The sequence below is a fragment of the Bacteroides fragilis genome (assembly GCF_019583405.1).
Lineage (GTDB): Bacteria > Bacteroidota > Bacteroidia > Bacteroidales > Bacteroidaceae > Bacteroides > Bacteroides fragilis_B.
The window spans coordinates 1-53,201 of record NZ_SZUU01000014.1 but is presented as its reverse complement, the minus strand read 5'-3'; the positions used below and the strand labels follow the sequence as shown (position 1 = coordinate 53,201).

58 protein-coding genes and 1 pseudogene are annotated in these 53,201 nt (G+C 36.7%); 51 read left to right on the top strand and 8 right to left on the bottom strand.

The genetic code is table 11. The features are described 5' to 3' along the window. Positions 1-165 precede the first annotated feature (165 nt). The 28 genes from FDF36_RS20330 (at position 166) to FDF36_RS20195 (ending at position 23,734) form a co-directional block, all read left to right on the top strand. A complete protein-coding gene (locus FDF36_RS20330; RefSeq protein ID WP_220392590.1) occupies positions 166-447 on the top strand; it encodes a hypothetical protein in 282 nt (93 codons plus the stop codon). A gap of 305 nt (positions 448-752) precedes the next feature. Next, positions 753-3,191, top strand: a complete 2,439-nt coding sequence (locus FDF36_RS20325) for a TraG family conjugative transposon ATPase (RefSeq protein ID WP_220392589.1) — start codon at positions 753-755, stop codon at positions 3,189-3,191. Then, entirely contained in the window at positions 3,188-3,760 is a 573-nt protein-coding gene (locus FDF36_RS20320) for a hypothetical protein (RefSeq protein ID WP_220392588.1), read from the top strand. Before FDF36_RS20325 ends, FDF36_RS20320 begins: the two co-directional genes overlap by 4 nt. A 2-nt stretch (positions 3,761-3,762) precedes the next feature. After that, positions 3,763-4,545 (top strand): hypothetical protein, encoded by a 783-nt coding sequence (locus FDF36_RS20315; RefSeq protein WP_220392587.1) that lies wholly within the window; start codon positions 3,763-3,765, stop codon positions 4,543-4,545. Continuing rightward, positions 4,545-5,177 (top strand): hypothetical protein, encoded by a 633-nt coding sequence (locus FDF36_RS20310; RefSeq protein WP_220392586.1) that lies wholly within the window; start codon positions 4,545-4,547, stop codon positions 5,175-5,177. Before FDF36_RS20315 ends, FDF36_RS20310 begins: the two co-directional genes overlap by 1 nt. Positions 5,178-5,179: 2 nt before the next feature. Then, positions 5,180-6,163: a conjugative transposon protein TraM gene (traM, locus tag FDF36_RS20305; RefSeq protein WP_220392585.1), complete on the top strand. Its 984-nt coding sequence runs from the start codon at positions 5,180-5,182 to the stop codon at positions 6,161-6,163. Beyond that, entirely contained in the window at positions 6,144-7,250 is a 1,107-nt protein-coding gene (gene traN / locus FDF36_RS20300; protein ID WP_220392584.1) for a conjugative transposon protein TraN, read from the top strand. Before traM ends, traN begins: the two co-directional genes overlap by 20 nt. A 184-nt stretch (positions 7,251-7,434) precedes the next feature. Beyond that, the gene (locus tag FDF36_RS20295; protein ID WP_259281487.1) at positions 7,435-7,794 is read left to right on the top strand and encodes a M23 family metallopeptidase; all 360 of its coding nucleotides are present in this window, start codon (positions 7,435-7,437) and stop codon (positions 7,792-7,794) included. Next, entirely contained in the window at positions 7,785-8,288 is a 504-nt protein-coding gene (locus FDF36_RS20290; RefSeq protein WP_220392582.1) for a hypothetical protein, read from the top strand. The genes FDF36_RS20295 and FDF36_RS20290 overlap by 10 nt, the downstream gene beginning before the upstream one ends. Before the next feature lie 34 nt (positions 8,289-8,322). After that, a complete protein-coding gene (locus FDF36_RS20285) occupies positions 8,323-10,842 on the top strand; it encodes a DUF4116 domain-containing protein (RefSeq protein ID WP_220392581.1) in 2,520 nt (839 codons plus the stop codon). A gap of 11 nt (positions 10,843-10,853) precedes the next feature. Further along, on the top strand, positions 10,854-11,177 hold the full coding sequence (locus FDF36_RS20280) for a hypothetical protein (RefSeq protein WP_220392580.1): 324 nt from the start codon (positions 10,854-10,856) through the stop codon (positions 11,175-11,177). A gap of 100 nt (positions 11,178-11,277) precedes the next feature. Then, positions 11,278-11,550, top strand: a complete 273-nt coding sequence (locus tag FDF36_RS20275; RefSeq protein WP_220392579.1) for a hypothetical protein — start codon at positions 11,278-11,280, stop codon at positions 11,548-11,550. Continuing rightward, complete coding sequence (locus FDF36_RS20270; RefSeq protein WP_220392578.1) at positions 11,551-12,027, top strand: hypothetical protein; 477 nt, start codon at positions 11,551-11,553, stop codon at positions 12,025-12,027. Next, positions 12,024-13,823 (top strand): fimbrillin family protein, encoded by a 1,800-nt coding sequence (locus FDF36_RS20265; protein ID WP_220392577.1) that lies wholly within the window; start codon positions 12,024-12,026, stop codon positions 13,821-13,823. Before FDF36_RS20270 ends, FDF36_RS20265 begins: the two co-directional genes overlap by 4 nt. Before the next feature lie 71 nt (positions 13,824-13,894). Next, positions 13,895-15,517, top strand: a complete 1,623-nt coding sequence (locus FDF36_RS20260) for a type IV secretory system conjugative DNA transfer family protein (protein WP_259281486.1) — start codon at positions 13,895-13,897, stop codon at positions 15,515-15,517. 632 nt (positions 15,518-16,149) lie between these two features. After that, positions 16,150-16,428, top strand: a complete 279-nt coding sequence (locus tag FDF36_RS20255; RefSeq protein ID WP_220392576.1) for a hypothetical protein — start codon at positions 16,150-16,152, stop codon at positions 16,426-16,428. Between the two features lie 22 nt (positions 16,429-16,450). Beyond that, positions 16,451-16,606: a hypothetical protein gene (locus FDF36_RS20250; protein WP_220392575.1), complete on the top strand. Its 156-nt coding sequence runs from the start codon at positions 16,451-16,453 to the stop codon at positions 16,604-16,606. A gap of 73 nt (positions 16,607-16,679) precedes the next feature. Next, entirely contained in the window at positions 16,680-16,844 is a 165-nt protein-coding gene (locus tag FDF36_RS20245) for a hypothetical protein (protein WP_220392594.1), read from the top strand. A gap of 3 nt (positions 16,845-16,847) precedes the next feature. Continuing rightward, a complete protein-coding gene (locus tag FDF36_RS20240; protein ID WP_220392593.1) occupies positions 16,848-16,994 on the top strand; it encodes a hypothetical protein in 147 nt (48 codons plus the stop codon). Between the two features lie 298 nt (positions 16,995-17,292). Further along, positions 17,293-18,393 (top strand): DNA cytosine methyltransferase, encoded by a 1,101-nt coding sequence (locus FDF36_RS20235; protein WP_220392574.1) that lies wholly within the window; start codon positions 17,293-17,295, stop codon positions 18,391-18,393. Between the two features lie 17 nt (positions 18,394-18,410). Further along, complete coding sequence (locus FDF36_RS20230) at positions 18,411-18,620, top strand: hypothetical protein (RefSeq protein ID WP_005812713.1); 210 nt, start codon at positions 18,411-18,413, stop codon at positions 18,618-18,620. Positions 18,621-18,787: 167 nt separating this feature from the next. Next, the gene (locus FDF36_RS20225; RefSeq protein ID WP_195335333.1) at positions 18,788-19,129 is read left to right on the top strand and encodes a hypothetical protein; all 342 of its coding nucleotides are present in this window, start codon (positions 18,788-18,790) and stop codon (positions 19,127-19,129) included. Between the two features lie 227 nt (positions 19,130-19,356). Beyond that, the gene (locus tag FDF36_RS20220) at positions 19,357-19,533 is read left to right on the top strand and encodes a hypothetical protein (protein WP_005811065.1); all 177 of its coding nucleotides are present in this window, start codon (positions 19,357-19,359) and stop codon (positions 19,531-19,533) included. Between the two features lie 204 nt (positions 19,534-19,737). Continuing rightward, the gene (locus FDF36_RS20215; RefSeq protein WP_220390748.1) at positions 19,738-20,004 is read left to right on the top strand and encodes a hypothetical protein; all 267 of its coding nucleotides are present in this window, start codon (positions 19,738-19,740) and stop codon (positions 20,002-20,004) included. Positions 20,005-20,030: 26 nt separating this feature from the next. Continuing rightward, the gene (locus FDF36_RS20210) at positions 20,031-20,369 is read left to right on the top strand and encodes a hypothetical protein (protein WP_005812717.1); all 339 of its coding nucleotides are present in this window, start codon (positions 20,031-20,033) and stop codon (positions 20,367-20,369) included. A gap of 106 nt (positions 20,370-20,475) precedes the next feature. Beyond that, positions 20,476-21,555 carry a toprim domain-containing protein gene (locus tag FDF36_RS20205; RefSeq protein WP_220392573.1) on the top strand — a complete coding sequence of 360 codons (1,080 nt, stop codon included), beginning with the start codon at positions 20,476-20,478 and terminating at the stop codon, positions 21,553-21,555. Between the two features lie 969 nt (positions 21,556-22,524). Beyond that, the gene (locus FDF36_RS20200) at positions 22,525-22,860 is read left to right on the top strand and encodes a hypothetical protein (protein ID WP_220392572.1); all 336 of its coding nucleotides are present in this window, start codon (positions 22,525-22,527) and stop codon (positions 22,858-22,860) included. Between the two features lie 25 nt (positions 22,861-22,885). Then, positions 22,886-23,734: a hypothetical protein gene (locus FDF36_RS20195; protein ID WP_220392571.1), complete on the top strand. Its 849-nt coding sequence runs from the start codon at positions 22,886-22,888 to the stop codon at positions 23,732-23,734. 903 nt (positions 23,735-24,637) lie between these two features. Here the strand turns inward: FDF36_RS20195 and FDF36_RS20190 are convergent. Beyond that, complete coding sequence (locus FDF36_RS20190) at positions 24,638-24,901, bottom strand: hypothetical protein (RefSeq protein ID WP_220392570.1); 264 nt, start codon at positions 24,899-24,901, stop codon at positions 24,638-24,640. Between the two features lie 253 nt (positions 24,902-25,154). On the opposite strand from FDF36_RS20190, the gene FDF36_RS20185 reads away from it, so the two are divergent. The 3 genes from FDF36_RS20185 (at position 25,155) to FDF36_RS20175 (ending at position 27,267) form a co-directional block, all read left to right on the top strand. Next, positions 25,155-26,033 (top strand): virulence RhuM family protein, encoded by an 879-nt coding sequence (locus FDF36_RS20185; protein ID WP_220392569.1) that lies wholly within the window; start codon positions 25,155-25,157, stop codon positions 26,031-26,033. A gap of 3 nt (positions 26,034-26,036) precedes the next feature. Further along, complete coding sequence (locus FDF36_RS20180) at positions 26,037-26,573, top strand: hypothetical protein (RefSeq protein ID WP_220392568.1); 537 nt, start codon at positions 26,037-26,039, stop codon at positions 26,571-26,573. Between the two features lie 94 nt (positions 26,574-26,667). Next, the gene (locus FDF36_RS20175) at positions 26,668-27,267 is read left to right on the top strand and encodes a recombinase family protein (protein WP_220392567.1); all 600 of its coding nucleotides are present in this window, start codon (positions 26,668-26,670) and stop codon (positions 27,265-27,267) included. A gap of 185 nt (positions 27,268-27,452) precedes the next feature. Here FDF36_RS20175 and FDF36_RS20170 read toward each other — a convergent pair whose 3' ends face one another. After that, a complete protein-coding gene (locus tag FDF36_RS20170; protein ID WP_220392566.1) occupies positions 27,453-27,746 on the bottom strand; it encodes a nucleotidyltransferase family protein in 294 nt (97 codons plus the stop codon). A 463-nt stretch (positions 27,747-28,209) separates the two neighbouring features. Next, the gene (locus FDF36_RS20165; RefSeq protein ID WP_220392565.1) at positions 28,210-29,286 is read right to left on the bottom strand and encodes an IS110 family RNA-guided transposase; all 1,077 of its coding nucleotides are present in this window, start codon (positions 29,284-29,286) and stop codon (positions 28,210-28,212) included. Between the two features lie 834 nt (positions 29,287-30,120). Here FDF36_RS20165 and FDF36_RS20160 point away from each other — a divergent pair. From FDF36_RS20160 to FDF36_RS21380, 6 genes and pseudogenes are all read left to right on the top strand, one after another. After that, on the top strand, positions 30,121-30,540 hold the full coding sequence (locus tag FDF36_RS20160; RefSeq protein ID WP_259281485.1) for a hypothetical protein: 420 nt from the start codon (positions 30,121-30,123) through the stop codon (positions 30,538-30,540). A gap of 122 nt (positions 30,541-30,662) precedes the next feature. After that, positions 30,663-31,679, top strand: coding sequence for an ArdC family protein (locus FDF36_RS20155; RefSeq protein ID WP_220392564.1), 1,017 nt, complete (start codon positions 30,663-30,665; stop codon positions 31,677-31,679). 185 nt (positions 31,680-31,864) lie between these two features. Continuing rightward, complete coding sequence (locus FDF36_RS20150) at positions 31,865-32,392, top strand: hypothetical protein (RefSeq protein WP_220392563.1); 528 nt, start codon at positions 31,865-31,867, stop codon at positions 32,390-32,392. Next, positions 32,389-32,868 carry a hypothetical protein gene (locus FDF36_RS20145; RefSeq protein ID WP_220392562.1) on the top strand — a complete coding sequence of 160 codons (480 nt, stop codon included), beginning with the start codon at positions 32,389-32,391 and terminating at the stop codon, positions 32,866-32,868. Before FDF36_RS20150 ends, FDF36_RS20145 begins: the two co-directional genes overlap by 4 nt. Positions 32,869-33,646: 778 nt before the next feature. Beyond that, positions 33,647-33,949, top strand: a complete 303-nt coding sequence (locus tag FDF36_RS20140) for a hypothetical protein (protein ID WP_220392561.1) — start codon at positions 33,647-33,649, stop codon at positions 33,947-33,949. Positions 33,950-33,996: 47 nt separating this feature from the next. Next, positions 33,997-34,116 (top strand): annotated as a pseudogene (locus FDF36_RS21380) (DUF3560 domain-containing protein); the annotation flags it as partial. 111 nt (positions 34,117-34,227) lie between these two features. Here FDF36_RS21380 and FDF36_RS20135 read toward each other — a convergent pair. Together FDF36_RS20135 and FDF36_RS20130 are read right to left on the bottom strand one after the other, a co-directional pair. After that, positions 34,228-34,584 (bottom strand): hypothetical protein, encoded by a 357-nt coding sequence (locus tag FDF36_RS20135; protein ID WP_220392560.1) that lies wholly within the window; start codon positions 34,582-34,584, stop codon positions 34,228-34,230. Then, on the bottom strand, positions 34,574-35,929 hold the full coding sequence (locus FDF36_RS20130) for a replication initiation protein (protein ID WP_220392559.1): 1,356 nt from the start codon (positions 35,927-35,929) through the stop codon (positions 34,574-34,576). The genes FDF36_RS20135 and FDF36_RS20130 overlap by 11 nt, the downstream gene beginning before the upstream one ends. A 2,120-nt stretch (positions 35,930-38,049) precedes the next feature. Between FDF36_RS20130 and FDF36_RS20125 the strand changes: the two genes are divergently transcribed. The 4 genes from FDF36_RS20125 (at position 38,050) to FDF36_RS20110 (ending at position 40,280) form a co-directional block, all read left to right on the top strand. Further along, positions 38,050-38,616 carry a BfmA/BtgA family mobilization protein gene (locus tag FDF36_RS20125; protein ID WP_220392558.1) on the top strand — a complete coding sequence of 189 codons (567 nt, stop codon included), beginning with the start codon at positions 38,050-38,052 and terminating at the stop codon, positions 38,614-38,616. Position 38,617: 1 nt separating this feature from the next. Continuing rightward, positions 38,618-39,562, top strand: coding sequence for a DUF5712 family protein (locus FDF36_RS20120; RefSeq protein WP_220392557.1), 945 nt, complete (start codon positions 38,618-38,620; stop codon positions 39,560-39,562). A gap of 140 nt (positions 39,563-39,702) precedes the next feature. After that, positions 39,703-40,005: a hypothetical protein gene (locus FDF36_RS20115; protein WP_220392556.1), complete on the top strand. Its 303-nt coding sequence runs from the start codon at positions 39,703-39,705 to the stop codon at positions 40,003-40,005. Further along, positions 40,002-40,280: a Txe/YoeB family addiction module toxin gene (locus FDF36_RS20110; protein ID WP_220392555.1), complete on the top strand. Its 279-nt coding sequence runs from the start codon at positions 40,002-40,004 to the stop codon at positions 40,278-40,280. The genes FDF36_RS20115 and FDF36_RS20110 overlap by 4 nt, the downstream gene beginning before the upstream one ends. Positions 40,281-40,317: 37 nt before the next feature. Here the strand turns inward: FDF36_RS20110 and FDF36_RS20105 are convergent, their stop codons facing one another. Both FDF36_RS20105 and FDF36_RS20100 read right to left on the bottom strand, forming a co-directional pair. Further along, entirely contained in the window at positions 40,318-40,731 is a 414-nt protein-coding gene (locus tag FDF36_RS20105) for a hypothetical protein (protein ID WP_220392554.1), read from the bottom strand. Positions 40,732-40,736: 5 nt separating this feature from the next. After that, positions 40,737-41,513: a ParA family protein gene (locus tag FDF36_RS20100; RefSeq protein ID WP_220392553.1), complete on the bottom strand. Its 777-nt coding sequence runs from the start codon at positions 41,511-41,513 to the stop codon at positions 40,737-40,739. 121 nt (positions 41,514-41,634) lie between these two features. Here FDF36_RS20100 and FDF36_RS21375 point away from each other — a divergent pair, with 121 nt between their 5' ends. Both FDF36_RS21375 and FDF36_RS20090 read left to right on the top strand, forming a co-directional pair. After that, the gene (locus tag FDF36_RS21375; protein WP_259281484.1) at positions 41,635-42,162 is read left to right on the top strand and encodes a hypothetical protein; all 528 of its coding nucleotides are present in this window, start codon (positions 41,635-41,637) and stop codon (positions 42,160-42,162) included. A gap of 92 nt (positions 42,163-42,254) precedes the next feature. Then, on the top strand, positions 42,255-42,446 hold the full coding sequence (locus tag FDF36_RS20090; protein WP_220392551.1) for a hypothetical protein: 192 nt from the start codon (positions 42,255-42,257) through the stop codon (positions 42,444-42,446). A gap of 164 nt (positions 42,447-42,610) precedes the next feature. On the opposite strand, the gene FDF36_RS20085 is transcribed toward FDF36_RS20090, so the two are convergent. After that, positions 42,611-43,186 carry a recombinase family protein gene (locus tag FDF36_RS20085; RefSeq protein WP_220392550.1) on the bottom strand — a complete coding sequence of 192 codons (576 nt, stop codon included), beginning with the start codon at positions 43,184-43,186 and terminating at the stop codon, positions 42,611-42,613. A gap of 86 nt (positions 43,187-43,272) precedes the next feature. Here FDF36_RS20085 and FDF36_RS20080 point away from each other — a divergent pair, with 86 nt between their 5' ends. The 8 genes from FDF36_RS20080 to FDF36_RS20045 all read left to right on the top strand — a co-directional run. Beyond that, complete coding sequence (locus FDF36_RS20080) at positions 43,273-43,821, top strand: DUF3575 domain-containing protein (RefSeq protein WP_220392549.1); 549 nt, start codon at positions 43,273-43,275, stop codon at positions 43,819-43,821. Between the two features lie 10 nt (positions 43,822-43,831). After that, positions 43,832-45,910, top strand: a complete 2,079-nt coding sequence (locus tag FDF36_RS20075) for a hypothetical protein (protein ID WP_220392548.1) — start codon at positions 43,832-43,834, stop codon at positions 45,908-45,910. A gap of 1 nt (position 45,911) precedes the next feature. Further along, a complete protein-coding gene (locus FDF36_RS20070) occupies positions 45,912-46,799 on the top strand; it encodes a DUF5119 domain-containing protein (RefSeq protein WP_220392547.1) in 888 nt (295 codons plus the stop codon). Positions 46,800-46,810: 11 nt separating this feature from the next. Further along, the gene (locus FDF36_RS20065; RefSeq protein ID WP_220392546.1) at positions 46,811-47,743 is read left to right on the top strand and encodes a fimbrillin family protein; all 933 of its coding nucleotides are present in this window, start codon (positions 46,811-46,813) and stop codon (positions 47,741-47,743) included. A 46-nt stretch (positions 47,744-47,789) separates the two neighbouring features. Beyond that, positions 47,790-50,129: an InlB B-repeat-containing protein gene (locus tag FDF36_RS20060; RefSeq protein ID WP_220392545.1), complete on the top strand. Its 2,340-nt coding sequence runs from the start codon at positions 47,790-47,792 to the stop codon at positions 50,127-50,129. Positions 50,130-50,149: 20 nt separating this feature from the next. Further along, on the top strand, positions 50,150-51,061 hold the full coding sequence (locus FDF36_RS20055) for a fimbrillin family protein (protein ID WP_220392544.1): 912 nt from the start codon (positions 50,150-50,152) through the stop codon (positions 51,059-51,061). A gap of 19 nt (positions 51,062-51,080) precedes the next feature. Next, entirely contained in the window at positions 51,081-51,986 is a 906-nt protein-coding gene (locus FDF36_RS20050; RefSeq protein WP_220392543.1) for a fimbrillin family protein, read from the top strand. 12 nt (positions 51,987-51,998) lie between these two features. Then, a partial coding sequence (locus FDF36_RS20045; RefSeq protein ID WP_220392542.1) for a WD40/YVTN/BNR-like repeat-containing protein occupies positions 51,999-53,201 on the top strand: 1,203 nt, incomplete at its 3' end.

Below are 53,201 nucleotides of genomic sequence, written 5' to 3'. Positions count from 1 at the left end.
AATTGCATACAATGGTGTATTTATCGCTGTTGGAGCTAAAAGGGAATCAGGCAATAAAAGTACTTCCGGGTGTCTTATATCTACTGATGGCGTGACCTGGAAAGAACTTGGTTTACTTCCTGGTGGGTACTATTCTGATCTTATAATAATTTAAACGTAAATACAATGAATAATATAATGATGATTGTATTCTTGGCCGGTGAAGCCAGAAGCACAATAAACGAAGTACTTTCTGATTGGGGAGTAACTATTATTGGGGCTACTGTTTTGCTTGGATTGGCAAATGGATTAGTCAAAAATTGGGATAATATCAATGATACAAGCGGAACAGGCCGTAAAAAGGAAGGAATACAGAATGTGATATATTCCATATTGTATGCCCTCCTTATTCTGGTTGTTCTGGGAGTAGCTGTAGCAGCCGTTCAAAAACTTAAACTTAGTGTTTAATGGCTTATGGCTAAATTTCCGATAAGGAAAGGATTAGATACCCCTCTATTGATATTTGGAGTAACTGCTCAGAACTTTTATCTCCTTTTATTAATAGCAGGGGGACTACTCCTCCTGCTGACTTTGTTAGGATTTGCAATGATAGAGTCTAATAAAATAGAGTTTGTTGGGGTATTGATGATATCCTTAATGGGATATTACTTTTTATGGAAAATTCTATGTAAAAAATCAAAGACACCTCGACGCAAATTCAACTCGCAAAAAACAACGATAACTAATAGAGATACCTTAAAATATTTGTAAGTATGGAAATTACATCACGGCAGGCATATTCTATCCTTGGATTCATTGGGGGAGATAATGGAGTTATTATCTCCAAAACAGGGGTAATGACTGTAGCATATTCTTTAAAACTCCCTGAAGCGTACTCACTCTATTTCTCTGATATGGAGGTCAGGCATTCCTTGTTTTACCAGGCTTTCAAGAACCTCCCGGATGGAACATTTGTGCATAAACAAGATGTATTCCTGAAAGAAAGTTATGTGCCTAAAGAAGAACCTATATCCTTTTTAGGGAAAGCACAGGATCAGTATTTTAGAGGAAGAGAGTTTTTGCGGCATCAATGTATTCTGGCTTTCTCTATTGGAAATATGGAGGAGCTGGAGAAGAAATATGTAGAGAATCCTTTGGCATACAATGAACATATTTCCCATAAGACAAGACAAAAGATAACTTCGTTTCTTGAAAGCGTGGAAACTGCCGTTAATATTTTGAAGAATATTTCCAATATGGCAGTTAAACAGTTATCTGTTAGTGATATAAAAGAGTATATATATCGCTTCAGCAATGGATTCATGGAGGATAATGGATTACGGGATATCCATTTTGCCGAGAAGATGACGATAGGGGAAAATAAGTATAAGTTTTTTGCTGTGTGTGACGAAGAATTTCTACCGGATAGTGTCGCCAATTATGTGGAAGATACAACTTTGCCAATGGCTGCATCTAAACTGTATATGTCCAACTTTGAACGTTTGGGAGTACACCTGAACTGTAATCATGTTTATAATCAGGTGATTTGGTTTGAAGGATCGGAAAAGTTACGAAACGATTTGAACAATAAGGTACTTATATATGGGCAAAATCAACGTTGGGGAACTAAGATAGAGCAACATCATAAGAAATTGGTAGAAATGGAGAAGGAGATAGTTGAGAATGGCTCAGTTCTCTGCCGGGCTCATTTTAATGTGATGATATGGGATGAAAAAGAGGAAAACTTGCGGGATGCAGAAAAGAAAATAAAATCAATCCTGGATATAGCTGATTATAAATGTTATATACCTTCTTATGAAGGTATATATAACTTGTTTGTAGGCAATATAATCGGAAGAGAGAATAAGTTGGATCCAGGTTACTTCTTTTTAACTGATTTGGATGTGGCTTTGTCCTTGGGAATTTGCTATACGACCTTTAGTGATGATAAAGATGGAATATTCTTCAATGATCGAATATTTCAGGTACCATTGAAAAAAGATATTTGGGATGCTGAGAAGAAAAGGATACCGGCACGTAATGGGATTGTTTTTGCAAATACTGGAGGAGGTAAATCTTTTCTGACTTTGAGTATATGCCAGCAATACATAGAACAAAATGTGACTACTATAGTATGTGAGTTTGGAAAAAGTTTTGAGCAATTATGTTACTTGTATCCGGAAAAGTCACTCCATATTGATTATGATGGAAAAACACCATTGGGCATAAATCCTTTTGATTTGGAAGGAGAAGAGCTCAATGATGAAAAATTGGAAACTCTTATTGGGATTGTATTGAAGTTCTGGAGAGTGAGAAATATTGTTGAGGATACTAACCAAACCGTATCACTTTCTAAACTTATCTTGGCTTATTATCAAGATTGTGAGGCACCGCACTCTTTTCCTGGTTTCTATACTTATGTGAAAGATCATTTTGATGATATATGTGAACGATATAATATAGATAAAGATTATTTCGAAATAAAATCATTCCTGCATATCTGTTCGGAGTTCATACCTGGTGGAAGATATGAAAATGTATGTAAAGCGGGGGACACATTAAGAGGGCTGAGTGAGAAATCATTTATCGTATTTGAATTGACACAGATTAAGAGTAATCCTTTTCTCACATCTTTAGTCATGACGATCCTTTTTGATGTGATTAAGCATAAAATACTTGCTGACCGTTCAAAAAAGGGAATACTTATTTTCGATGAATATGCTGAGACTGCGCAAATGAAAGATAAGCAGATGGATGCAGATATACATTCTGTGGTGGCATTTTGCTATCAAAAATTCAGGAAGGAAAACGGGGCAGTCATGACTATTGTACAAACACCAGCGCAGTTACCTAACAATGAATTTACAGATGGCATTATCGCTAATACGCAGCTTTTATTTGTCTTGCCTACGACAGAAGTTATTTATGATGAGATAATAGCCAAGTTCAAAATAAAGAATGAGGCCCATATCAATCAAATGAAGTCCATTAGGAATGATTTTGTCTCAAAACGACCGTATTCGGAATGTTGGATACGGTTCGGAGAAAGATATGCTCTGGCTGTGCGCTTGGAAACTTCTAAAGAAAAATATTATGCCTTTCAAACTGAAGGTGAGGATTATGTTGGAATACATACCCTTTATCGGGAGAATGGAGGTGATATGGAAAAAGCTATTACTGATTATATAACAATAAAAAAGAATAAGCAATGAAACAGATTTTTATTTTTTTACTCTTAGTTGTCGGATGTGTAAACCTGAAAGCACAGTGGACTGTATCAGATCCTGCTGGATTGGCAGTACAATCGAAGCAATTGGCCGAAGCTGGTAAACAAACGATGGAAATTAGTAAACAGGGGGTAGAACAGGCCAGACAGACTACTCAATTAATCCAATCGGTGAATCTTTTGAAAAAAAGCATTGAATTTGTAGAAAGTGTAAACTCTCAATTAAGAGGTATTATTTTGGCAAAGGATGTCATTTCCGCACAGGTAAATTTGGTCTCTGACTGCTCCAGTTTAATGAGTAACATAAACAAAAAAAATGCACTCCGGAACACAAAACAGATATCGCAATCGGTGGGTGTTATCATTCAAAAGAATCGGGTTCTTACGGAACTGCTGTCGAAAACTCTTTCTACCAGTTTTAAGATGAACGACTCTGAAAGAGTGGGGATCTTAATGAAAATAATGGATGATACAAATGAATTATCCAAGTTGTTGGACCGTATAGAAACAACAAACTCGATATCCAATGATATGTATAAATTGATAAAGAGATAACTATGGGTTTGAGTGGAGTACATCTTGAAGAGTTTACGGTTGAAAACGTTGATAAGGTTTATCAGACAGTAAAGGCAAGCATTCAAATGCAGGGGCTGACTTGGCTTGTATCTGGGTTGGCAATAATATTGATAATAACTAAAATCATCCAGATTTATAAAAAGGCATGCGATACAGAGACGGGAAGACCAGATACCAAACATTTTTTTGAAATGATATCTCAGTATATTTTTATTATTTGCCTGATTATTGGATTACCATATATCATATTATTGGTAGAGACGTTGTTAAGCTCTCTACAGGATGATTTGCTAAAAGGAACCGGTGATGATGTCGGATGGTTACTTCAGTTCCTTGAATTATATGATGATAAGAATAATCAATATATTGAAAGCCCTGGATTGTTAGATGGGATTGGGGCTGTTATAGACTATCTGTTTTCTGTCATTATTGCACCGATCTTGTATTATTTAACGGCATATCTTTATGCTATGTTCTTGTGTGGAAGATATCTGTATCTTCTTATGCTGGAGGTAGTGGCTCCTGTTGCCATCATCTTATTGTTAAATGAGAAAACTCAACAATATTTCTTTACTTGGGTAAAACATATGATGATTTGTTATCTGATGCTGCCATTCTTTATGCTCGCTAATTTATTTGCCGAGACAATAACATCTACATGGGTAACTGGAGGAATTGTAATATGGATGACTTTACTGACCCGGTTTATACTTAAATTATATCTGTTTAAAACTGTCACTTCAAAACTTAATAATCTATTGTAATGGATAAAAAAGATATTATACAGGGGGTAGATGATCTGGCTGTTGCAAAGAAAAACAATAGTCTGATTATGAAACTTATTATTGGATTTTCCGCTATGGTTATAGTGGGAGTACTGGTATGGGCATTTTCTGTCGTAAATACAGCCATGGGAAAGATTATTGTGATTGATAAAGGAGGAGAATATATGAAGACAAAAGTAGAGAACAACAAGAGTCTCTTTATTTCTCTATTAACCCATCATTGCGCTATGACTGCATATTATACAAATTCTTTTGATCGGAACTCCATAAAAGAGAATCAGGCTAAAGCGGCTTTCTTGGCCAGCAATGATAATCTAAAAAGAATCTTTGCCATGTATGTACAACAGAAAGCTTATGGGGATGCTTTGGATAGAGGGGTAACTTATAAATGTGAGTTTAAAGAACTGCTCTCCGTAAAAGGAGAACAGGAACCGTATAAAGTAACTTTCTCTTCTGTCTTAACTATTTATGATGTCTATAATACGAAAAGGATTCTTATAACCTCCTCCGGAGAAGTTATAAGACAGAAGGTTAAATATCCGGAGAATGTCACCGGATTCTATTTTAAGAACTATACGCAGGAGTATCAAGCATTAGAGATGGAGGAATAGAGATGAATAAAACAAAAGTTATAATATTTAGCGTGATAGCACTGTTGGTCATTGTGATGATTTTAGGAGTAATTAAGGCCACAAGCGGGGAAAAGAAAGAAAGCTCTGATATGATTGATCTGGGGGCTGATGTTCCTAAAGAATTTAGTTACGAAGATATGATGGCATCCAATGATAAAAAGGGAAGGGATGTATTTTCATCTGGAACTGAAGAAAAAGTAACATCTGTCAGTACAGACTTGGAAGACGTACCGGTTACTGATAGCTATTACCAACGGGAATCAGCTGATGTTCGCAGGATCCAACAACAGATATTAGAGAATAATGCAGAACAGGAAGCTCTTCAGGAAGAGAAAAAGAAGAAACTGAAAAAAATAGATGTGCCGGATATAGAACCCGTAGTAATAGATACATTGAAGGAGAATACGGTAAAAGCGGTTGAAGTGAAAGACACCCTTCAGCAAATACCGGAAAAAGTAAATGGCAAGAAGAAACGCTTTTTTTCTGTGAATATGAACAAACAAAATACGCATAATGCTATTCGGGCAGTTGTCCATGGAGATCAGGAGGTAACAAGTGGATCTACATTAAAGATGAGACTTTTAGAGGATTGTGTTGCTGACGACGGGACACGGATACCTAAAAACTCGGAAGTGTTTGGTATTGTGAATCTGTCAGGAGAACGGGCACAGGTGGAGATTCAGTCTGTGAAAATAGGAGGAACTATCGCTCCTTTTTCCAAAAGTGTTTTTGGGTCGGATGCAATAGCCGGTATATACATTCCCGGAAGTGTAAAAGCCGATATTGCGAAGGAAGCTGCAAGTGATGGAATTAGTGGTGTCTCAACAGGGAGTGTGATAAGCAGTACCGGTATAATCGGTGATGTAGTGGGAAGTGTTTTGGATGCTGGAAAAAGTGTCATATCCAGGAATATTCGTAAGAACTCTGTAACTATCAAAACGAATTATGAAATATATCTTAGATAAAGTATTGTTGGTACTATTTTGTCTCTTTTGGAGCACTCAACTAACAGCACAGAACTCAATGGAGGCGATGAAAGCCGCTTCTCTTTTGATTAACTACGAGAAAACTTTGCATATTATATTCCCTTCTGATATTAAGTATTTTAATATTGGAAATGATAATGTTGTAGGGGATCGTCCGGAAGAAGCAGCCAATGTACTTAGATTAAAAGCTAATTTAGAACATTTTGAGGGAGAAACCAATGTTTCTGTTGTGACATCGGATGGCAAATATTATCCATATTTGGTCTCCTACTCAGACTCCTTGCCATATACTTATCTGGATTTGAAGGATGCTTATAAAGAACCATTTGCCATTACTGTATCACGGGATAAGTATGTGCACCTTATTTTCCCCTATCGTGTGAAATATATAGATTTTGGGAATACGACTATATCTGTTCAACGTGCTGATAATGTGGATAATATTATAAAAATAAAGGCTGAGGAAACTGACTTCCCGGAAACTAATCTTTCTGTAATAACCGATGGAGGAAGGTTTTATACCTTTGATATCAATTATTCAGAGCACCCTTCTGCTCTCAGTTTTGTCGTGGATAATACAGAGAAAACAAGAGAGGTGGCTATGTTGGATGATAATGAAGTGAATAATAGAGATCGTGAGAAAATTCAGAAAGCAATGGATTCTTATAATCTGAATATGCGTCTGAATGCCAGGAAGAACGGAGTCATTTTCTCTATACAGAATATTTTTATCCGGAAGAATATACTTTTCCTGAAGTTGGAGCTGAATAATCGCTCTACTATTGATTATGATATTGACCTTATGAGGTTCTATATACAGGATAAGAAGATTGCCAAGAAGACAGCTGGCCAACAGATCATTCAAGAGCCGCTTTTTATGATGGGATATAAAAAACAGATACCGGCTAAGGAATCACATTCATTTATCGTGGCTTTTGAGAAGTTCACTATCCCGGATAAAAAGAAATTTATTATTGAGATCCAGGAAGTGAATGGAGGAAGGCATTTCTTTTTTAAAATAGATAATAGGCAGATATTAAATGCAGAAATTTTACGTATTAAATAGATGCTGGGTATGGATGCTTTGTATATTGTATAGTGTTCCAGTGCATTCTTCTGATCCGGAAAAAGAGCTGCTTATACAATTAATACAGGGGGCAAAAAGCTATGATGACATATTGCCCGTGATTGATATCATTGAGAGAAAGCCTGGCTTTATTACGAAAATACCTCTGATTTCTCCCGTTGATATGAAGAAGGCAAGAGTAACCAGTCCTTATGGGTATAGAAAAGATCCGATGAATGGGAATATTAAATTCCATTCCGGAGTAGATCTCGCACTGCCTTTGGCTACGACTGTACATGTTACGGCCGATGGTGAGGTCAGTTTTTCAGGACGTAAAGCGGGATATGGAAATGTGATAATAGTAAAACATAAATGGGGCTTTGAATCGAAATACGCGCACCTGAGTGTGAGATATGTAGGAAAAGGAGCTATTGTAAAACGTGGAGATGTGATTGGCTTTGTGGGAAATACTGGGAAAAGTACAGGAAATCACCTTCATTATGAGATTATTAAAAATAAGAAACAGATAAAACCATGTTTTTAAAACCTATGATAGAATATTCGATATTAAAACAGGCAAAGGAGATGCGTATTCTTTATTGCATAGCCCAAAATGGGGGAGAAGTGGTACCTTATGATATAGCCTTTTTGGATAAGTATGAATTAAAGCAGCTTTTCTTCGCTTTCTTGGATTCTAAAACATCTCAGAAAAGTAACCCTACATTGACGCTGTTAAACAGGCACCTTCAGGAGTGTGCACAAAAATATTTGCCTAATCATATAATTGATACGGACAAACATATATTGTTCTTATTGATAGAGAAAGGGATTCGTTTTATTGATGCTGTTTTTAATATCGAAAGAGTAAAATGGGACTTCCTGAGAGACTATGGACTGGAAACGAGTTATAAGTTGTGCTCTAACCTGGAGTGTCAATTAGAAAATGCTATATCCATGGAAGCTAGAGATGAATCAGCCTTCAAAATTTTGGAGGTGGATGAATATGTTAAACAAAGAATAAATGAAATCCTCTCTTGATGGAGAAGATAATTAATAACTTAAAAAAATACTTATGGCAACAATCACAGAACGAATCAGTCAGTTTTTTTATGATGTGTTGGAAAACAGACAATTAGTAAAAGTACAAAAAGATGCAAGTGCAATTCAAGGCATGCGAAATCCTTCAGAAGCTGTGCAAAGGATAGCGGTACGGGCTGACGCTGACAATATTCGGTATATTTCTAATCCAACTGAACGAATTCAGCAAATGGCAGTTGAAGCAGATTCGTTTAGCATTCGTTATATCCCTAATGCATCTGAGGAGTTGAAAATGAAAGCGGTTACAGCTCTCCCGGATACGATACAATATATTGCTAACCCATCTGAAAATTTAAAGTGGGCAGCTGTACAGGATAAAGGATCTGCTATTCAGTATATATCCAATCCGTCGGATTCTTTGAAGTGGGCAGCCGTACAAGATGACTGGTCGTCTATCCGCTATATTCCTGACGCATCTGAAAAGTTAAAGATGGCAGCTGTACAAAGAAACGGATTGGCTGTCCAATACATTTCTAATCCGTCTGAAGCAGTGAAGATGGCCGCTGTAAATAACTTGGGATCTGCCATCCGCTATATTTCCGATCCTTCTGAAGAGCTAAAACTGGCCGCTGTAAAAAATGACGGATTGGCTATTCAATACATTCCTGATCCAACTGAAGAAATGAAACTGGTCGCTGTACAAAAAGAAGGATTGGCTATTCAATACATTTCTGATCCAACTGAAGAAATGAAACTGGCCGCTGTAAAAGAACGTGGGTTCGCTATTGACCATATTACCAATCCAACTGAAGAAATGAAGATAGAGGCGGTGAAAAACAATGTTTACTCTATTATAGAGATGGAGGAACCGACTCCTTCTGTATGTAAAATAGTACTTGAAAAGACATATGGACAACCTATTAATGTTGCTATGGTAGAACCAACAGAACTTGCGAAAAAAACACAGATGCTTCTTGATAATTTAGTCGGTTTAAAATTTGAATATCAGACAGTGTACCAAACTTATGGTAAGGCAGCAGAAGAGGATCCTCTACAAATGTCGATACAGGAAGAAAAGGATAATTTTAGAGTAGAGATGGAAGAGAAATATCCAGGTATGTTCTCCGAAAATTCTTCTGAAAGGATCTCACAGATTGAGAATGGAACTTCGCAAGTTCAGGAAGTCTTAAAGAATATGGAAGAGGTTATTTACGAAGGGGATAATATGTTTTTAAGAGCAGCTTATACCCCGGAAAATAAATTGCAAGACTTACTTTGGATAGATAAAAAAACACTGGAAGTAATGGATTATACAACCGTTTACCAGGAACTACTAAAACATGACATTGACCTGATGAAGTTTACTCCGGAGCAATGGGGAAAGTTTCTGCCGGAAACAGATTCAACTATTATCTCTGTAGATGAAGCTTTAGAGAGAGTCCAGGCTATATTAGATAAGGATCCTAAAGAGGTATTCGTAGCGCTTCGCAGTAACTCTACGAATGAGTTGTTAGCATTATATAGAATGGAAAATATAACGATAGATACTCTTCTCGATAAAGAATTAGAAAAATGGATGTCTTCGGGGGTGATTGGAGATAATCGTGTGGTGGAATATAAAGTTCCTGCCGGAACAGAAATTCCAACCCCTATAGGAGATAAAATACAGGAGTTTGTTGATAACCCTCAAAATGGATGGACTATAAAAAGAGAGGTTAACTTATACGATTATTGCAAAATTCAAGGAAAGGATTTACCTGTTATTTCCATTGACGATATATACAAGATATCCCCTAATGTACCGGTTGTTAATCCAGATAAAATAATAGCCTCCTTGAATGAAAGAGGTTACAAGGAGCTGGCTGAACGTCTGGGCATGTATAAAGAAACATTGCAGGAGGTTCCACTCACTTTTAAAGCGATTACTTTATTGGATGATAATAAAAATATTGTCACTTGTGATGTTCGTGTTGATTGTATGAACCCGGAGAAGCCACTACAAATAACCAAGGCTACCTGTACTGATCTTTCCGGTACTGAAGTGCGGAATATAGCACCTATTCTGGACTCTTTCTCTCAAAATAGTGTCGATGTCTTCAGGATGAAGGCTGATCAGCTTAATAGTGTTCTTTATGGATTAAATAAGGACGGGATACTAATAAAAGATTACCGGCTGTTCGATGCAGAACAACTATCTGCATCTTCGAACTTACAGATTATACCTGATTACAATGGCAATTTGAGGGAAGTACGGTTGGAAACTATATCTCTGAAGGACAAACCAACAGGTAAAATATTGGATTGTTCGGCTGCTGCGAAATCTTTTTCAGCAAATAATATTGATTTGCTGAAATTTAATCAGCAACAATTGGAAACCCTTTTTAGTACTAATAATGTGAAAATCCCTCAGATTAGTGACGTTGCCATGGATAAAGGGATTATTAAAGGAGGTAGCGAAGTCTCATGTTCACTTTTTAAAATGTCCCCAATGAAGATCGGGGGATTTGTATCGAAAATGAAATCATTAACAAATCAACTTGAAATTAATATTTAATAAATAATTATATGAAAGCAACTAATGAATTACAGTTTATTGGCCGTGTAGGAAAAGGGGGAGCCAGAGTGATAACAGAATCCAAAACTCCCTTTATTTCTTTTTCTCTGTGTGAATTGAATAATAGAAATCAAGAAAAGAATGTGTGGCTTGAAGTTACCCAGAGTTTCAAAGAGGATCCTCCTGCTGTGGTGGAAAGGATTAAGCAGGGAGCAATCGTTTTAGTTAAAGGTACTCCTTATGCAAAAACTAAGAACTCTGAGAATGGAGCTTATGCTCAACTGGCAATGTTCGCTGACTATATTGAAATACTATTCGATGCTATGAAAGATTAAAAAAGATGGAATGCATAATATTATAAATAATAAATATTAAAATATTACTTTATTATAAATAATATTTATACCTTTGTACAGTTGCTAATTTAATGTGCGGATGGATCCATTTTTACAGAAAAGAAAAGAGGTGATTCTTACAGAGCGGGAGATAGTGGCTTTAGAAGAAGTGAAACGATTGACTCAATCGGCTACTGACAGTAAAGCCATTAAAACCGTTCTTAGGAATTATCCGGTATTATTGCAGCAGCTTAGTGTAATGAGAAAAGAAAGAGATGAATTAAAGAAAGAACTAGAGAAGCAAACTGAAGGAGTAAATCAATTCATGGAGGCTTTTCATCTTTTAAGCAAATATTGGGAAAAGAAGGAATAGATGGATGGTATTGTATTTGGATTGAAGTTTATGGTAATGCTTGTACCAGGAGTATTCCTTTGGTGGCTTTACCGCTATTTAAAAAAAGAAATGGGACAGAAGAGAAATACCGGACAGAAAGCTATCTGGAGACGGTTTATTCTGCCTACCTGTGCTTTTGTGGGGATGTTATTACTGCATTCGAATCCCTCACATGAAGGGGCTTTTTCTGTATTTCTTTTAATAATCTTATACTCTTTAGCACTTCACAAAATTATTTATGGGTGTATAGGAAATAGGTTACATGAGATGATATCGAATAGAGAAGGATCGCAATATTACATATTTTGGTGCTTATATGCCATGCTGCTGTCTTTGTGTGGTGGAGTGATTCTTAAAGTATTACCAAATTGGTGTGGTTATCTTCTCTGTTTATTTGTGGCGTGGGATATTTTGGTCTATTTTTGGAGAAAAATTACAAACATTATAAAAATATGAAAAGACATCATTTGTGTGCTATTTTATGTGTGTTATGCTGTGTCGCTTGTAGTGATGATAATCCTATCATTCCTCCAACGCCAGAACCTCCCGGACCAACACCGGAACCTGAGGCTGTGTACATGAAAATCTTTCCTGTGTTGGAACAAATAAAGCAAACAAGAGGGATAATAGAACAGTTTATACAGGATGATAAATTAGGCTTGTATATAACGAATGGAGAACTTGATAATGCTTATGACGGGAAAACGGAGTTTCTAAATATGCAGGCAGTCTTTTCAAAAGATGCTTGGACACATAAGGCTGTGGAAATGAAAGATGCTCAGGCAACTGTTTATAGCTATTATCCATACACGGCAGATGCGGGAAACGGAAAAGCAATACCTGTGGAATCGACTTCTCAGACAGACTACTTGTATGGAACCGCTTCGACAGCGACTCTTGATGCCAGTACCGCCAACATTTCAATGAAACATGCTATGTCACTTGTTTCATTCAAGATTAAAAAGAATGATTATCAGTATGCCGGTAAAATTACTAAAATAGAAATAGAAGGAGTAAAAACTAAAGGTACAATGGATATCTCTACCGGAAATATTTCTCAGTCCGGAGAGCAGACCACTTTAGCCCAGGAATGTAATTATCTTCTGGATGATGCCAATATAAAGAAAACCAGCATTATTTCTCTCCCTACTGTTATAGGAGAAACTTCAGGAGTGGTTTTTCATGTAACTGTTGATGGCGAAGTGTGCGATTATGTGGTTCCTACAGGACATAATTGGTTGCCGGGATACGAGTATATTTATACTCTGAACTTAAGAAAGATGAGCGAACCGCCTACACCCGATGATGTAGAATTGGATATTCAGTATTGGGAGAAGTATGGGAAAGAGGATGAAATCGTCGTAGGTAGTAATTCCGGATCCATGCTAAGACTGTCTGCTAACTATGGTGATTATGGACGGACTGTTATTCGTGGTGAGAGCCGTTATTTCTCTGCTTTTGTCTACAATTATGGGGATGCTTGGGAAGGTAAAATACGCATGGCATTGTATGATGGAGATCAGCTTGTTGAACAATACCAGGCTTATAACGTGAAGATCGATAAAAAAGGTATCGGAGGGTGGACGATTCCTTGCTATGTGAATTGTGCTCCGGGGACGTATTCACTTAAACCATTGTTCCAGAACAAAGGTTCTGAGGAGTGGTTTATGCCTCGCTATTCCGGAGATGTGGAAGATGCTGACTGGATATATACGGTTCAGGCTTCTACTGATATACCGGCTTGTAGAACATTAGAAGTTGAAGGGAAAGGCCCCTCAAATGTATTTATTACTACGGTTAAGTTAAATACTCCTTTCAACATGTTATTTTGCATGACAAATCGTGCAGGAGTTGATTTACATGGGGAAGTAAGGGCTGTATGGGAACGTACTTTTACGGGTGAATTTAACGAGCAATGGAAAGATGATGGAATATCCTGGTCAGATGAAATAGGCCGAGTTAGAGTAGATCTCTCAAAGTCTGATAAATATTATAATGGATTAATAACCTGTAATATATCAATTGCTAGAACTTATCCGAATATTTATGCTCCGGCAGTGCATTTGTATTACAAGGCTGATGGTACTGATACATGGGTTTTGATGCGTTGTGATTCGGACAATACATTGCAAATGCTGAAGGATGTTACAGAGGGTTTGATTATGGATGAAAATAATGAATATGCTAATGGGGGATTAGAGTATATCGTAAATACAAATCCTTCTGTGAATTATTCTCACATTAAATTGTAGCAAATTTGATGGAGAAGCTGAACGGTGAGTAGAAATAGCATAAAACAGTATAAAAGATTAATTTGATGGTTATGGCGATACTTGATATCAATAACTTGCAGTTTGTTTTGTTGGTTCTGGCTTCATGCCTGGCAAACTTTATTGTTTTCAGCTTCTCCTTCTTTAAAAAGAAGATCTATAATTTTATTGTGAATTTGTCATTTTCAGCTTCGATTACTTTGATAGCACTGGATCTGGCCAGAGAATCACCTAAAGAAGTATCATGGGCTGAAGTTACTCCTTTTGTCAGTTCGATGCTGATGGGAATAACTTATTTCAGTATGACGAAAAATAATAATGTTAATAAAAAAGAGAAGTATTGTTTTACATTGAATGCAGGAACACAACAGATTACTTTTGCTGACCCATTTGATAATTTTCTGGTTTATGGTGGAGCTAATGCCGGTAAGACAAAATCAATTGGGAAACCATTATTGGAACAATACATTATAAATAAGTTTGCGGGATTCATATACGATTATAAGGACTTTGATTATACAAAAACTGCCTATAATCTTTGCAAAAAGCATAACTATCCCTTTGATTTTTATTATGTCAGCTTTACCGATCTGACACGCTCGTACCGATTTAATCCTATTAAACCGGAAGTACTTGGAGATGAAAATCTGCTAATGCAGCTTATGGATGACTTTTTATCTTCCTGTCAGGAAGAAAAAGCAAAACGTGATGAATGGTTCGGATTCGGATTAGGTGTCTTGAAAGGAACTGCATACCGTTTCTACAAAGATTATCCCCAATACTGCACCTTGCCTCATATTGCCAATTTTGTAATCCATGCCGGGAAGGAAAGACTGACTAAATTTTTATTGGGATCTCCCGAATCCAAAGCATTGGCATCTGGGTTTATAGATTCTCAGGATTCTGAACGAACCCAGGCAAGTATTATGGGAACTTTAACCAATACGCTCAGTAAGGTGGCCTTTAACAAGAACATTATGTATGTCTTGTCTGGAGATGACTTTGACTTTGACCTGATTGATCCGAAACGGCCCAAATTATTATCCGTCTGTAACTCTTTCGCTATCGAGGGAAGCATTTCTCCGATCATAGCAATGTTAATGAGTATATCAACCAGAAAATTCACTATGGAGAATAAAGTTCCATTTGTCTATTTTCTGGATGAAGCAACCACTTTTAAAATACGGGACTTTGAAAAACTTCCTTCTGTACTGCGTGAATATCTTTGTAGCTTTGTTCTACTCACTCAGTCAGGAGCGAAATTAGAAAAAATATATAGCAAACTGGATCGTAGCAGTGTGGAGAGTAACTTTAGTAATATGTTCCTGGGAAGAACTAAGGATCCCGAAGCACTTAAATCTTATCCGAATTTCTTTGGGAAACACGAAATTGATAAGAAATCCAGAACAACCGGATCTTCTTCTAATTCATCCAGCCATAGCGTTACCGTTAGCACGGTGAAGGAAGAAAGATATGAAGGACACTTTTTTACTAGACTCCTGGCCGGTGAATTTGTTGGTAGTGCTGCACATTCTAATTTTGGAGACTTTCATCTACGATTTAATCAATATAATCCCGGTTATGAAGAGGAGATACCGGTTGTCAACCCGGTACTTCCCTCTGATGTTCAAGCCAATTATGAAAAAATATTAGAAGATATCTTTTCTATAGAATAACTGGAATGCGATCTTTTAGGTATTAGTTTTTGATTATTCCCTTTCGCTTTGCTTCAGGAGAGCGGACTTTGTGCTATTCGTATTTTTATCTCTGTTCCTGATGTCGGACTCCTCAAAGCGGTACTTATACCCTTATTGAATCGGCCTGGATCTTGTCAGCAAAGGTATTTCCGGAGATGTACGCATCTGCAAGGCCGAGCCCAAGGGTGAAGAGAAAAATCTCCAGCCCTGCGGGTAGTATTTTTCACTTCAGTCTTGCAGATCCTATCTCCTACTTGATATGGCTGAAAAGATCAGGTCGATAAACTCAATAAGGGCATAAGTGGATTTTAAAAAAAAAGTCGTCCGACGAACAGAGACAAAAATACGATCTAAAAAAGATTGGTCTCAAAATCTAAACGAGCATTAAGTTTGAAATAACTAACAAAAAGTAATCGTAATGAAAAGACAGAAAGATTATCAATATTTGAGATGGTTGCATAGAAGAATTATCAATTTGTATAACTATCACGTGAAAGCCTCTTTTACATACAGGACTTATGATGGTAGTTTTGCATCTCAAAAATTAGAATTTTTACGTAACCAGTATACAAAAAAATTAGAGGAATGTTTAACGAAAATACAAAGAAACAATGAAAGATCAGCGTAAGTTACTTAACTCCTGCTTGAATAACGAAATTCCGGCGGTAGTATTTCAGGGAACAGATATCTGTGCTGTGGAAATATTAAAGGCAGCACAAGATATTTATCGAAAACACGGGTGTAGTGAAGAATTTCTTTTTGATTGGCAGATGCTTATTGAAGATGTTATTGCTTTTCAGAAAGAATGTGTTGATATGGTTAAATTGCCAAAATTATCTTCTATCGAAGCTGAACTTATCAGAAAAGATATGATAGGTAATGATCACTAAATCAACTTAAAACCTATGTGATATGGAAGATTATTTAGAAAAAGCAGATTACCTGATCCGGCTATTATCCTGCATTGTATTAGGAATTGCATGTATGCTTATAGTGATAGCCCCTCTTTATGCTTCACGCCACAAACAATTAGGACAGAAAGATAAAGACGTAGGAGAGAAACATTAATGGGATATTTCCGATGGTGACAGCTGTAGCCCGGTTCCTGAAAGAATTTGATAAATAGAAAATAAGGTATGATATGGAAACAATACAAGGAATTATAGATACAATAAAACAATGGCCATCCACAATATGGTGGAGTATGGGAGTTATTTTTATTATCTCTTGGTTTTGGGATACTCCACTGAGAAAAAATAAAGATAAAATGACAGATGATAAGAATAACAAATCAGAAGGGAACTAAAGAATGAGACTAATTACAAAACAGGCTGCCAAGCTGGAAGAACTTGAAGCCAAGCGGGAAAGGCTCGTTAATCGTATTGTTAAACTCGATCTAAAAATCGAAGAGCAAAAAGAGAAAAGATGCAGAATATTACAGGAAACAAGGTATTAACGTATAACTATAAAAAGAATGAACCAACAAGATTTTGACAAAAAAAAGAGCATACCTCAAGGAAAGGAAAACAGCCTCTTTTATAAAATAATCAATAGGATGATTATGAGCCGTAAAGCATTGGGAATAACTCATTTGGTATATGGAGCGATAGTCCTTTGTGTCTTTGCCGAAAGAGCAGAGATCCTGTCCTCCCCCCCTTCCGTGGGGAGCCGGATATTCCTTTTACTGAGTATATGTTTTCCTTTCGTTTATGGTACATACCTGCTTTGTACCAGAGATAGAAACTGAATAGAATATGACTAAAAAGCAAACAGCTCAGGCAGACATAATGTTTCCAGATATGTCTCATACCTTTGCGGATTTTTTCTGTGGCTGTGGTGGTTTATCGTTGGGGTTCATTCAAGCCGGACTTAAATGTATCTCTGCTATGGACATTTCCCATGAAGCTATATCCACATATTGGTATAATCTCTGCTATAAAGGTTGGAGCCATTTATATGTTCCAGAAACATCTACTCCAAAGCAAATGAAAAAGTTCACGAAATATATGGGAAATGGTACTACCGGGAATTGGCTTTTCAAAAATGGAGTTCCGGATAATTGGTTGTCCGTATCTGAACCAATGCCATGCTTGAATCTCTTCTTATGGAGTATCTTGGATTTAGAACCTGAAGAATGGATGGATATAATTGGTATTCGTCCTGGAGACATCCGGATATTTGCTGGCGGTCCACCATGTCAAGGCTTTAGTACTGCTAACACTTCCAGAAGCGAATATGACAAAAGAAACCAATTACCCTTGCGTTATATTCACTATGCCAAGGTGTGTAAGCCGGAAGTCGTTTTTATGGAGAATGTGCCGGGTTTGTTATCACTTGGAAAGAAAAAAGGAGAGCAAGAGGGCCCTTTCGTACGTTGGATTCGCGAGGCTTTTGATGAAGCAGGTTATGAGATGAATTATCAAGTACATGATGCTGCTGATTATGGAGTTCCGCAAAGGCGTAAAAGGGTAATATTTCTGGCCCATAGAAAAGAAATGAAGCATTGGCAAAACTTCAGTATTGATAAAGAATATGGGAAAGACGGTTTGCCTTGGATTCAAACGATAGAAGCTATAGGAGAATTGCCGCCAATACAAGCCGGAGAGCAATGGGGAATAAAAGGGAAAAACGCTGTCATACATCCATACGGATATAATAGAAAAGATGGTTATGTTATTTGCCCCTCATGTCTGAAATACAACTTGCAAGAACGGAAAACTTGTCACCACTGTAATTACAGTCTAACTAATCCTATAAGAGGAGGAATAGTTCATCTGCCAGGATTAGGTACTCTTATTGATACACAAGTAGATGTTGATAATGCTATGTTGAGAAATTTATTTTTAGGAAAATGATCCAAAACTGATAAGAAATGAAGCAATTCGATAAAGGATGGTGGAACTGCTTTTTATCCTATACGGATGAATTAGCGCAAATACAACGTGACTTTGACGTGACAGCAAATGCGCAACTCAAAGCTGCTGGCGTTGAAAAGAAAGAGATTGAGGGTATTCTTAAAACAGAAATAATGTCTGATAAAACGAGAGAATTACTCACAGAGTACAAGGATAATTTAAAGTAAATAGTACAGTAATGAGGTAAACCGCCTTGAATTATTGGATTTACTGTTTAAATGTTAAATCTTTCATTTTCTTGAAAAATAATTGTGGTTTTATTTGTTTTTATAGTCATATATGACTATATTTGTGATACTGAAATAAGAATAATAACAATTTAGAATACAAGATTATGAGACTATTAGGATTTACAGAAGAGATAACCCAATGCGGATGTTGTGGAAAATCAGAACTTAAAGGAACTTATGCATTTGAAACATCATCGGGCATACAATATTATGGAAGTACTTGCGCTAAAAAACATGGGTATTACGGAAGTTCTATTGTTGCAGATGCAACAAAGGCAAAGAGAGAAAGATACTTTCAGATTCAGGCAGAGTATAATGAAGCCGTTAAGGAGTTACAAGAGGAATATTATAATATAGATATATTCACTCAAAGAGCAGAAGAAATACGAACAGAAATGAGGCGCATAAAGTCAGAAATTGAAAACAAGTATAAAATAGCTTCTTGATGATTCGGGAAGCTATTATTAATCAACTAAAAGAGCGTAAAATTTCTCAGAGAAAGTGCTCTCTTGACAATGAGGTTGACTATATAAACTTTAATAAGTTCTTAAAAGGACAAAGATCTTTCCCACTACCAGACATAGAAAGGGTTCTTAAATACCTAAATTTAGAGATAACAGTTAAGCGGTGAATTCAAGTTCATCTTTAGTAATTAACGTAAAACAGTACAGAAATGAATAAATACACTATAAGATATTATTACGGTTCATACTCCGGAATACGGGAAGTATATGCCGATGATGAGGAAACCGCTATTACCTATATGTGGCGGATGTTACGGAAAGATATGACATTGCCAGTGGCTTATCAGTCCGAAGAAATAATTGATGTAGAATATGATGCAGATTGATTAATAACAATTAAGATATGAATATAAATACAAAGTTTAATGTAGGTGATAAAGTAAAGTTCTTCAAAGAGGATGTAGGCTATTATCATGGAAGTATTAAGAGTTTTCAAATTTGGGGCAATAATAATGAAACTGTTATTACGTATATTATTGAAACGGGTGATAAATCTATAAGGGCGTACGAGGATTGTATAAGAAACGACAATGAATAAAAGGAAAGAACTACTAATAGAAGCTTTGGATAAGGACAAAAAATCTTATCTATCAGGAGAACTTCGTCCTATACTTAGATATAGAAGAAGCAATTATGATAGCGTAAAGGGGTATTCATGGATTGATTTTTATTTGAATGATTCCCCGGTTCCACTGTTTTGTACTAAAACTTATAAAGAAGATTGGCACGCATTTTCAGAAGGGATACTTGATGAAATGCAGAAAGTGGCAATGAAATGGAAAACAATGAATAGCTAATAACAAGTACAGAAAGGAACAATATTATGGCATTAGACAAAGACTCTGTAAAGTTAGGTATTAGCATTCTTAAAAAGATAAATAAGGGTGCAAATGTAGTGAAGTATGAGAATTATGACCGTAAAACCTCATACGTAGATACAGATAAAATATTTTGTGTCGATGAAAAGTATGACAACGGGTATGAGAACGTCATCACTAACATTGAGAACATGACCGATGAACAAATGGAGTTATGGGAGGAATTGAAAGGCAAAGTTCCCAATAGCTCATTCATGGATAAACTGGAGGAAAAACATTATCCTTCTTATAAGCAGTGGATGAATGAGAAGGATAGAAATATCACTCGTATCGGGTGGTTTTGATTCTATTCAAATATGAGTGAAAATTCTATTGTTATACTTCGGAAGTTAGTTCGCTCAGGTAAGAAGAGAGCATATCCATCAAGTATTGATTTATCTATTTTAGATTATGTATAAATATAAGTTTGAAGATTATAAGAACCACATAAGTATTATTGATGTGGCTACAGATATAGGCTATACAATAGAGGCTAGATGTGGGCTTCGGACTCCACAATATCGTTTATATCGTGGAGAGCAAAAAATAGATGAAATTATCATACGTAATCCCAAGTATTCCGCTATCCAAACTTATATTTCAAGAAGGGGAGATGGTGGCGGGCTAATCCAGTTTGTTTTGAACCGGCTTGATATGTTTACTTACCCTTCTCATTTAAGAGACTATGCGGCTGTAAACGAAATCCTTTCTCGTTATATGAGTGGTACCCCTGTTGTTGGTAATAGAAACTCAATGGATAATCAAGTTGTTTTTAAAGATTACGTTCCTTTTAATTTGAGCGATTATGAATTAATTCCAGGATCTATAGAAAATCTTTCTTTTCTAACTAAGAAAAGAAAGATTAGTAGTGAAACTTTGAGTCTATTTCTCCCATTCATCTATCTTGCTAAATATAAAAATCATAGTTATTATAATGTGGCATTTCCTTTTGTAATTCCCGGTCAGAGTGAATTTGTAAACCTAGAATTGCGTAATTATAATTACAAGGGATTTCCAGCGGGAGGTAATAAAAGAGAAGCAGTTTTTATCGCATGTTGGCAAGAAGATCCTGCAAAGGTTACTAAAGTTTTCTTTTTTGAAAGTTCTATTGACTTAATGAGTTTTATTCAGCTATTTCAAAAAAAATTAGATCTGTCCACATCTGCCTTTGTTGCTTGTGGGGGATATGTGTCACAAATGCAGATTGTGGGATCTATGAATTTATATTCAAATGGAGTACCCTATTTTTGCTTCGATAATGATGATCCCGGTAATGTATATGATGTTATAGCAGCTGCTTCGCTTTTAAAACAAGATTGGAAAGCATATCATTTGAAGCCTAATGTAACGATTGAAATTAATAAAGTTAAGACTGTGTATGCTCAGGGTGAATTTTCTTCCAAATCTTTTTTTAAAGAACATAAGGTTCCTTATTATATCGTAAAACCGCAACTACCCTACAAAGATTGGAACGACGTTTTGTGTAACTAAGTGAAATACCCACGCCTAAAGGAAAGAGCATCGGATGAAATCATCCTCTTTTTCTGATTCACGGAAAAACTGTTTCTTAGGGTGCAAGCACCGTTCGTCCACAGTTGGTTTCTCCATATGCCTAACTTTTCCTCACTCCAGGGATAGGGCTTGTTTCAAGCCAAATTCCTTTATAGGGAATCACATTTGGAAACCCCTAAATCTTCAGTTTAGCGGTAGTTCACCGGTCAGGCTATTTAGCTTTGTAGTTGGCCATTCCGTTTCCCACCCATTTATCGGTAGGCTATTTTGAGATTCATATTATCCTGTGGCTAAAACGAATCTCAAAAGGAGTGTAAGAATAGAAAACCCGTTAGGAGGTTACCGATGCTTTTCATCGGCAATCTCCTAACGGATTACTACCATTCTTTTATACACTCCTATAGCCCATTTCTCACCCGCCCTGTTTTGAAGATCTTTGAGCGGGACTTTACCCACCACCCTTTCATCGGTCGTCCTTTCTCCCCTTTTGTTTGATTGTCTTATGGTTTAGAAAGGACACATTTCTTACCCTTCTGACCCTTCCTCTTCGTTCCAGGAGAGCGGACTTTGTGCTATTCGTATTTTTATCTCTGTTCCTGATGTCGGACTCCTCAAAGCGGTACTTATACCCTTATTGAATCGGCCTGGATCTTGTCAGCAAAGGAATTTCCGGAGATGTACGCATCTGCAAGGCCGAGCCCAAGGGTGAAGAGAAAAATCTCCAGCCCTGCGGGTAGTATTTTTCACTTCAGTCTTGCAGATCCTATCTCCTACTTGATATGGCTGAAAAGATCAGGTCGATAAACTCAATAAGGGCATAAGTGGATTTTAAAAAAAAAGTCGTCCGACGAACAGAGACAAAAATACGATCTAAAAAAGATTGGTCTCAAAATCTAAACGAGCATTAAGTTTAAAAAGAGTATGAATGGTAATAAAAAAAAGAGCATTATGAAAGATTATGAACAAAGAGTGTATGAATTGCGTAGGGAGATTGTGAATGGTATTATTAATCTTTTAAAAGAACATGATTTGAAAGAACTGGAGCTGTTGAATGCTCCGGAAGATTTGTGCTATGTTATCTGGTTTGACAACGCAGGTAATATATATGATTCTCCCGTTAAGAAGGTTTCTTTTGATGAGAATGGCGTCTGTTTGTATGTGGAGGATGAAGAAACAGGCTTCACGGCCGTCTTGTATGGTTATGATTTCGCTTGCCAGAATCTTGATTGGTTGTCTATAGTATATGAGAATATGCTTGATACGCTTAAATTGTCAACATTCTAATAACATCAATAGAAAGGGATTAATTATGAAAACGGTAAATAGCCTGTCTGGAGGGAAAACATCTTCATATATTGCTGTTCATTATCCGGCTGATATTGAGGTTTTTGCTCTTTGTTGTATAGACTGCCATAATGCAGGGAGAGATATTGATAGAAAGTTAATGCAAATGGCAAATGATCGATTGCAAAAATATTGTAGCCATATGCCTGAGTTTGTGGCTACCTCTGAAGATCCTAAAATATTGAAGGTGATGTTTGATCTTGAACAAATTATCGGTAGGGAAATTATTTGGTTGAGGGGAATGGGTTGGGAGGAAATGATAAGTGGATACCATTGTATTCCCAACAGAACCAAGCGTATCTGTACGACAGTCCTTAAGATGCAACCGATATTTGAGTTCCTTTTCAAGTATCATGATCTTCCTGTCAGTATGAGAATTGGATATCGATATGATGAATTAGAAAGAGCGAAACGATTAAATAATCTTTTTAAGTTTGCGTACAAATGCGAATGGCGGGATAAATCGTTACGGTGGGTGCAACGGTGGAAAGAGATTGAGTGGAGAGTTGGTGAATTTCCCTTAATTGAGGATAGGATAACTCACTTTCACATTAAGAAATATTGGGAAGGTAGGAATCTTGATTTCCCTGAAGATTCGAACTGTTTGAACTGCTTTTGGAAACCGGAAGCCCAGTTGCGAAAAAACTTTGAAACTTCAAAGCCGATAATGTGGTGGGCAACAATTATGGAAGATATGATGGGTAACACTTTTAAGGATAGATATTCTTTGAGAGAAATAGAACGGTTACCTATTCAAACCGATTTCTTTTTTGGAACAGGTTCGGGATGTCAAGCTGGATTCTGTACAGATTAAGTTAGATTTTAAATTACTCCATGGAAAGATGGAAGGAGGTAGATATGAGATTACTTATTTTTATGTTACAGGTATTGTTCTGTATTATTAAGGGATTATTTCGGATCGTATGTTTTCTTGTGAGGGTTCTGGTTACAGTATTGATTGCTGTGACATTAGGAGTCCTTTTTTCTAAGAATTTTTAGTAGGAATCTCTTGGGTAGTTTCCGTCTTGTTACTATGTTCAGGTATGTGCTTGGTATTGTCTCAAGTATTTATCCTGTACTTTGTGGACCATTTATTGCCAGAACCATGATTCAGGAGACACACTGGTTAACTCTCTTTTTCATACTCAGGTGAGTTATAGGTAACTTTCCTTCCTTTTATCGGTAGGCTATTTTGAGATTCATATTATCCTATGGCTAAAACGAACCTCAAAAGGAGTGTAAGAATAGAAAACCGTTAAGAGGTTACCGATGCTTTTCATCGGCAATCTCTTAGCGGATTATCACCATTCTTTTATACACTCCTCTAACCCATTTCTCACCTGCATTGTTTTGAAGATCTTTGAACGGGACTTTACCCACCACCCTTTCATCGGTTGTCCTTTCTCCCCTTTTGTTTGATTGTCTTATGGTTTAGAAAGGACACATTTCTCACCCTTTTTGACCCTTCCTCTTCGTTCCAGGAGAGCGGAGTTTGTGCTATTCGTATTTTTATCTCTGTTCCTGATGTCGGACTCCTCAAAGCGGTACTTATACCCTTATTGAATCGGCCTGGATCTTGTCAGCAAAGGTATTTCCGGAGATGTACGATGCAGATCTCAACTTTATATTGTTCATGTATTTGCTATTAATTCTTGTACTACTTTACGTACCCCATCTCTCAAAGAATGGACTTGTAGTTCACTTGGGTATAAGGCATCTATTTTTTACGTTTCTTCTTTTTCTTTGCTATGTTACTTTGGGCAGGTCGTTTTTCTATACTTTGTGTTTTTTCCATATCATTATTAGAATCAATAGTGGATTTTTTTGTGCAAAGCACTTGCAAAACCAGGAATATTACCGGTATGGCAGAAGTCATAACTTTGAAAACAGCTTCTCCACAATAATAGAAATAAATAAACCCTATGATAATTATCATACTACATAACTCCAAGGTTGCTATAAATAAAATATTATTTTTCATATATTTAGCTCTTAAAATCACAACTGTAAGCGGGTAACGACGAAAGAAACTTTCGTTGTTACATATATTTTTTAGATAATGGCACAAATCGTTTCGACATCGTTGTTTATAAATAGCATTTAAAATCCGATACTATTTAGAACTTTAATTATAAATAAACCGTAAGGTAAAACTATTAAGAAAAACCATAGGGGAAATAGAACTTTTTATTTTCGATTTATTATCTTTGCAGGAAAATAATAATATCGTAATTATGGAGGAACAAGGAGAGATAATATTATATCAGCCGGATGAACTTGTAAAGTTGGAAGTACGGTTAGAAGATGAGACGGTATGGCTGTCACAAGGACAGATGGCAGAGCTCTTTGATGTAAAAGAGAATACTATAACATACCATATAAAAGAGATATATAATATAGGAGAATTGGAAGTAAATTCAACTACTCGAAAAATTCGAGTAGTTCGAAAAGAAGGAAATAGAAATGTTAATAGAAATATTGATTTCTATAATTTGGATATGATTATATCTGTTGGATATAGAGTGTCAAGTAAACGAGGCGTTAGGTTTCGTCAATGGGCTACTGGTATCTTGAAAGATTATATGCTTAAAGGCTATTCCATAAGTCAACGTATAGAGCACCTGGAAAACAAAATGGATTCTAAGTTTATCGCCCATGACCGGGAACTGAAAGAGTTGGCAAGCAAGGTTGACTTTTTCGTCCGAACTTCATTGCCTCCGGTGGAAGGTGTCTTTTTTAATGGGCAGATCTTTGATGCTTATGTATTTGCGAACAATCTGATTCGTTCCGCTAATAAATCTCTTCTGCTGATAGATAATTATATTGATGAAAGTGTATTGCTGATGTTGGCCAAGAGAAATTCCAGTGCTTCAGCTACCATTTTCACAGGGAGAATTACCTCACAATTACAACTTGATCTGGATAAATATAATGATCAATATCCTCCTATTAACATCAGGACTTATGCTAATGCACATGACCGTTTCATTATTATAGACGAAACCGAAGTGTATCATATCGGAGCCTCTTTGAAGGATCTGGGGAAAAAGCTTTTTGCTTTCACCAAGATGAATATGCCTGCCAGCGTTATCATAAACTCACTAGAAATTTGATCTATGGGAACTATACATATACAGAAAATAAATCAACCGGTGGAAGAGCTACGGGAGAGAATATGTATTGGCATGGAAGAGTGGTGCTGTATAAGCAAATATGAGAGCAATACTGTAAGAGTTGATAAAGAACCAACTTTTGAAGTGGGAGCTATTATCGAAATTGCCGGTGGAAAGCAAGGGGAACTTGCATCTGTGCTCAGGATAGTGAAGGATATCGAGAAAAAGGATAACCGAACATGGATAATTACTTTAAGTGATAAAGGTGAACTTAGCAAAAAAGTTTCGGTAATTACCTTACGACTTAATGCGGAAGAGTCGCAAGCTCTAAATCGTTTAAAAAAAAGTATTGGTAAGAAAACAGCCAGTGAAACATTAAAATATTTAATTAGAGAGTTTCCCCGGTGGAATCAAATCACCAAGGAAATTATTGAATCGGCTAAGACCAAGGAAGCCAAATATGAACATTTGAAGAAGCTGAATAGAGAATTTATGTTAGCTTTTCAAGATATTGTCCAGGCTGTTAATGAAGATGATTGATAGCATCTATATAGGTAAATTCTGTAAAATGCCTCTTTAGTGCTATCAAATTTGAGAAATTTTAGTTGATTTATAACATTGACTCATAGCAATTATGAAGATAGGATATGCTCGTGTTTCCACACGAGAACAGAATTTGGATTTACAAATCCAAGCTTTGGAACAAAGTGGGTGTGAATTGATCTTTAAAGAAAAGATTTCCGGTGTGGCAGATAAACGTCCGGAACTGGAGAAGTGTTTGGATCACCTTCGCAAAGGTGATGTCTTTGTCGTATATAAATTGGATCGACTCGGCCGATCATTACGGAGTATACTATGGACTATTGATCGTTTAAAGAAAAACGATATTGCTTTTGTTTCATTGAAAGACAATATCAGCACTGTGGGTCCGGCCGGTGAGTTGATGGCTAATATAATCGGAGCATGTGCCCAATTTGAAAGGGATATCATCGTTGAGCGTTGTAAGGATGGCCGACGGATAGCAAAGGAGAAAGGAATAAAATTTGGTCGTCCTCCTAAGAAGGTTAATAATAAAAATACCGAGAAAGTGGATAGCTGCGCTAAATTGTATTTAGCCGGCAGTTCTGTTAGCTCCATTAAGAAAGCATTAGGAATTGGCAGTTATGAAACTATCTATCGTTTCTTAGCTCTAAAAGGGATATCACCTTCTCGATCAAAATCAAAAAGGAAGTGAACTTTGAGTGAGGAGTCTATTGTGAGAATATCCAGATCACAATGTACCTTCCCTTTTTGTTCTGTTATGTATTTTAACTGTTAAAAATCAGGAGATCTTTTTCAAACTTGGGTATCTACTAATCTTAATTGTAACGTATCTGCATTCCAAAAGGAGTTCAATATTTTAAATGTGTATTTTTTATATTAAACAGGGATTCCTTCTTTTTCTATTATTTTGAGTAGTGAACTACGTAAGCCTTGTCTTAATCGAACCAAATCGACTTTACAGCCAAATAAAGATTGTAGTGCTTCACGAATATCAAACATGACAAAAGGATCTGCCTCTTCCAAATCAACAAATACATCCACATCACTATCCTGTCGATTCTCTCCACGAGCTACCGAACCAAAAATTCCGATAGAACGGATGCCGTATCTGGAAGCATGCTCCTCTTTGAACTTCTTAAGCATAACAATATATTCTTCTTTTGTTTTCATCTCTTTTTAGCTTAAACGTTAGATACACATCTAATGTATGTTTATTACTTTGCTCTTTCGCCTAAAACTATCTTAAAGGATTTGGGAGGAAATGAATCTCATTTCTTCTATGTTGTATTCCTAATAATTGAATACTTTTTATTTGTTATTAACTCTATAAATCAATGATTTATCTATCTTCTTCTGTTTTTAAAGAAACAATATCCCTCTATCCGAAGCGTTTAGCTCGGTTATCAATGGCATAAAGCGACATTTTCCCTTGTGCATTTATCCCTTGCTAATAAAAGGCCTTTATAGACAAACTTCTATGAGTTGACTTGAACTTAAGTCAAGCAACAATTTACTTCTTCAGACTAAAAGGTTAGACGCAACAAACTATTCTAAGATGCAGCCCTAAAGCTCATCAGAAATGAAAAAGGAGTCGTCTAATTGAAATTTGTCCATAAGGCTTTTAAATGTCACGCTAACAGCATTTATCATATTGGTATTCTTTACCTGATTTTAGAACGCTCAAGACCCTGTTTGATAATCTACGTGCGACACGTATAATAGCTTCCTGTGGTTTCATCCGTTTACAATACTCCCCATAGGCAGCGGACATTACACGGTCATATCGTATAATTACCCAAGCGCTTTCTACCAACATGGGACCGATTTTTTTATTTCCCCTAAATGTTTTCTCCCCATTGCAGGATTTCTCCCCACTGCTATGACTCGTTGGAATAAGCCCCAGGTAAGAGGCAAATTCCCGTTGGTTATTGAAACGGGAGATATCATCTATTTCCGTGAGCAGGCACATCGCCGTATTCACACCTATACCGGGAATAGATATAAGAAGGGAATAACGTTCTGCATAAATAGGATCCTTTGCTAATTGACGAAGCAGGCGATTGGCTTTAAGAAGGCTCTTCCGGAAGAGCTCAACCTGATCCAATAGCAGATCAAGACCTAACCGACCGGAAGATAGTAAAACCACATCTTCACGAAGCCAGGACATAAAACGTTTAGACCAATGGGTATTAGAACTATCAAAACACGCCGGAAGCTGAACGCCATGGTTATAAAGCAAATGCTTCACCCGGGATTTGTATCCTGCAAGTTGCTGTTTTAGGGTTTTGCGTATGCGTACAACACTGCGATTGTCCAAGTTCTCCTTTTGGCGAACGTAAATTCCTGTAAGCGTACCGGCTTTCAATGCCTTGGCAAGTTTCTCAGAATCCACAGGATCGGATTTCATCACATTCTCGTACTGGGTGGTAGGAACGTCAGCCGCATGAATAACCATACACTCAATCCCATAATCCTCTAATGCGTAATAAGTGGAAAAACCGCTGAATCCCGATTCATAGACCGCTTGGTAAATGCCGTTAGGATAATGTTTCTTCAAATGTTCAAAGAGCTCTTTGGCGGAAGACTTTTGGGAATGTTTCTTTTTATAACCCGATTGGGTGATAATCGTCACGTTCCAAGTCTTCAGATGCACGTCAATTCCGATATAGATGTTTTGTCCATCGAAATTTATTCCTTTACTTTGTACCATAGGTGTAATAGGTTTGATTACGAATAATTTGTTAAACTCTCAATTATACAAATTTAGTAATTCAATTATTACGCCTATTCTTTTTAAAACCTAATCATCAGTCGGAGAGCGCCCAACGGCAAGGGGACGAACCATCCGTCCCGACGAGCAATGATTCTCAACGTTTACAAACATAGTAACTATACTCTGTCAAAGATAACAAAAAGAGGATTATACTTATATCCTCCTCCATCTTTTTTTGAAACTATTGTATTGCGGTTTAAGTTTTAGGAGTAATTCCAATTAGCTAATATCGATCAGCTCTCAACTTTGCTGTATATAGAAGTATAGCATGTTGAACGGGACTTTACCCACCACCCTCTTATCGGTCGTCCTTTCTCCCCTTTTGTTTGATTGTCTTATGGTTTAGAAAGGACACATTTCTCACCCTTTTTGACCCTTCCTCTTCGTTCCAGGAGAGCGGACTTTGTGCTATTCGTATTTTTATCTCTGTTCCTGATGTCGGACTCCTCAAAGCGGTACTTATACCCTTATTGAATCGGCCTGGATCTTGTCAGCAAAGGAATTTCCGGAGATGTACGCATCTGCAAGGCCGAGCCCAAGGGTGAAGAGAAAAATCTCCAGCCCTGCGGGTAGTATTTTTCACTTCAGTCTTGCAGATCCTATCTCCTACTTGATATGGCTGAAAAGATCAGGTCGATAAACTCAATAAGGGCATAAGTGAATTTTAAAAAAAAGTCGTCCGACGAACAGAGACAAAAATACGATCTAAAAAAAGATTGGTCTCAAAATCTAAACGAGCATTAAGTTTGAAACAAATTAAAACAATAGAAAATGAGTATAATATGTACAAAATGTGGTGGAACAAATGTTTACTGTAAAGCCATGGTCAATCCTAATACCAAAGTGTTTCAAGATTACATTGAAGAGTCTTTTTATTCTGGTTGGTGTGAAGATTGTAAAATAAGAGTTTGTCTAACTGATACAGATGAAGTAAAGGCAGAAATTGATCAAGAATTTGTGAAGTTTGTGGCTCATCATAGTAAAGAACCGCTATATGCTATTTGTGGTATTGTGTGGAAAGATACGAATGAGCGGGAAAATGTTAAGATACAATTATCTTCTGATACTAATCCTGACGAAGATGATGATATTTTCTTCTATTGTAACAGTGTCATTGACTTGAAATCTTTGTGTGAATTTGGTGGTGAAGACTTTGTTGTAATAGAAATATATTGGTTTGAAAATAAGTGATATGATTTTGGATCAAGTATTTGCTTGTTTCAAAAAAATGTACTATCTTAGTAGTATAGAAAAGCAGATAAGAACTTTTAGAACTGGTTCACCCACCAGGATAAAGAAAGGGGGACGTAGTTATGAAAACTGATTATTTTGATAAGGCTGCACAACAGTTTGCAAATTTGATGATTGAGAAGATTCAGCAGGTAGAGAATAACTGGCAAAAGCCCTGGATCACCATTGCAGCGAATACACGCAATTTTTTTCCGCAGAATCTTACAGGAAGAAGGTACGCTGGAGGAAATGCCTTTTTGCTCCTTTTCCTTTGTGAGAAATTCCAATACCAGACACCCGTATTTCTGACATTCAATCAGGTGAAAGAGGCTGGGATCTCTGTTCTGAAAGGATCGAAATCCTTTCCGGTCTATTACTTCCTTTTTTATGTGTACCACAAGGAAACACACAAGAAAATAACTTTTGAGGAATACAAGGTGTTAAGCCGAGAGCAGCAACAGGAATACAACGTTATTCCGACGTACAAATATTACTCGGTCTTTAACCTGGATCAGACCAATTTTTCGGACGTGAGGCCGGAAGAATGGGAAGTGTTAAGGGAGAAGTTCAGAGGGAGACAGGTAGAGCAGATCGGCGGGACAACGGGAGAGGCTAACCCCGTAATAGATGCCATGTTGGAAGCGAAAAGCTGGTTTTGTCCGATACGGGAGCAGGAGGGCAATCAGGCTTTCTATTCTCCTTTGGCTGATTATATTGTACTACCTTTGCGCTCTCAGTTCGTAAATTCGGAGAGCTTTTATGAAACCCTTTTGCATGAAATGGCACATTCAACCGGGCACCCTACCCGACTGAACCGAGATCTTGCGAATCCGTTCGGTTCGGAGAAGTACGGCAAGGAAGAACTAACGGCCGAGTTTTCCGCAGCATTGGCAGGTATGTTTTTGGGGGTTGCCGAACATATACGTCCCGAAAATGCAGCATATCTGAAAAATTGGATTATTGCCATTAAAGAAGAACCCAAGTTTATTTTAAATGTACTGGCCGACGCAATGAAAATAGTTAAGATGATAGCCGGGAAACTGAATATTCTTATAGAAAGCGAAGAACCGGCCGAAAGTGAAGCGGAAAACGTGGCATAAGGGCAGCGGAAAAAGAAAGATCCCCCGAAAGGGGGATAGTCTTTTGGGGGTGAGTTCTTTTTGGCACTCGCCCCAAAAAGAACCAAAAAACGCTTTGTCGCTATATTTTGTTTTGCTTTCATTGTCTTGAATAGGCGTTTTTTGATCGGATAGATATATATTGTGAAACTTAAACAGATAATTGTATGGATAAGGAAAGATTTATAAGGATCGTCGATCTCGTTTCAGCGATGGTCGTGGAAGACCGGATCAGTGAGCAGTTTGTCGAGAACTGCATTTACGGGAAAGTCAAGATGGAAATGTACCAGCATATTTTAGGCAAGTATAGGAGTTATGGCGGTGATTTCTTTCAGTTCTATTTAGGGACGGACAGCGATGTAAATAGGTGGCTGCTTGAGGGTCTGGGAATAGAGGTCGAACCGGATAAATATCCGGATTACGATAGCCGGCTGATCGCCCAGATCGTCCAGGGCAAAAGGAGATTTGATATATACCCGTTTGAAACGGAGGCGTTTAGGAGGTATGCCCTTTTCGGAAATAATAATTCGCTTACGGAGGTTCGACAGATCAGCGACAAGGGGCAGCAAGCGATCAGAAAGAAAGGGATCGATGGGTACGGGAACGCCTTACACTGGTCGCAGTTCTGGATGATAGCGAACCGGGAGGACAAGGAAAGTTTGGCAAATTACGCTCTGAACACGCCTGAAAGATGATAGTAGAATATTTCATTTACCGTAGAAATGGAGTTAAAGAGCCATTTATTTCCTTAGAGGAAATGCCGCAGTACAGGCTAAGACCAAAGAGGAAATTTACTGGGAAAAGGCTTAAAATAGAAGTAATCCGCAGGCTTTCCGGTATGGAAATGGAGGCGACGGTCACCACTCCACAGATAAACGCCTATATCGAGGAGAATATTTATAATACTGACCGTTGGCCGGAATATAGGAAATTATACAGTCAAGTAGCTGTAGAAGTAGATACGGAGGTTGATGTCTTCGTACTCCAGTATATTTTAGTGGCCGAACTGGAGGAACAAATCAAGATGGGGAAGGATAACAGACCACAGCCGACAGATCCGGCCGATGAGAGGCTGATACATCTGATCCGGTGTGAACTTATGGGTGAATCCTTGGAAATGTACAAGACGATGATAAATCCTATTATCGCTTTAAAAAAACGTTTCGTTTGATATGGAATAAAGTACTTGAATGGCCTGAAGAAGTGTGTCGGTCTTTTATAAGTCTATTTAGTTTTGTATCTGTCCATTCCATTTCCCACCCATTTATCGGTAGGCTATTTTGAGATTCATATTATCCTGTGGCTAAAACGAATCTCAAAAGGAGTGTAAGAATAGAAAACCCGTTAGGAGGTTACCGATGCTTTTCATCGGCAATCTCCTAACGGATTACTACCATTCTTTTATACACTCCTATAGCCCATTTCTCACCCGCCCTGTTTTGAAGATCTTTGAGCGGGACTTTACCCACCACCCTTTCATCGGTCGTCCTTTCTCCCCTTTTGTTTGATTGTCTTATGGTTTAGAAAGGACACATTTCTTACCCTTCTGACCCTTCCTCTTCGTTCCAGGAGAGCGGACTTTGTGCTATTCGTATTTTTATCTCTGTTCCTGATGTCGGACTCCTCAAAGCGGTACTTATACCCTTATTGAATCGGCCTGGATCTTGTCAGCAAAGGAATTTCCGGAGATGTACGCATCTGCAAGGCCGAGCCCAAGGGTGAAGAGAAAAATCTCCAGCCCTGCGGGTAGTATTTTTCACTTCAGTCTTGCAGATCCTATCTCCTACTTGATATGGCTGAAAAGATCAGGTCGATAAACTCAATAAGGGCATAAGTGGATTTTAAAAAAAAAGTCGTCCGACGAACAGAGACAAAAATACGATCTAAAAAAGATTGGTCTCAAAATCTAAACGAGCATTAAGTTTGAAATAAATTAAAATAATACGATTATGAAAGTATATGATGTAAACGGCAATGTAGTAGTAGAGGCGTATTTTGTAAACGACCCAGACAAACCTTTTATTCCTAAAGGTGAATACAGAGAAACAGAACTGGATAAGTACAAACGTTCTGTAGATTTCCTGATAACAAACTGTGGTGACAGATATGAAATTGTTTTCAATAAGCCTGTTGTTCTCAAGGAAACACGCTCCATCAAACGTATTGGTAGCAACGAACGATATGCGTACCTGGTCACGGAAAAAGCCTTGGAGGGACTTAAAAACCAATACACACATGCTTGTGATTTTTAATAATAAGTTTAATCAGCAGGGAGAAATCCCTGCACAAATATATAAGAATAACGAACACATATTACAAGTTTGCACCGAACGTATTTTTGGCAAAGTGCGAAGAGAAGCACGAAAGAGGTGAAGAAATCTTAGTTACCACCAAGTATGGTAAGGAGAACGAATGCATAGAATGAATATGATGATATCATCTGTAATTTTAGTGGTCAGATCATAAATTATACAGCATGATCTTTACTCCAGTGCGGTGATCTAAAAGCCGCACTGGTATACTCTGCCTTTCATATAGGATTTTCTTTTACTTCTTCTTTCGCTTTCATTTCATTATATAATTTCAATGCGTTTTTTGTCGTGATACACACCATGTATTTCCCATTATTTAATTGGAGATCTTCAAAACCAAATGATTTGTATACCATTTGAGCATCTGCAAAGGTATATCCACGTGCCATGAACTCCTCTATGTCAGAATTGGGAATTTCTTGCCATATCAACTGATTATCCTTGTTTTTTATTTCTTCTTCTAATTTTCTTAATATAATTACTCCCTCTCGATTTATTTTACCTTTTGGATATTCCATTTGAATATTGCTTATAAGCTGATTTTTTTCTGTTTTTTTACGTCTTTTATTCTGCATCTTTTCTCTTTTTTATTGTGTCTAGAATGACGTATGATAATTGCGTAGAATTGCCAAAGGCTGTATGGATAGCGGTCTTTAGAACTTCCAAATATCTACTTTCAAGCGTTTCATGATAAAATAATGATGGTATTATTATTATCAGGGATTTTCCATCAAAATCTTTAAATTGAAAATTATCAGGATGGAACCAGATACTATACTCTTCTTCGCTGATTTTTTCTTTTAGAAGAGATAGCATAGTCTTCCATTGTTCAGGAATAAAGAGGTCTCCTCCATCTGGAATCGCTTTTTCCTGTTGTTTTTTAGGTCGTCCTCTTTGAGATCTTTTAGGTACTAAGTTTGGATTGATACCGAACTCTTCTTTTAAGAATATGAAAACATAGGATCTATGATCCCGAATTGTATTTGCCGGAACTTCTTTATTAACGAAATAATCTATTCGTTCTTTTAAGTCAAGCAATCTATCTGTCGAAAACTTCTCTATTTGAGAAGAGATACTTTGTATATTAGCAGGCAAGTAATTTTGCAGTTGACTTAAAATGTCTTTCTGATAAGTTAAACGATCCATGATTTCGATTGTATTATCAGTAGAACTGCAAGTACGTACTCTGAATATCCACTTTTTAACTTCACCACCTTGACCACGCCCCTCTTTGATTTCTTCACAATCAAAATGGACATCAATGATTCCAGCATTATATAAACTTTCTAATTCTTCTTTTGCAGGAGCTATTATTCGCTGCTTCAAACGTGAATTGGGATAAGATAAATTCAAATCCTCACGCAATTTATCTGGAATATATTCAAATTTTCTTCTGGATCTCCACATGCAGCATTTATCATAAAAAAAGGCAGCTGCTTTACTCTTTATCACCATTGAAGCTTTGAAGTCCAATAAAGTAAATTCTTCAGAGCGAACGTGATATAATTGAAGTGCACCAGGATTTATATAAACTGTCATCCCTACTTTTTTATCAAAATGCGCTTCACCTATCAAATGGGTAAATACCCAGCCGTTAGGAGTATTGTAGTGAACGTTTGTGGCATTTAGCCATTGAGCAGCATCTTTCAGATCCCGTTCATACTGGTTAGTCGGATATTCTTTTTTTATCTCAGTTATGGGAATAATAAGTTTTAAGGTTTCTTGGCGTTCAATATAGGGGGTCAAATCTAACCCCTCAGATGTAATCCTGTTTACGATAAACTTTATGCTGCGATATACGTTTGGCGATAGATACTGACGTGCTTCGGTTAAGAAGTTCGTCTGTTTCAAAGGACTTTTCAAACGTATAGTCGTGACTTTCTTTTCTTTGTTCCTAGTAGAAGCTTTTTCCATGTCCATTTATCAAATCTTTGCCACAAAGATAAAAATTATAATTGAAAAAATGCAATTTAATGCCATTTTTTTTGATTTATCAATGGCTTTTATTAATGACACAGGTGGCATATAATAGAAATATTATGCGCTATAAAGCTTGTAAGAGTATTTTTTTTATGCTTTAATTTCTATTAGTGATAGTTAAAAACCAGTTAAAAATAATACTCGTATTTTACCTTTTTTATTTTTTGATACTTTCAATTTTAAAATTAAATTCTTCACAAATTGGTATTTAATATTCCTCCCCCCGTCTAAAGCTGTTTCACAAATTGGTATTTAATATTGCTCCTTACAATCTGAAAGTTTATTTTTCACAAATTGGTATTTAATCCTTCACAAATTGGTATTTAATCCTTTTTGTTTTTCACAAATTGGTATTTAATCCTTCACAAATTGGTATTTAATCAGCATTTATTTTCGACAAATTGGTATTTAATACCCTTAAATCTTTCACAAATTGGTATTTAATACCCTCCAAAATCACTGTAAATCAATATATTACAAGCTCGGAAAATAGAAGCATACAAATATTCTTCAGCTAGAAAAAAAGCTAGAAAAGACAAAAATCAAATAATAAATCAATTAAAAATCATAAGCAATAAAAAAATAAATGTCCTGCTGATGCTTTCAACAAATGTACCGACTATCGCCATCAATAAATGTACCGACTATCGCCATCAATAAATGTACCGACTAACAAAATCAACTATAAAACAAACAAAAGGGAGAAAAAAAGTCTCAAAAAATGGGAATATCCGGAAAAATAGGACGGCCTCTAAGCCGCTTTTTCTTCGTTTTTAAGCCTTATCGGGGTCTCCTCTACATCTCCGGTCGCTTTCTAAAGAAAGGCTTAAATTAGGCCGGTTTCTGATCAGATAGTAAATAACTGGTTGTTCTTTCACAACTTTGACTGACTCAGATTTCATAAAAAACAATTTTTATTTTGATAGAGCAATTCTACTATATTTATAATAATAAAAGATTTTTATTTACTTATTATATAAGATGGAGGAAACGGTTGGGGCGAAATTACTTTTTCTTCAATTTGAAGAATACGACTATATTAATCATTGCATTATTTTTTATATTATAATTAATGGATCCTTCTTATACGAGAGCAGGCCATTAGGAAGTAATTATAAAATAAACTGGAATTGTTTCTATTATTTTTCAGACTTTATTTTATATATATTTTTCGATATTTTTTTGTATAGGTACATTGAAGTAATAATGTATAATAATAGAAAAATAATATTTCTATAAGATATTATTCTGAATTTATTATTTTATACCGTTTTTTTACTGTATATATTTGATGTGTCAGAATTGAAATATTGAGTTCACTCAATATTTAGGTTGAAAAAAATCGCTAACTGAAAATATAATGATTCTGATGGTGATCTTTAACAAGGAACTTGCTATCAAAACATACGTAAAGTTTTAAAACACTCATCCCATGAACTTGATTGATAGGATATATGCTTAGAATGTATAAACAACACATTCAACTTCTTTTGATAATTTTTACAATTACTTTCTACGATAAAATAGATGCAATACCATAATTAATATTTTAGCATATTTTATTGAAGAAATATGTTTTCCAAGATTTCTGTCAGCTTGAGACTTTTGCGTTCTTGTATTATAATCGTGATAAGAAAAGTGGCTGTACAATGTTGTTGATGGAAGAAGAACATCATATTTGAACTTACAGCCTAATATTTTTATATGATTATTTTTACAATATTCATAATATGTATTTTGCTTGCTGGTGCAGTAGCCTATTCCTAGTCTCGTTCCTTGTAATTGGCTCCTCCTCCCCCACTCTCCCCTATCGTCGGACATTTCTATCCCATCTTCGTTGGGTTAGAAATGCTTTTGGCCTTTGATAGCTCTTGAAGAGCTCTCAAAGAGAGTGGAAGGAGCAAGCAGGGATTACGCAAAGCGGAATCTTTATTACGCAAAAGCGTAATAGTCAGTTATTTATATTTTTATATTATAATACATGTTATAAAGTATACCTATTAATTATAAATAAACTATCTTTGTATCAAAGATTTATATGATATAAAAATGAATATATTATGCCGAAATATACCACTATAGCTGTTACCCCTGCATTAAAAGACAGGATTAACCAATTGAGAGGAAATATGACTGTACAGGATTATGTATCCTCACTTATTTCATACTTCGATGCTACTGGAATTGACCCGACATCTATACAAATTTGTCCTTGGAATAAAATCTTTGATCGTATTGATGCCTCAATACAGATAATAAAAAATATAGAAAGAGAAAAGATTAATCCTATATTAAAAGGAGTCAGATCACTAGGTGCCGGTGCTATTGATGACAAGAGTAATGCTGTTGTAGAAGGTGTAACCATACAGGAACTACAAGCTGTAATAGACCAAAATGAGAGTTTTAAAAAGCAGTTGATTGAAGCCAGGAATACTATTACTCGACTAGAAAAAGCGGCTTTATCTCCTTCGTTAAAAGTTGATAAATCCAAATTATATGAAGAACTCTTGGATGCCTTACTTTCTAAAAATAATTATCAGTCTAAATCAGGATCTGGTGATTTATATATATCTTCATTTACCATTGATGCGTATAAGAAACGCTATATTGATATAAAAAATAAGTGATATGTTTGCGCAAGTTCATCGACCGAAAGATACTCCGGGACGTAATAATAAGGGTAGCTGTAGCCGTCTAATTGATTACTTGGATAAAGAAAACGAAGAGCTTAAAGAAGCCGACAGACACTCTTTCTTTTCACATAAATCTAATATAGTATCGGCTTCAGAAGTGATGCAAACAATAGATAACAATATCAAGAAACTTAAAAAATCTGATGATAAATTTTATATGTTATCTTTGAATCCATCACAATTAGAATGTAAAACTATTATAGAAAAATGTACTGGTAGAAATGATGTGTCTGAATTTTCTCAATTGTCTAAAGAAGATCAAGAAAAAGTTTTTGAGGAATTGCGTATTTATACCAGGAGAGCAATGGATTTGTATGCTCAAAATTTCCATAGAAACAAAATCCGATCAGGGGAGGATCTTGTCTATTTTGCTATGATTGAAACCAAAAGAGAATATAAGTATACAGATGAATTAGTACAGCAGGGAGTAGCGCATACTGGTGATGAAAAGCCAGGTTTAAATCTACATGTGCATGTTGTTGTTTCAAGAAATGATTTAACACAAACTGTTTCTTTATCTCCACTTGCTCAAAGCCGTGGAAATTCATGGGAACTTAACGGACAGCAAGTAACCCGTGGCTTTAATCATGAGGATTGGAAATCCAATTGTGGGCTATTATTTAGGGAGATGTATCAAAATCATAGATCACAAAGGCAAGAAGTATATAAAAGGAGTTATGCGCAGACCCAAGCTATTAAGAATAAGCTTACTGCTAAGTTGAAGAACGAAATACTTCAGGGACAATTTCGTGATGAAAGGAATATGATTAATAAGGCTGAGAGAGTTACTACTCTTGTTTCTTCTCCTAAAAGCTTTCTTGTGAGCTCTCTAAAAGCAAAGGTGAAAGATCTTATTTCTACGAATGATGCTGTTATATAGCTACTAATTGCTGAGTAACAGACTCTAAAGCCCGTTCATGGGTGGGAGTATGTCAATTAGTGAAATTATCCTAATTTATTTTATGTATATAGTGTATATTGTATATATATTATATATCTTTGTGGAAAATACTAAAGATTATGGCAACAATAGAACTACAGAAGAAAAGAAAAAACATTGATCTGCCAGTTGATACATTGCAAAAACTATCAATTATGGCAGCATCACAGGGCAAAAGTTTAAAGGCTTTTATTGAAAACCTTTTAGTTTCAAAAGCCGATACTTTGAAAATTGAAGTTTCTACCAATCCGAGCCCAAGTGGAGACAAGTGGTTTGATGATCCTGATAATATGGCATCTGTTATGCGTGGCATCGAGGATGCAAAACAGGGAAGGGTTAAAGCATATACAATAGACGAGATGAGAAAACTATTGAATGTATGATTTATAAACTTGTCTTGACCGAAGAAGCCGAAAAACAATTGCTCCAATGGAGGAAATCAGGGCAGAAGAAAGATCTTCAAAAGATTCTCTCTCTATTTCGGGAGTTGGAGGAACATCCTACTATGGGAACCGGCCAGGTAGAAGCTCTCAAAGGAAATCTTTCAGGTTATTGGAGCCGGAGAATTAATAAACACTTTCGGATAATTTATGCAATACATGAAGAGATTGTAACGGTAGAAGTCATTTCTGTGAAGAGCCATTATGGGGATAAATAATATGGGGAGGTATCCAACACTACCTCCCCATATTATTTTAGAGATCGAATTTTTTTAAATATTCTATTACAGCATCGTAAACTATGAGTTTAACTGGTCTTTTCTGGATGCGTTTGAGTTTGGTTAGCTTTGTAGCTGTATCAATATCAACGTAGAAGGTATTAGATATAGCTTCTTCTCCGTCGATTTTTTGGGCTTTTCTTGTTTTGGTGTTTTCTCCCCTCTCCTTTTGGATTTTTGGCTCTTCTGTGGGCTGGAAATTCTCTGTTTCCTCTTCCTTGATATTGGATATGACTTCAGGAGAAGCAGTTTGGGTAGGAACCGATTTGTCACTGTTGCTCGGAGTATTTCGGTTTGTTTGGGCCTGTTTTATCTCTTCTTGCTTATCCACTATGTCATCTGTAACGCTGCTTATGAGGCTGGATACATCGAATTTAGTCTTGTTTCCCATAATACTTATCTTTTTTGGTTGATAATTTCTTTTGCGAACTCCATGTAGTCTTTTGCACCGGTAGAAGATGGTTTATATTCGTATATAGTTTGTCTTTTTCCCTGTGCTTCTGACAGTGATACATTATGATTGATCTTGGATTTGAAAATCAGTTCTTTGAATGTTTCCCTTAATCCTGTTTCAAATTGTGCAGTCATAACTAATCTGTTATGTACCATTGTTAGTAGATATCCTTTTATTTTCAAATCACTATTTACATTATTTCGTACTTCAAGATACGTAGAGGTGATTTCTGAAATCCCTTCAATGGCATATGGCTCACATTGTACTGGTATAATGAGTCCTGTAGAAGCGGTCATCGAGTTAATGGTTGTAATGCCAAGCGAAGGAGGACAATCAAATATGATATAATCATATTGATCTTTTATAGGTTCTAAAAGTCTTTTCAAAATATACTCTTTGCTTATTCTTTTAAAAAGTTCTATTTCGACATTTACTAAATCAGGGCTTGCAGGAATGTAATCAAACCTTTTTTTAGATTTTGTTTCAGAACCTCTTTTGCGAATAATTAGTCCGGATCTCCCGCATAATGCTTCATAAATTGTAGGCTGTTTATCTGCTTTAGAATAACCGAGGTTTTTGCTTAGGTTCATTTGCGGATCCGTATCAATGAGCAGTACATTATATCCTAACTCGTAGAAGGCAGCTCCTAAATTCAAAGCGGTTGTAGTCTTGCCTACTCCCCCTTTGTTGTTTACGATAGTAAAAATTTCCTTTGCCATTTTGGATTATATTAGTTTTATTATTTTCTGTGACGAAGATACAATTAAAATATTATTTAGAGGTTTTATTACTTATAATATTTTTGGTTCTTAAAGTTATTTCACAATTTCGGGTGAAACTGTGAAACTGTGTTCGGGTGAAACTGTGAAACTGTGTTCGGGTGAAACTGTGAAACTGTGTTCGGGTGAAACTGTGAAACTGTGTTCGGGTGAAACTGTGAAACTGCGTTCGGGTGAAACTGTGAAACTGTGTTCGGGCGAAACTGTGAAACTGCGTTCGGGTGAAGCTGTGAAACTGTGTTCGGGTGAAACTGTGAAACTGTGTTCGGGTGAAACTGTGAAACTGCGTTCGGGTGAAACTGTGAAACTGCGTTCGGGTGAAACTGTGAAACTGTGTTCGGGTGAAACTGTGAAACTGTGTTCGGGTGAAGCTGTGAAACTGTGTTCGGGTGAAGCTGTGAAACTGTGTTCGGGTGAAACTGTGAAACTGTGTTCGGGTGAAACTGTGAAACTGTGTTCGGGTGAAACTGCGAAACTGTGTTCGGGTGAAACTGCGAAACTGTGTTCGGGTGAAACTGCGAAACTGTGTTCGGGTGAAACTGCGAAAAGCAATTATATTACTTCTAAGTTATTAATAAAAGAATATTAGAATAAAATAATAAATATTATTTCAAATATTTGCTATTTTTGTAGCAGATCTCGCTTTCGTTATAAAAAGTAATTAATTTAATAAAGAATATTATGGATAAAAATGTAGAGTATACTAAAACAACTTTTGATATTGCTGTGACTACTAGGGCTAAGTTATTGACTTTTATCGGGGCAGCAAAAGGGAAAGGAGAAAAAATTAATCAACGAAAATTTGTTAGTGAAGCACTGGAGGAACATCTCAAAAAAGAATCTGAAAGATTAGGTATAAAAATAGACCTATAAGGTTTATTTAAACGACCGTTTTATTATACGTAATTAATATTATAAGATATGATATATGAATCTATATGGAATCATATACCATATCTTTCTTATATTCTGTCTTTATTGAGGGTGCAAAATAACAGTTTTAAACTAAAATAAAAAAATGTTTAGTGTTAAAAAAACTATTTTCTAAAATGAGTTCCTTTAGTACGAAGGTATTTATACATAGTTGCTTTACATATTCCTGCCTTTTCACAGATAATACTTATTTTCTCTCCTTTATTATATAAAGAATAAGCCAGTTCTGCTTTTTCCATGGCTTTTTGAGAGAGTCCTTTTCTCCGTCCAAGTTTTACTCCTCGTGCTTTGGCTGCTTGCAATCCTGCGATAGTTCGTGCTCTGTTATTATCAACTTCAATTTCAGCATATATCGCACACTGCCACATATATACTTTCCCTGTAACCTTACTGGAGTCTATACCTTCATTAAGTGAGATTACTGTTATTTTCTTTTCTTTTAAGGCTTCGAATGTATTAATGATCCCTAACATATTTCTTCCTAATCTATCGATTTTCCAGACAACTAGTGTGTCATTAGCTTTGAGCTTTTTCAATAGTCCATTTAGTATTGGCCTTGTTTTTCTACCAGATTCTTTTTCTGTGTAAATTTCTGTACATCCATTTTCTTTTAGTGCATTAATTTGTAAGTCTAAATTTTGTTCGTTTTTGCTAACACGAGCATATCCAATTTTCTTCATTCTATACAATTTTATGCAAAGATAAATGTTTTATCGCACACCGGAAAAATGACCATTTTATAAGGTATAATAAAACGGTCGTTTAAATGAACAAGAAATTTTTGTTTTTAATTGTGTTTCTCGCTCTAACAATGGGAGTTAAGGCACAATTCTACTCCGTTCGAACAAATTTAATAGGTCTAGCTACTACGAATCTAAATGTAGAGTTATCAATGGCTTTAAATCGCAAATGGTCTGTTCATTTGCCTGTTCAGTATAACCCTTTTGTTTTAGGGAACGAAAGAACGAACAGACAATTCAGAAACCTGACAGTTCAACCTGGAGTACGATATTGGTTAGTAGATAGTTATGCTGGTATGTTTGTTGGCATTAATGGAGTTGCTTCAAGGTTTCACATAGGAAATTTATTTGATAAGAAGCGATATGATGGTTCCGCATTTGGTGGGGGAGTGTCTTTCGGAAATGCTTGGGTGATAAACACACGCTGGAACTTTGAATTGGAAGCTGGTTTAGGACTTGTATGGGCAGACTACGATAAATATAAATGTAAGAAGTGTGGGTTGAAGCTTGGTTCATTTGATGAATGGAGAGTCATACCTACAAAGATCGCAGTCAATATAGTGTATCTCTTTTAAATAATGAGTTATGAGAAAAAGATATATTAAAGTAGTAGCATTGTTTGGGCTTATTGCTGTAGTGATTGGGTGTGGTAGTATCACAGATGCCCTCAAAAAAGAAAAATCCCAGGATACTAAAATTACTGTTAGAGCAGCACAAGCAAAACAAGAGGGCAAAAAAAAGAAGCAGGAAAGTTTATATCATTATCAGGAAATAAATGATACGATCAATAACCGTAAAGGATATTTAGTAGAAGGAGAAATAGATAAAGAGTCAGGGGAAACTATTATGACCATGGATATGGAAGCAATTACGGTGGTTGCTAAGTCTCGTAATATACCAGAGCGAGCGGGTAAGGTTTCTTTGGACTTTATCGTCACTGTCCCGGAACGTTTAATATCAAATAAGTGGCAACTTAGGTTAACGCCAGTATTGTTTAAAGCAAGTGGTGAAAAAACTGAGTTTGAAAGATTGTTGCTTTCTGGAGCCGATTTTCTAAAGGTGCAAAAAGAAGGGTATAATAGATATCAGGAGTTTGTAAATTCTATTATTCCCGATTCACTATTTCTTCAGGAAATGATTGATAAGAAAGGATATAAGAGAGCTATTGCAGACCTGGAAGATTCAATTTACCAAGCGTGGAAGAAAGATCGTAATTCACAATTACGAATAGAAAAAAGAAATGTTAGAAGTGAGTTTTTCAATGGTAAATTAAAGAAAAATCAGATGCGGTTAAAAGGAGAGGGGATTGCCTCTATTTTACCGCAGTTCTGGCTATACCGTAATGTGGATTCTATACAGATTGCCGAAGAGTATAAACGTTTCAAAGGAAAGAAAAATATAGTCAGGAGACGTATAACCTCAGAAGATTCATTAGCGATCCTGAAGAAATATTATCGTTATAAAAAGATAGAGGAGAATAACTGGAAAAAAAGTATGCTGCAAAAAAAATTCCAGGAATATGTTAGGTTCCCTTATGAGAAAGCAAGGTTAGATACCGTTATCAAAGTGGGTAATACTTTTCAGTATTATTATATACAGGATGTATTTGCTGACGAAAATACAAGTAAGATGAAACTAACCATCGATGGAATGGTGTTAGCCAAGGATGAAAGTAAGTATCATGTCCCGGAATCAGATACAATCACATACTATGTGTCATCAATGATACAATTTCTTGATAGAGATCCTAGATATGTATTTGAGGTGGTGGAAAGAAGGGCAGAGGCTAATCTCACATCATTCATTAATTATAAAAGTGGCAAAACAACCATTGATGAAACCCTTGGAAATAATGCTGCTGAATTAGAGAAAATCAGACATACTATCAAGAGTCTGACAGATACAGGTGAGTTCCTTATTGACAGTATCAATATGGTAGCGAGTTCTTCACCAGAAGGTCCGGCTGAAATGAATAAGCACCTTGCTATGCTCAGAGCTAAAGAACTGAAGAGATATTTGGCTAAAACATTAGATGATAAGGAAGGAGTGGATACTTTATTGTCTGCTAAATGGATAGGAGAAGACTGGAAACGCTTAAAAGAATTGGTTTCAGTTAGCAGTTCTTTAGCAAATAAGGAAGGGATACTTTCAATTATAAATGGAAGTCAAAGAATTGATGCAAAAGAAGGCATGATCCGAGCTAAATATCCTCAGGATTATAGTATTCTGCGAGAAGAATTTTATCCAAAATTGCGAGCTGTCAACTTTACTTTTAATCTCCATCGAAGAGGTATGATAAAAGATACCATACATACTCAGGTAATTGATACCATATATGAAAAAGGTAGAAACTTATTGGAGAAAAGAAAGTATAAAGAAGCTCTCGCTATTCTTTCTGATTATAATGATTATAACACGGCTGTATGCCTTATGTCTTTGGGATACGATAAACGGGCTTTGGCTGTGTTGGAAAGACAGAAAGATACCGCCAACAGAAATTACCTGATGGCTATATTGTATTCACGGTTGAAGAATGATAAAAAAGCTGTTGAGTATTACCAAAGATCCTGTGAACAAGACGAAAGCAAAGAATATCGAGGTTCGCTTGATCCGGAAATTAATCGACTAATCAAAGAATATAATCTTAATCAAAGCCTATATTAAAATGAGGAAAATAAAACTACTGGCGGGGGCAGCTTTGTTTATGCTGGCCAGCTGTAACTTCTCGGAGGAATGTATCTATTACGGTACATGCAAGATCTCATTGGATTGGAGTGAGATCAACGGTGAATCGGCAATACCAAGTGTAAATGAAATGAATCTGATTCTTTATCCTTTGACCGGGGAAGGACTATCAAAAATGCCTGTTGCTCCAGAACCTTTCAATTCATTGTCATTCCAAAAAGAATTATTGGTTGGAGATTATGATGTATTCGTGTATAATCCTGCGACCTATATCATGCAGAATCCCACCAGTTCAAAAGAAGCAATGCTGACTATTAGTACAATAGCTGATGGTGCAAAAAAATATATCAACCAGGAACTACTACCGGTATATGTTGCTGCTTCGGAGAGTATGACTATTGCACATGAAGATACAACAAATCTCGTTCTCAAACCTATGTTCTTCTTGCAAATACTAGAGTTTCATATCAATGTAAAGAATATGATTAAGGTTGATGTGAAGCAGATTGATGCGGAACTGGAAGGGGTAGCGACACAAAAATATATGTTGAGTGCTGGCATAGGAGAGGACTTTGCGATTCAGCAGTTTACCGCTTTAAAAAATGAGGAAGAAAAAAACAGGTATGATAAAAGTATTAGAGTGTTGGGTATCAATAATACGGTGAGTAACCAATTAGACCTATCACTTCTATTTGAAGATGGCCATGAAGTTCGGACTTCTGTTGACCTGTCTGAAAAACTCAAAAACTTCACAGCGGCTAAAGCGGTGATAGAGTTGGAGGTCTTAACTGGAGAATACAACACTGAAGCATCCATACAAGATTGGCATGAAGTCGATTGGGGAGAATTACAATATACTAATTTTTAATCAATAAATTTATGAACAAGAAAATTTTGATGTTACCGGTAGCAGCATGTCTGACTGCTGCTATTATGGTGGGTTGCGAACAATCTGAAAATGTAGGGGAAAACTTGGAAATTACTACATCCTGGGCAAAAAGTAATGTGGCAACTCGTGCTTTAAAATCTGATTTTGCTATTGGAGATGAAATTGGGGTCTATGTGACTTCTGGTACATTAGATGCAATGTACAATAATAAAGCAGAGTATGCGAATGTACAATCTATTTGGGGAGGAGTTACTTGGGCACAGAGTACTAATGTATACTTGGATAATAAAGAAGCAACAATTTATGCTTATTATCCATATACAACGAGTGCTGGGAACGGAAAAGCGATACCGGTAGAATCAACCTCTCAAACGGATTATCTATATGGGGTAGGGGATCGTCCGGCTAATATTGCTAATTCTACTTGCAATATTGAATTAAAGCACGCTTTAACTCAAATAGCGTTTAAGATCAAGACTAAAAATTATTCTGGTAATGGTGTATTACAAGAACTGAAGGTATCTAATAACTCTGGGTCAAATACAATTTATACCAAAGGAACAATGAACTGTCAGACAGGAGATATTACAGGGACAGAACTTGGAACATTGGTATTGGCAGCTAATCACCATTTGACTGAAACTGAATCTGTTTTCTCAGCTATGACCCTTCCGGTGAAAGATCCAACTGCGGATAAAGCTATAATGTTGACTTTTAAGATAGATGACGTTGATTATACGTATGCTTTAAGTAGTGGAACTATTTGGGCACCTGGAACGAAGAATGTTTATTCTATCACTTTGGAAGGCAAGGACGTAACAATCGGAGGTGGTGATGGAACTGGACCCGGTGCGGATGGAGTAACTATCAAGGAATGGAATGAAACTATTCTGGGAGAAATAAAGCTGACTCCTATAGCTTAACATAATCAAATTATTCAATATGCTCAAAAAGAATTTTATCAGGTTCATGTATTTACTGTTGTCCGTGTTGGCAATGGTAAATGTGGCATGTTCTGATGAAGATGATAAGCAGTCTGAACAGCTCACTGAAGTAAGATTCAAAATCGCTGTTGAAGATTCTATAAGCACACGAAGTACTCAGAATAATACTTTTGAAAGAGGAGATGCTATAGGGGTCTTTGCTTTTGTGCGGGATGATAACTCAACACCGGCAAAGCTTCAGGGAGATTATGCGAATAATCGTAAATGGGTATGGAATGGAATTGAGTTTCTTCCGGAAACGGAAGCAGATAAGATTTTCTTTTCTGGATCCAGAAAAATGGACTTTTATGTTTATTATCCCTATTCGCAATCTAACAGTTCTTATAGCGATATTGCCTTTCAGGTTTCTCCAGATCAAACTTCTGCCAGTGGATACAATGCCTCTGACTTTATGACTGCGGTAAATACAACTGGTATTTTTAACCAGGCAGTAGAATTAAACTTCAAGCATAAGTTATCGACATTACGCTTGATAGTAGAAGATCTGGGAAATATTACCGGTGCAACAGCTTCCGGATTAATGGCTGCGTCTTCATTGGATTTCTCAAATAATAGTGCTGTGGCCAGTGGAAGCCCGACTAGCCTGAAAATGTATAATAGAGGATCTATTTCTGGTTTGTATACTTTTGATATATGCGTACCGGTACAGACTCTTCCTATAGAGAAGGTTTTGTTTACCGTTCATCGAACAGGTACAGATGATGTGAATATCAAAGCAACAGCCGGCATGCTTCAGGAGGGGAAGATCACGACATTGAACGTACCGTTGATGAAAACCATTACAATCAATCAGACTACTGGAGGAGTGGCTTCAGGAGCAGGTACTTATCCTTATGGTTACGATTTGACTGTGATAGCTAAGCCACAAGCTGGATACTCGTTTGTAGGTTGGTATGAAGGAGGAACACAAGTTTCAACATTGGAAAACTATTCGTTTAAGGTTACAAAAGATCGTGTACTGGAACCTCGTTATGAAAGAATTGTATATCATATATCAGTAACCAAAAATATGGATGCTGGTGGTAGTGTGACCGGAGGAGGAGATTATTATTATGATGATAAATGTACTCTCAATCAAACGACAAATACCGGATATACATTTAACGGATGGTTTGAGGGGGGATCACCTGTCTCAACTAATAGTACTTATTCTTTCAATGTAACCTCTTCACGGAGTTTTGAGGCCAGATACACTATAAACCGTTACACTCTTACCGTTGTGAACGGTAGTGGATCCGGAACGTATGATTATGGCACTAACGTTACAATAAAGGCCAATACAATTGCCGGGCATACATTCTCTCGGTGGAGTGATGGAAATACGAATGCTACCCGTACTATTACTGTTACTGGAAATGCTACCTATACTGCTGAGTTTACGACAAACAAGTATAATCTTACTGTAGTCAATGGTAGTGGGTCTGGAACGTATGAATATGGAACCAACGTTACAATAAAAGCCAATACGATTGCGGGCAAGACTTTTTCTCGTTGGAGTGATGGTAATACAAGTGCTACCCGTACCGTGACCGTGACTGGAGATGCTACCTATACTGCTGAGTTTACGACAAACAAGTATACATTGACCGTCATCAATGGTAGTGGGTCTGGAACGTATGAATATGGAACCAACGTTACGATCCAGGCCAATACAATTGCCGGGCATACATTCTCTCGGTGGAGTGATGGTAATACAAGTGCTACCCGCACCGTGACCGTGACTGGAAATGCTACCTATACTGCTGAATATACAGCAGATCGTTATACTCTGACAGTAAACTCAAATAATACGAGTTATGGTACGACATTTGGATCCGGAACATATGATTATGGTACCAATGTGACGATACAAGCTATACCTAAAGCGGCATCTGGTAATATCAGTTATTCCTTTGTGACTTGGAATGATGGTAATACCAATTCATCCCGTACCATTACTGTAACGACTAATGCTACCTATACTGCGACTTTCAGAAAAGAGGAATGGGTATATTCTATTTCGGTTTCTCCGACGAGCTTGAACTTCTCTTCAAAAGGGGGAACGAAATCGTTTACTGTCACTTCTACCAGGACTAAATATGTTGATGGAGCATCATCTACCACTGAAAACGTAAGTTGGACTGCACAACTTACTGGCGGTGGGGCAGGGGCTTTCTCTGTGGAAGGAAGTAATGTGAAAGCTGCTGAGAACTCTACGTCCTCTTTGAGGTCTGCTACTTTATTGATATCTCAGTCTGGCGGTGGTTCAGCATCTATCTCTCTGGAGCAAGATGGAAAATTTGACGTGGATGTCGATATCGAATAATCTTTCAATGAAAAATTATAATGGATAAATTTATAAATTATTTCTTTACTTTACTTTTCATCTCATCTCTGCTCTCTTCCTGTTCTCAGGAAGAGACAGCAGAGAACTATGATAAGGCAGAACTCCGGATAGATGCTTCTGTCGAAGGTAGTACTACGAGAGCTGTAAAAAATACATTTGTGGTTGGAGATGAAATTGGGGTCTATACTACTTATGGATCATTGGAATTACCTTACTTCGGAGTACCGGCCAATGCAAAAAGTGTGTATAATGGAACTGTTTGGGTTTCAGATCCTGTTTATCTGACAGGAAGACTTGCTTCGATATTTGCCTATAGTCCATATACGGCAAGTGCAGGAGATGGAAAAGCAATACCCATAGAATCAACTTCTCAGACAGACTATCTGTATGGGACAGGAGACAGACAGGTAAACTCTGAAAATGCTTCTGTCAATATTGAAATGAAGCATGCTTTGGCCAAAGTCGTTTTTAAAATAAGAAAACAGGATTATGCTCAAAATGCAACCCTTACAGGAATCACGATAACAGGGACAGTTTCATATCCTGTTTATACGCAAGGAACATTTAACTGTCAGACAGGAGAGATAACAACTTCTGGAGGTAATGGTACTATTTCCCTTACTTGTACGGATCTGTTGCAAAACGATTTTAGAGAACTTCATGAGCTATTGGTCTTCCCATTATCGGGCATAACAACCAAGACCGGAGATATAGTTGTATCATTTTCTATTCAAACAGATATTAATACCGAAAACTATAAGATAGAGATACCGGCTCCTACTTTGTGGGAAAGAGGAAATTCATATGTCTATCCCTTGACTCTGAACGGTTATGGATTACACCTGAATAGTACTGATATATCAATTACTCCATGGGATAATACACTTTCTGGAAGTGGAAGCACTATGTAAAACTTATAAAATAACAATTATGAAACAAAAAATCATGCTATGTGCCAGCTTTTGTATGGCGCTGTTGGGAATGAATCTTTCATCTTGTACACAAGAAGAAAATACGGGAAATACCGCTAAGTTACGGATCTTTCCAACATTGGAAAATCCGACACGTGCGGTTATGAACAACTTTGTTAATGGTAATCAAATTGGGTTGTTTGTGATGGCAGCAGATGGTGGCAATTATAACGATTGCGATTGTGGTTTTAATGCTATGGCATCTCTAAATGCAAGTGTGTGGACAGTAAACCAGAATATTGAATTAACTTCTGCTAAAGCGGATATCTATGCATACTATCCATATAAAGCCGGACTTAATTCTACGACAATCCCGGTAGAGGTTGCTTCACAAACAGATTATCTGTTTGCTACTAAAACGACCGCAGATGTTAATAATCCTACTGCTACAATTCCTATGAAGCATGCCTTGGCACTTAATAGCTTCGTTCTTAAGAAAGGAAGTTACTCTGGAATTGGTAAGGTTACTAAAATTGAGCTGAAGAATACTAAAACGGAAGGAACTCTTGATGTAAAAACCGGGGAAGTCATCGTTGGAAACACTAAAGCCTCTATGAGTGCGGAGTGTAATGTTGTACTAAGTGATAATGTACAGAAGATAAGTGCAATAATGATGCCGGTAACTATTACCGAAAGCGATAATATCACAGCTCGATTTACTATTGACGGGGAGGTTTATTCTTATGAAATTTCACCTACTACCTGGGCTCCGGGAAATGAAAACATATACACTTTAGGCATTAAGGAAGATACCAAAAAATTATTTGAGATTGGTAGTGTAGAGATTAATCCGTGGGGGGTGGGAGCTCAATATGATGGTAATCTTACCAATGATAAGTTTGATGTGGATGTAGATATCGAATAAATAGAGAGAACTATGAAAAGAAAAATCTATTATAACTTATTGCTTTTAGCAACAATGTTTGGAATAACTTCTTGCTCCCAAGATGCTGAAAGAGAAGAATTTTTAGAAGGAGAAATCCTGATAAGTACAGAAATATATGTAGATGGGCAGCTCCAGACTCGTGCATCTACTGAAGCAGGGTACACAACGGGAGCCGGATCTTATCATTCTGGTGAAGACTGTACTGTAGCGGCATATGCTAATCAAGGATACGAACTTGAAAGTTTTAAATGTGTTAGTGGAGGAACGCAATCAGGGAGTAGTTCATATACTTTCCGTGTAAAAAATCCAATGCGTTTTGTCGCCAAATTTAAGAAGCAGAGTAACCGCTTTATCGCTGTAGGAACCGGTGGCTGGATCCTGACTCCAAGCGGAGAAGCCAAACAGGTATACATACTTGACTGGAACAGTCTTGCATACGGCAATGGTAAATATGTGGCTATTAGTAACGACCAGGTGACAACATCCTCAGATGGAGAAAACTGGACCACTCCGGCACGTCCTGCCCCATGGGGAGCAGATTATTCCTGGAATTGGAAAAAAGCAACATATGTAAATGGCAAATTTGTAGTAATAGGTAGCTGTAATAAGGGCTCTTATGAGAAGCCAGCTGTAATGACATCCATTGATGGCGTTAACTGGTCAACGCCATTAACATTTGGAGAGTATAGTTCTGATATTGATAAGTTTGAAGATATTGTTTACGGAAATGGCAAATTTGTGATAGCAGGGAGATTCGGTTTTACCACTACATCTGTAGATGGTATCAATTGGACAGAGATAAAGTCAGTAGGAAACAGCTATTGGTGGCGTAGTATCACATACGGAAATGGTAAATATGTAATAGCAGATGCAAGCGGATATACTTCTACATCAACAGATGGTATCAACTGGACAGCACCTCAAAGAGTCAAAGATGTTGGAATTACCGATGTTGCCTACGGAGATGGCAAATTCGTTATGGCAGATCAGGAGGGTTCTGTGTATACATCTACAGATGGTATAAGTTGGATATCTGCGTCAACTCCTTCAAATTGGGTAATTAACCAAATTGCATACAATGGTGTATTTATCGCTGTTGGAGCTAAAAGGGAATCAGGCAATAAAAGTACTTCCGGGTGTCTTATATCTACTGATGGCGTGACCTGGAAAGAACTTGGTTTACTTCCTGGTGGG

What these genes read in the sequence shown, in the direction of transcription:
- FDF36_RS20320 (WP_220392588.1), top strand. Translation starts at nt 3,188, where the DNA reads ATGAAACAGATTTTTATTTTTTTACTCTTAGTTGTCGGATGTGTAAAC.
- FDF36_RS20170 (WP_220392566.1), bottom strand. Translation starts at nt 27,746, where the DNA reads ATGAAAACAAAAGAAGAATATATTGTTATGCTTAAGAAGTTCAAAGAG.
- FDF36_RS20260 (WP_259281486.1), top strand. Translation starts at nt 13,895, where the DNA reads ATGGCGATACTTGATATCAATAACTTGCAGTTTGTTTTGTTGGTTCTG.
- FDF36_RS20080 (WP_220392549.1), top strand. Translation starts at nt 43,273, where the DNA reads ATGAACAAGAAATTTTTGTTTTTAATTGTGTTTCTCGCTCTAACAATG.
- FDF36_RS20290 (WP_220392582.1), top strand. Translation starts at nt 7,785, where the DNA reads ATGTTTTTAAAACCTATGATAGAATATTCGATATTAAAACAGGCAAAG.
- FDF36_RS20245 (WP_220392594.1), top strand. Translation starts at nt 16,680, where the DNA reads ATGGAAACAATACAAGGAATTATAGATACAATAAAACAATGGCCATCC.
- FDF36_RS20120 (WP_220392557.1), top strand. Translation starts at nt 38,618, where the DNA reads ATGTTTGCGCAAGTTCATCGACCGAAAGATACTCCGGGACGTAATAAT.
- FDF36_RS20210 (WP_005812717.1), top strand. Translation starts at nt 20,031, where the DNA reads ATGGCATTAGACAAAGACTCTGTAAAGTTAGGTATTAGCATTCTTAAA.
- FDF36_RS20230 (WP_005812713.1), top strand. Translation starts at nt 18,411, where the DNA reads ATGAAGCAATTCGATAAAGGATGGTGGAACTGCTTTTTATCCTATACG.
- FDF36_RS20220 (WP_005811065.1), top strand. Translation starts at nt 19,357, where the DNA reads ATGAATAAATACACTATAAGATATTATTACGGTTCATACTCCGGAATA.
- FDF36_RS20055 (WP_220392544.1), top strand. Translation starts at nt 50,150, where the DNA reads ATGGATAAATTTATAAATTATTTCTTTACTTTACTTTTCATCTCATCT.
- FDF36_RS20180 (WP_220392568.1), top strand. Translation starts at nt 26,037, where the DNA reads ATGGGAACTATACATATACAGAAAATAAATCAACCGGTGGAAGAGCTA.
- FDF36_RS20165 (WP_220392565.1), bottom strand. Translation starts at nt 29,286, where the DNA reads ATGGTACAAAGTAAAGGAATAAATTTCGATGGACAAAACATCTATATC.
- FDF36_RS20250 (WP_220392575.1), top strand. Translation starts at nt 16,451, where the DNA reads ATGGAAGATTATTTAGAAAAAGCAGATTACCTGATCCGGCTATTATCC.
- FDF36_RS20125 (WP_220392558.1), top strand. Translation starts at nt 38,050, where the DNA reads ATGCCGAAATATACCACTATAGCTGTTACCCCTGCATTAAAAGACAGG.
- FDF36_RS20280 (WP_220392580.1), top strand. Translation starts at nt 10,854, where the DNA reads ATGAAAGCAACTAATGAATTACAGTTTATTGGCCGTGTAGGAAAAGGG.
- FDF36_RS20240 (WP_220392593.1), top strand. Translation starts at nt 16,848, where the DNA reads ATGAGACTAATTACAAAACAGGCTGCCAAGCTGGAAGAACTTGAAGCC.
- FDF36_RS20155 (WP_220392564.1), top strand. Translation starts at nt 30,663, where the DNA reads ATGAAAACTGATTATTTTGATAAGGCTGCACAACAGTTTGCAAATTTG.
- FDF36_RS20065 (WP_220392546.1), top strand. Translation starts at nt 46,811, where the DNA reads ATGAACAAGAAAATTTTGATGTTACCGGTAGCAGCATGTCTGACTGCT.
- FDF36_RS20295 (WP_259281487.1), top strand. Translation starts at nt 7,435, where the DNA reads ATGAAGAAGGCAAGAGTAACCAGTCCTTATGGGTATAGAAAAGATCCG.
- FDF36_RS20330 (WP_220392590.1), top strand. Translation starts at nt 166, where the DNA reads ATGAATAATATAATGATGATTGTATTCTTGGCCGGTGAAGCCAGAAGC.
- FDF36_RS20150 (WP_220392563.1), top strand. Translation starts at nt 31,865, where the DNA reads ATGGATAAGGAAAGATTTATAAGGATCGTCGATCTCGTTTCAGCGATG.
- FDF36_RS20075 (WP_220392548.1), top strand. Translation starts at nt 43,832, where the DNA reads ATGAGAAAAAGATATATTAAAGTAGTAGCATTGTTTGGGCTTATTGCT.
- FDF36_RS20090 (WP_220392551.1), top strand. Translation starts at nt 42,255, where the DNA reads ATGGATAAAAATGTAGAGTATACTAAAACAACTTTTGATATTGCTGTG.
- FDF36_RS20200 (WP_220392572.1), top strand. Translation starts at nt 22,525, where the DNA reads ATGAAAGATTATGAACAAAGAGTGTATGAATTGCGTAGGGAGATTGTG.
- FDF36_RS20190 (WP_220392570.1), bottom strand. Translation starts at nt 24,901, where the DNA reads ATGAAAAATAATATTTTATTTATAGCAACCTTGGAGTTATGTAGTATG.
- FDF36_RS20325 (WP_220392589.1), top strand. Translation starts at nt 753, where the DNA reads ATGGAAATTACATCACGGCAGGCATATTCTATCCTTGGATTCATTGGG.
- FDF36_RS20160 (WP_259281485.1), top strand. Translation starts at nt 30,121, where the DNA reads ATGAGTATAATATGTACAAAATGTGGTGGAACAAATGTTTACTGTAAA.
- FDF36_RS20205 (WP_220392573.1), top strand. Translation starts at nt 20,476, where the DNA reads ATGTATAAATATAAGTTTGAAGATTATAAGAACCACATAAGTATTATT.
- FDF36_RS20100 (WP_220392553.1), bottom strand. Translation starts at nt 41,513, where the DNA reads ATGGCAAAGGAAATTTTTACTATCGTAAACAACAAAGGGGGAGTAGGC.
- FDF36_RS20110 (WP_220392555.1), top strand. Translation starts at nt 40,002, where the DNA reads ATGATTTATAAACTTGTCTTGACCGAAGAAGCCGAAAAACAATTGCTC.
- FDF36_RS20235 (WP_220392574.1), top strand. Translation starts at nt 17,293, where the DNA reads ATGACTAAAAAGCAAACAGCTCAGGCAGACATAATGTTTCCAGATATG.
- FDF36_RS20225 (WP_195335333.1), top strand. Translation starts at nt 18,788, where the DNA reads ATGAGACTATTAGGATTTACAGAAGAGATAACCCAATGCGGATGTTGT.
- FDF36_RS20145 (WP_220392562.1), top strand. Translation starts at nt 32,389, where the DNA reads ATGATAGTAGAATATTTCATTTACCGTAGAAATGGAGTTAAAGAGCCA.
- traN (WP_220392584.1), top strand. Translation starts at nt 6,144, where the DNA reads ATGAAATATATCTTAGATAAAGTATTGTTGGTACTATTTTGTCTCTTT.
- FDF36_RS20115 (WP_220392556.1), top strand. Translation starts at nt 39,703, where the DNA reads ATGGCAACAATAGAACTACAGAAGAAAAGAAAAAACATTGATCTGCCA.
- FDF36_RS20050 (WP_220392543.1), top strand. Translation starts at nt 51,081, where the DNA reads ATGAAACAAAAAATCATGCTATGTGCCAGCTTTTGTATGGCGCTGTTG.
- FDF36_RS20105 (WP_220392554.1), bottom strand. Translation starts at nt 40,731, where the DNA reads ATGGGAAACAAGACTAAATTCGATGTATCCAGCCTCATAAGCAGCGTT.
- FDF36_RS20255 (WP_220392576.1), top strand. Translation starts at nt 16,150, where the DNA reads ATGAAAGATCAGCGTAAGTTACTTAACTCCTGCTTGAATAACGAAATT.
- FDF36_RS20215 (WP_220390748.1), top strand. Translation starts at nt 19,738, where the DNA reads ATGAATAAAAGGAAAGAACTACTAATAGAAGCTTTGGATAAGGACAAA.
- FDF36_RS20140 (WP_220392561.1), top strand. Translation starts at nt 33,647, where the DNA reads ATGAAAGTATATGATGTAAACGGCAATGTAGTAGTAGAGGCGTATTTT.
- FDF36_RS20270 (WP_220392578.1), top strand. Translation starts at nt 11,551, where the DNA reads ATGGATGGTATTGTATTTGGATTGAAGTTTATGGTAATGCTTGTACCA.
- FDF36_RS20185 (WP_220392569.1), top strand. Translation starts at nt 25,155, where the DNA reads ATGGAGGAACAAGGAGAGATAATATTATATCAGCCGGATGAACTTGTA.
- FDF36_RS20070 (WP_220392547.1), top strand. Translation starts at nt 45,912, where the DNA reads ATGAGGAAAATAAAACTACTGGCGGGGGCAGCTTTGTTTATGCTGGCC.
- FDF36_RS20265 (WP_220392577.1), top strand. Translation starts at nt 12,024, where the DNA reads ATGAAAAGACATCATTTGTGTGCTATTTTATGTGTGTTATGCTGTGTC.
- FDF36_RS20275 (WP_220392579.1), top strand. Translation starts at nt 11,278, where the DNA reads ATGGATCCATTTTTACAGAAAAGAAAAGAGGTGATTCTTACAGAGCGG.
- FDF36_RS20195 (WP_220392571.1), top strand. Translation starts at nt 22,886, where the DNA reads ATGAAAACGGTAAATAGCCTGTCTGGAGGGAAAACATCTTCATATATT.
- FDF36_RS20175 (WP_220392567.1), top strand. Translation starts at nt 26,668, where the DNA reads ATGAAGATAGGATATGCTCGTGTTTCCACACGAGAACAGAATTTGGAT.
- FDF36_RS20310 (WP_220392586.1), top strand. Translation starts at nt 4,545, where the DNA reads ATGGATAAAAAAGATATTATACAGGGGGTAGATGATCTGGCTGTTGCA.
- FDF36_RS20135 (WP_220392560.1), bottom strand. Translation starts at nt 34,584, where the DNA reads ATGCAGAATAAAAGACGTAAAAAAACAGAAAAAAATCAGCTTATAAGC.
- FDF36_RS20130 (WP_220392559.1), bottom strand. Translation starts at nt 35,929, where the DNA reads ATGGACATGGAAAAAGCTTCTACTAGGAACAAAGAAAAGAAAGTCACG.
- FDF36_RS20060 (WP_220392545.1), top strand. Translation starts at nt 47,790, where the DNA reads ATGTATTTACTGTTGTCCGTGTTGGCAATGGTAAATGTGGCATGTTCT.
- FDF36_RS20085 (WP_220392550.1), bottom strand. Translation starts at nt 43,186, where the DNA reads ATGAAGAAAATTGGATATGCTCGTGTTAGCAAAAACGAACAAAATTTA.
- FDF36_RS20285 (WP_220392581.1), top strand. Translation starts at nt 8,323, where the DNA reads ATGGCAACAATCACAGAACGAATCAGTCAGTTTTTTTATGATGTGTTG.
- traM (WP_220392585.1), top strand. Translation starts at nt 5,180, where the DNA reads ATGAATAAAACAAAAGTTATAATATTTAGCGTGATAGCACTGTTGGTC.
- FDF36_RS20315 (WP_220392587.1), top strand. Translation starts at nt 3,763, where the DNA reads ATGGGTTTGAGTGGAGTACATCTTGAAGAGTTTACGGTTGAAAACGTT.